The following is a 56,467-nucleotide window of genomic DNA, read 5'->3' as shown; positions in this document are numbered from 1 at the left end:
TCGCCGCCGTGGGGGACATCCACATGGGCCCCGAGAGCCAGGGCCTGCTGCGCCCCGCATTCGACACCCTGCCCGACTGCGCCGACCTGCTCCTGCTGGCCGGCGACCTCACCCGGCACGGCACGCCGGAGGAGGCCCGCGTGGTGGCCCAGGAGGTGCGCGATCTCGCGGTACCCGTCGTGGCTGTCCTCGGCAACCACGACCACCACGACGAGCAGCCCGAGAAGGTCGCCGCGCTCCTGGAGGACGCCGGAGTGCGGGTGCTGGAGGGCGAGGGGACGGTCGTCGAGTGCGGCGGCACGCGCGTGGGGATCGCCGGGACCAAGGGCTTCGGCGGTGGGTTCGTGGGCCGCAGCGCCGGGGAGTTCGGCGAGCCGCTGATGAAGGAGTTCGTACGGTACTCACGGCGCTGCGCGGACGGTCTGCGCACCGCGCTGGAGGAGCTGGAGCGGCAGGGCTGCGCGGCCCGGGTCGCGCTCACCCACTTCTCCCCCGTCGCCGACACCCTCGCCGGTGAGCCGCCGGAGATCTATCCGTTCCTCGGCACGTATCTGCTCGCCGAGGCGATCGACACCGCCGGAGCCGATCTGAGCGTGCACGGACACGCCCACGCCGGCACGGAGCACGGGATGACGGCCGGCGGGGTGCGGGTGCGCAACGTGGCCCAGCCGGTGATCCGGCGGGCGTTCAACGTGTACCACCTGAACGTCGACTGACCACGTCGAGGGACCACGTCGACTGGCGGTGTCTCAACTGCGGACGGTTGCCCGGTCGTGGTGCTCCCACGCCTCGTCCCGCAGTTCGGGGCGGAGCAGCACCTCCACCGCGGTGCAGGCCAGTGCCTCGGCGGCGGCGAGCATCACCTGACGGCCCCGTTCGGAGCCGGCGGCGACGGCGAACTCGGGTGTGTGGTCGGAGCCGTCCTCCTCCATGATCGCCACGAACGGATGGATGGCGGGCACCCGCCCGCTGACGTTCCCGACATCGGAGGAGCCCAGGTAGACGCCCGGTTCCGGCGGTGTCACCGAGATGCCCGTCGCCGCCAGGTGCCGGGCGAACCGTGCCGACAGGACCGTGCTGTTCCGGAAGTGTTCGTATCGCGGTGTCGCGCGTTCCACGGTGACCGTGGTCCCCGTCGCCCGCGCCACCCCCTGGGCGCAGGTCAGCAGTTCCCCCGCCAGGTCCTCCAGGGCGGCCGTCGTCACCGCGCGCAGGCCGAACAGGCCCTCCGCGTACTCGGGGACGATGTTGGTCGCCCTGCCGCCGTCGGTGACGATGCCCTGCACATGCGAGCCCTCGGGCAGCCTGCGCCCGATCACGGCCAGGGTGTTGAACAGCTGGATGAGCGCGGCGAGGGCGTCGATGCCCTCGGTGGGGTTCCCCGTGGGATGGGCGGAGCGCCCGTGGAACCCGACGCGGTACTGGGCCTGCGCGGTCAGCGGCGCCCACTGCCAGCTGTGCACGCCGGGATGGAACATCAGCGCCGCGTCGATGTCGTCGAACACCCCGGCGTCGGTCTCGGCGACCTTGCCTCCGCCGCCTTCCTCCGCGGGTGTGCCGACGGCCCACACGGTGCCCGCGTCCCGGTCGAGTACGGCTCGGGCGGCGAGGGCCGCGCCCAGACCGGCCGCGGCGATCAGGTTGTGCCCGCAGGCGTGGCCGAGGCCGGGCAGGGCGTCGTACTCCAGCATCAGGGCCACCGCGGGCCGGGGCCTCGTGCCGGAGCGTGCGGTGAACGCGGTGGGCAGTCCGGCCACGTCCCGCTGCACCTTGAACCCCGCCCATTCGAGTTCCCCGCACAGCAGCGCCGCCGCCCGGTGCTCCTGGAAGGCGTACTCCGGGTCGGAGTGCAGCATCCGCGCCATGTCCCACAGCCGATCCGCCCGTGCGGCCACCTCTCCGCGCACTCGCGCGAGCACCTCGTCCACGGCGTCGGTCACATCGGCCTCCTGGGAGCGTCGTACGGCTGTGTCCTGGAGCGGGTTCCATCGAGCGGCCCGCCTTACACCCACCGTTACCGGCGCCGGGCTCCGGGTACTCAGGAGCGATCAGCGGCGTTGTCAGGGAGGCCGTCATGAAGGCGGACCGGATCGCGGATCCATGGGGTGCCCGGTTGCCGTACCGGCGCCACGGGACCTGGCCGTCCAGGGTGGACACATATCTCGCGGAAGGTGTGGAGCCCGGCGCTGTGCAGAGGTGGGTGGGGGCGGCGTCGCTGCTGCACTCCGGCGGGGACGCCATGGACATCGCCGTCGTCGACGGCCGTATGGCGGGCGTGCGGGGACGGGCGGAGGACCGTGTCAGCCGGGGCAGGCTCGGGCCGAAGGACCTGTTCGGCTGGCAGGCGAACGCCTCCTCGGACCGGCTGACCAGGCCGCTCGTACGGCGCGACGGGCATCTCGTGGAGACGGACTGGGACACCGCGATGGAGCTGGTGGCCGCCCGCACCCGGGAACTGCTCGACGAGCGCGGGCCCGGCTCGATCGGCTTCTACACCAGCGGGCAGCTGTTCCTGGAGGAGTACTACACGCTCGCGGTGCTGGCCCGGGCGGGTGTCGGAACGAACCATCTCGACGGCAACACGCGGCTGTGCACGGCGACCGCGGCCGAGGCGTTGAAGGAGTCGTTCGGCTGCGACGGCCAGCCGGGCAGCTTCGACGACCTCGACCACGCCGACGTGATCGCGCTGTTCGGCCACAACATGGCCGAGACGCAGACCGTGCAGTGGGCGCGGGTGCTGGACCGGCTGGCGGGCGGCGATCCGCCGCGGCTGCTGTGCGTGGACCCCCGCCCGACCCAGGTGGCCCGGCACGCGACGGTGCACCTGGCACCGCGGGTCGGCGCCAATGTGGCGCTGCTGAACGCCCTGTTGCACGAGACGATCCGGCACGACCGGGTCGACCACGACTTCGTCGAGGCGCACACGGTCGGCTTCGAGGAGCTGGCCGAGCGGGTCGCGTCCTGCACGCCGGAGTGGGCCTCGGACATCTGCGACGTCCCGGCCGCGCGGATCAGCGAGGCGGCCGAGCTCGTGGGTACGACGGACGCACTGCTGTCCACGGTCCTCCAGGGCGTCTACCAGGCGCACCAGGCCACCGCCGCGGCGGTGCAGGTCAACAACCTGCACCTGATCCGCGGGATGCTGGGCCGCCCGGGCGCGGGCGTGCTCCAGATGAACGGTCAGCCCAGCGCGCAGAACACCCGTGAGTGCGGCGCCGACGGGGATCTGCCGGGCTTCCGCAACTGGCAGAACGACAGCCATGTGGCCGACCTGGCGAAGGTGTGGAACGTGGAGCCGTCCACGATCCCGCACTTCGCGCCGCCCACGCATGCGATGCAGATGTTCCGCTATGCCGAACAGGGCTCGATCGGGATGCTCTGGATCAGCGGCACCAACCCGGCCGTGTCGCTGCCCGAACTGGCCCGGATCCGGGCGCTGCTGGCGCAGGATCGGCTCTTCACCGTCGTACAGGATCTGTTCCTGACGGAGACGGCCCGGCTCGCCGACGTCGTCCTGCCCGCCGCCACCTGGGGCGAGAAGACGGGCACGATCACCAACGCCGACCGGACCGTCCACCTGTGCGAGAAGGCGGTCGAGCCGCCCGGCGAGGCCAGGCCCGATCTGGACATCTTCCTCGACTTCGCGCGCCGCATGGACTTCCGTGACAAGGACGGCGGGCCGCTCGTCGGCTGGCGGGCGCCCGAGGAGGCGTTCGAGGCCTGGAAGCGGTGCAGCGCGGGCCGGCCCTGCGACTACACGGGCCTCTCCTACGACCGGCTGCGCGACGCCGGTGGCATCCAGTGGCCGTGCACCGAGGCGAACCCGCGGGGCACCGAGCGGCTGTACACGGACGGCATCACCTGGGCGCACCCGGACGACTGCGAGAGCTACGGCAAGGACCTGGAGACCGGGGCGGCCGTGGACCCGGTGGAGTACCGCTCGCTCAACCCGGACGGCAAGGCCGTGCTCAAGGCGGCCGCTTACGTCGAGCCGCACGAGATGCCCGACGAGCGGTATCCGTTCCAGCTCTCGACGGGCCGTACGCTCTACCACTTCCACACCCGGACCAAGACCGGCCGGGTGGCCCAGCTCGACGAGGCCGCGCCGGAGGTGTGGGTGGAGGCCTGCGCGGCGGACGCGGTGCGTCTGGGTCTGGGCGAGGGCGATCTGGTGCGGGTGGCCACCCCGCGCGGTGCCCTGGAGGCGCGGCTGCGGGTCACGGACATCCGGCCGGGGCTGCTGTTCGTGCCCTTCCACTACGGCTACTGGGACACGAAGGAGGGCGACGGCCCGGACGGGGGCGGCCCGGGGCGTGCCGCGAACGAGACGACGATCACCGACTGGGATCCCGCCTCCAAGCAGCCCCTGTTCAAGACCGCGGCCGCGGCGCTCACCCTCGTCGCCCGCGCGGACGGACGGTACGCACCGGCGCCGACCACCACGGCCTCGGCCCCCTCGGACCCCGACTCCGTGCCGGCCACGGCCGGCGGGCAGCAGGCGTACGCGACACAGAACGGTGAGCCGGGAGGCACGCCATGAAGGACGGCATCGCCCACACGCTGCGCGCCCTGCACCACGGGGAGCGGCGGCTGGCGCGGGACCTCGTGGCCGTGGCCGAGCGGCACGCCGAGGAACACGAGGTCCACCACGTCGCCACGGACCTCGCCGACTGGTCCCGCGAACACGCCGACCGGCTGTCCGAGCACGCCACGGGCGAGGGGCTGCGCCTCGACGACGACACGGCCGAGCCCAGTTCCGACGAGGGCGAGGGACCGGAGGGGCTGCTGCTCCTGCGCGACCTGCGGGCCCTGCATCTGGCCGCCACGGAGAACTCCCTGCACTGGGAGATGCTCGCGCAGGCGGCCCAGGCCACCCGGGACGAACGGCTGCTCGCGCTGGTGACGGCGTGTCATCCGCAGACGCTGCGGCAGCTGCGCTGGACCAACACGTTGATCAAACAATTGTCCCCACAGCTCCTCACAAGCCTCTGACCAGGCATAGGGAGGGCGGCCGAGGGCACTCGAGGGGCGGAGGTGAACGAACATGGGACACGGAGGAAACGTCATCGACGAGCTGGTGACCGATCACCACGAGGTCGAGGAGCTGTTCGGGAAGATCGAGGCGCTGGCGCCCGGTGAGAAGAACCGGAAGCTGTACGCCGACCAGGCCACCATGGAGCTGATCCGGCACTCGGTCGCGGAGGAGGAGTACCTCTACCCGGCGGTACGGAAGCACCTGGTCAACGGTGACACCATGGCGGACCGGGAGATCGAGGACCACTCCAAGGCCGAGCAGCTCATGAAGGACCTGGAGGGGTGCGGGGCGGACGATCCCGAGTTCGACCGGCTCGTGGGCGAGTTGATGAGCGAGGTGCGCTCCCACATCGCCGAGGAGGAGCAGACCCTCTTCCCGCAGCTGCGTGTCGCGTGCTCGGACAAGGAGCTGAACGAGCTGGGCGAGAAGGTGCGCCGCGCCAAGAAGATGGCGCCGACCCGCCCGCACCCGTCGGCCCCGGACACCCCTCCGGCCAACAAGCTGCTCGCTCCGGGGGCCGGCCTGGTCGACCGGCTGAGGGACGCCATGTCGGGCCGGGGCAAGGAAGACTGAGATTCGGGACGCGGCCAGAACGGTTTTGGCACGGCCCGGGCTGGACTCGGCCGTCACCAGAGGCTTCCGGCAGGGCGCAGCCGGCCTGCGAACGTCATCAGAGGGCCCCAGCAAAGCACAGCTGGGGCCCTCTAACGGCACCGGCGGCCTGCCCGGGAGCGCAGGCGCGCGGCCCGCACGATCGCCGCGGCCCGCCCCGTCGGAGGCGGAGGCGAGGACGCCCGGCGCCTCCCGCCCCCTCCGGCCTGCCGACGCCGCGCCCGCGCTCAGGCGACGAGCGCCTCGTCCGAACCCAGTCGGCCCAGCAGCTCGACCCGGTGCAGGCCGGCCACCGACGCGAGCAGGTCGGGGTGGCGGAGCAGGGCGGCGGCATGCCGATCCGTCGCGTCGGGGGCGAGCAGGCGGCGGAACACGGTCGGTGTGCCCGTCGTGTGCTCGCCCTTCGCTATTCCGGCCACGGCCAGCTCGGCCAGGTCGGGGTCGGTGAGCAGACAGGCCGCCCAGCTGGCCACGACCTCGTCCACCCAGCTGCGCCAGGCATGCTCCTCGGCGTCCCGGTCGTCGGCACTGTCCGCGCCGGTGACCCAGTCGAGGCGGGCGGAGCCTCCCGGGCCCGCCATGCCGACGAGCGCGGCGTCCATCGCCGTCGGATAGCGCAGCCACGCGGCGACCGTCACGGCCTGCCGCGCCTGCACCTCGCACAGCGCGGCGGCCAGCGCGCCGCCCGACGGTGGAAAGGCGCGCGTCAGCCAGTGAGTGGTCGCCGCGATGACCGGGGAGAGATCTGCTTGCACTGCCGGGCCGCCCGAGGTGCTGGTGGGTGAGGGGACTGCGCGAAACGGTAGCCGCGGTCCCGCCAGGAGGACATGGCTCCGGTCTCCCCCGGCACGTGGCTTCGGCCACACCGGCCCCTCCGTGCGCCTACGCCTCCAGCCAGAACCGGGTGCGGCCGAGCCACAGATCCAGCAGCTCCGAGTCCCCTCGCGTCTCGACCCCGGGCGCCGGGCGGGCGTAGAGGAACAACAGCAGGTCCGTCACCGGCCCGCGCACGCTCACCGACGCCTCGCCGGTCCCGCGCCGCCATACCGGCCGCTCCCCGGAGAGGTCGAGCAGCCACTCCCCCGCCGACCCCGCGTCGAAGCGCAGGGCACGTCCGGGGCCGAGCAGCTCCGGCACGCCCGGCAGGGGTGCGTAGGCCTCGGGGACGGTCGAGAACTCCAGCCACTCCTCCACGGCGTCCACCGCGAGGGACTCCTCGACCGCGAACTCCGCGCCGGTCACCAGTGCCGCGTCGGCGCGGTGCAGCAGGGTCTCGTACGTCATGCGCCGGGCCCAGAACCTCGCGGACCGCTCGACAAGCTGCTCGTCGGCCGGCGTCCACACCGGCACGTCGGGTCCGGCCGCCCGCAGGGTTCCGGCCAGCCGCGCGGCGCCCTCGACGAGCCAGCCGCCGAGCGCGGAGTCGTCCAGGTGGGCGTAGGCGGCCGGGTCGTTGACCATGCCGTCGTCGATCGGTTCGGTGGCCCGGGTTCGTACGATGTCCTCCGCCCACCGGTGGTCACCGCCCACGTGCCGCAGCAGCCGGCCGAGGTCCCAGCCGGGGCAGGTGGGCACCGGAGCGGTCGGGTCCGCGCCCTTGACGTGCCGGGCCAGCAGGTCGGTCTGGGCGACGATCGCCTCGCAGTAGTCCTCGAACCTCAACAACGCTTCCCCCTGGCCGCACGATTCGTCGTTCCTGCCACCTAACCTGACTCCTTCCGGTACCACCACTGAATAGAGGGAGACACGGCCATGCTGGTCGGGGCGGGGAACACACGGCTTCGGATAGTCCATGCGGCGTTGCTGGCCGGTGTGCTGACGGGCTGTTCGGAGGCCGCTGAGGGGGACGACTCGAAGGCGTCCGCGCACCCGTCGGCGACAGCGGAGACCTCCCCTCCGGACGACACGGCCGCGACCGGCGGCGGCACGATCGGCGCCGCCGGTTCGGCGTGCGAGCTGCCCGTCACCTTCGACATCGCCAAGAGCTGGAAGGCGGAGGCCGTGGAGGCGCCGCTGAGCCAGGGGCCGGTCTCCTTGGCCTGCGAGATCGACGCGAAGCCCGCGGGCAACATCGGCTTCCTCCGCGTATGGGCCGGGAAATCCGGTGACGCCGACACACAGGCCGTGCTGGAAGCGTTCGTCGCGGCCGAGGACGGGGTGACCAAGGAGAAGTACCGCACCTTCACCACCGGCGGTGTCTCGGGGGTGGAGGTCGAGTACCTGTACACCAGCGAGCTCCTGGAGGAGACGAAGAAGGAGAGCGCCTTCGCGGTCACGACCGCGGACGGGCCGGTGGTGGTGCACCTCGGCGGGCTCGACACCGCCGAGCACGAGGAGATGCTCCCGGCGTACGAGCTGGCCCGCCGCACCCTGCGCACCGCCTGAGCAAGGGCCGCGGCCTCAGGCCTCCGTGCCCGTGTAGAAGGCGATCGTCGCTGCCGCCGTCCTCGTCGCCGTCTCCTGGTCGGCGCCGGAGGCGGCGTACGCCTCGCCCCAGCCTTCGCCCGAGCCGGTGATGAACGCACTGCCCTCGGGCGTGGTGTGCCAGGTCGCGGCCTCCTCCTTGCTGAGCCCGCCGCCCGCCAGGTGCAGGGCGAGTCCGTAGAGCCCCAGGTCCCAGCCGACTCCGACGGCACCGGGTCCGAACTGGTCCCAGAAGTCGTCCGGTACGACGGCCACGTGCTCGAGTTCGAGGACCGTGCGCTCCCCGCTCCCGGGGGTGAGGCGCACTTCGACCTCGCTGAAGCCGGGGTCGGGGCCGTACAGCCAGCTCACCCGCAGCCGCTCGGGTTCCACGCACTCGAGGATCTCGCCGCCGGCGTTGCCCTCCAGCTGGTAGCGGCCGCCGACCTTGAGCTCGCCGCTGACCGGCATGAACCAGCGTGCGATCCGTTCGGGGGAGGTCACCGCGTCCCATACGTCGGCGATCTCGGCGTCGTACGTACGGCGCAGCAGGACCGTCCGGGCCTCGCCGCTCTCGACCCGCCGGGTGCCGACCCGTCGGTGCATACGGTTGATCTCGTCGGCGATCTCACTCATCGTCGCTCACCTCTCCTTGCGTCCTGCGCTCGCGCTTTCCCCGCGCGAGCTCCGTTCCGAGCGCGTCGAGCCGCTGGTCCCAGAAGCCCCGGAAGCGCTCCAACCAGGCGTCCACCTCCCTGAGCGGCCCGGTCTCGACGGCGTACAGCCGCCGAGTGCCGTCGGCGCGGACGGAGGCGAAGCCGCTGTCCCGCAGCACCTTCAGATGCTGCGAGACGGCCGGCTGGGAGATCCCGAACTCTTCCCGGATCACGGCACTGACCTCGCCCGACGCCTGCTCACCGGAGGCGAGCAGCTCCAATATCCGGCGCCTGACCGGATCCCCGAGTACGTCGAACGCGTGCACGCGACCCACTATGCCACCTGTCGCTTATATAAGCCAAGGCTTAAAAGGAAATCGGGGCCGCGGAGTGTTTCCGCGGCCCCGGGACGCTTCTCGGCGGGTCAGGACGTGGCCGAGAGGATCACGCCGGCACCCCCTCGGATCGGAGCATGGGATTTTGCGCCGTGAGCTCCTCCGGCACGGCGAAGGCGTCGGTGAGCGCCAGGGCGTGCGGCGCCAGCGCCGCGACGGTGGCCTCCAGCACCTCCGGCAGGTATCGGACCTGCTCGGCGGTCATCCGCTCGTGAGCGAGCAGTTCACCGCTGTGCGCGGCTATGTAACGCAGGGCGAACAGCCGGTGGAGGTGGTCCAGCAGGAGGCCCACCTGCGGATCGGTGGCCTGCGCGGCCGCGGCGAGGAGTTCCTGGGCGGCCAGCCGGTGGGCGTGGGCGTCGACCAGGGTCAGCGCCGCGCCGGAGGCGCCGTTCCAGCGGTCCAGGGGCGAGCCGACCCGTTTCGCGCGCAGTCGCACACGGGCCCGCTCGTGACGTATTCGCTCCAGGTCTCCCAGCAGGTCGTGCAGGTGGGCCGGATCGTGCAGGGACCGGGTGGCCGGGGGCACCTCGCTGAGGGGACGCGGGGTGAAGCCGCCCAGCAGCATCTCCCCCGCCGCCTTCACCCAGATGACGGTGTTGTCGCCCTCCGCGGTGATCGTGCCTTCGTTGGCCGCGAGCTGGCCCGCGATCCCGTTGGAGAGCAACAGGCCCTGTGCGCCGCAGCGTTCGCGGCACTCGGTCATCACGGCCCGGGCCTGCCAGGTGATCCAGCCCTTGGCGATGGCCACGAGCCGCTCGGCCTCGTCGCGTTCACCTTCCGCCGCCTGCGCCCACCGTCGTACGACCCCGCGCTGCAGCAAGGTGGCGGCGTAGGTCGTGGCGAGCGCCTCCACGAGCGGGGCATGGTGGGTGCGATGGGTGAACAGCGGCACGCGCTGTCCGCTGGTCATGCCCGAAGTGACCCGCTGGTGGGCGTGGCGTATCGCGACGGCCAGGGCGTGCCGTGTCACCCCGAGGCTGTAGGCGCTCATGCACAGTTTGCCCATGGTGACGCGGCCGATGGAGCGCAGGAACCGCTTGCGCGGACTCCCCAGGGAGGAGACGAGTTCACCGTCGGGCGTCAGCCGGCCGTGCTCGCCCTGGAGCATGGCCGTCCGCGGCAGCCGCACCCCGTGGAAGGAGGTGGCGCAGTGGTCGACCGGGCTGCTGGCCGTCTGGGGCAGCAACTCCACTTCCACGCCCGGCAGATGACGGCCGTTGGCGTCGGTCAGCGAGGTCAGGAAGAGAAAGACGCCCTGGTCCTTGCCGTCGATCACCAGACGGGCGGCGACCAGCGCGTCCTTCGGGCCGCCGGCCACCGAGGTGTTGGGCATCCACTTGCGTGCACCCCGTGTCGGAGTGGTGAGCACGAAGCCGCCCGTGGCCCGGTCCAGGGTCGCGGTGGTCTCCAGCTGGGGGGCGTCGTTGCCGTGCGCCTGCTCGGTGCACAGGAAGGTGCCGATGCGCTCCATCCGCAGGTACGGCCCCAAGTCCCTTTCCTCGTGGTCGTGTTCGAGCAGACTACCGAGGAACAGGTTGTAGTGGATGCTGGCGATCGTCGTCATGCCGGCGTCCGCCACCCCGGCCCATTCGTGCAGGGCGCTCAGGGCGACCGGGTCGCGGGCCAGGGCCTGTGCGTCGGGCACCGCAGCGTTCACCAACCGTAGGCGTTGATAGGACAGTTCCGTGCGCTCCTGGTGCGTCAGCCCCTCGTGGTAGGCGAAGACGTCGGAGCTGAACAGGCGGCGCCACGGCTCATGGATCTCGGCCTGCGTACCGAAGAGCAGATGCCGAAGTGCGATGGTCTCGGTCAGCGGGGGTGACGTTACGGGGAGTTGAGAGGTGATCACAGCGGCAACGTAGCCCCAGGTGCCCCCTGATCACATCATGATCATCACCACGATTGAACACCCGCGCGTGGTGGTAGTTACCCCTTAAACGGCCTCTCCAATACCACAAGCCTCAATCTACACAAGGGTGATTCCCCACCCACGCCGCACTTTACGCCTGCGCATCGGAGCAAGTCCGATTACCGCCCTCGGCGTGTCGCCATGGCGGGCACGCTGGACGAAAGGCCAGGGTGGCCGCCGGGCCGGCGCACCCGCTGACTCCAACCGCCCTCGTCGCAGGCAGCTTTGGCCGATCGCTTCCCCAAATACCTTGCGAGATCCCCGCAATTGACGGAGATGGCGGCGGCGACGGGCGCGGCGCGCTCCGCCACCTCGGCCTGCCGGCGGATCACCACCCGCTGACACGGCCCCAGAAGGCCTGGACGACCGGCGCACCCGCCGTCGGCCGCGACCCGTTGACGACGTGGTAGCCGTGGTGTTGGGCCGCTGTGGCGCAGGCGTGGTTGGGCAGGATGCGCAGACGGGTGCCGATGGGCAGATCGGGCAGGTGGGTGCCGTCGCGGACGGTGAGGGTGCCGTGTTCCTGGCTGGCGGCCGTCATGACCAGGTCCTGGACGAGGTTCCCGTCGAGGTCGGTGACCAGACCGTACCCCTGGTCCTGCGCCTGGGCGGCGGTGCCGCGGTCGCGGGACATGGCCATCCAGCCGCCGTCGGTGAGGATCCACCCGAACTCGGGGCGGTGACCGATGACGGTGACGACGACCGACAGGGCGAGGTCCTCGATGCGGCAGACACCGAGGCCGGCCATCACCAGGTCGAAGAACACATAGTTGCCCGCCCGCAGTTCGGTGACGCCGGTGAGGTCCTCGGCGGCATGGGCGGTGGGGGTCGAACCGACGCTGACGGCGGACACGGGCAGGCCCGCCGCGCGCAACCGCTCGGCCGCGGCGACGGCACTGTCGCGTTCGTTCCTCGCGGCCAGGCGCTGTTCCTCGGCCGTACGGGCGAAGTAGGACTCGCCGGCGTGGGTCAACACCCCGTCCAGGCAGCCCGCTTCGTGCAGAATGCGGCCGATCTCGGGGAGCCCGGGAGCATCGGGCCGAAGGCCGCCGCGGTGGCCGTCGCAGTCGATCTCGATCTGGGCGGGGACGACAAGTCCGGCCCGGCGCGAGGCCTCGGCGACGAACTCCGCCTGCTCCGCGCTGTCCAGCAGGACGCGCAGGGTGACACCGCGTCGCAACAGGGCCACGACACGCGGGAGTTTGTGGGGGTCGATGCCGACGGCGTAGGTGATGTCGGTGTAACCGCCGTCGGCGAACGCCTCCGCCTCCGCCAGGGTGGACACGGTGACCGGGCAGGGGCTGTCGCCTTCGTGGAGGAGGGCGGCGACATCGAGGCTCTTGGCCGTCTTCACATGGGGCCGCAGGCCCACACCGAGCCGGTCGGCCCTGGCCGCCAGCCGTTCCACGTTGCGCCTGGCCTTGTGGACGTCGACGACGGCGAACGGAGTGTCGGGGTCGGACAGAGTGGGCGTGGTGGCGCTCGCGGGGGTCCTCACGTGGCCCTCAGGACTCACGGGGCTCACAGGGTCCTCGTCGACGGGTTCGGTTCGGCGGCGGTCATGTGGGCGTCCTTCACTTGCTGTAGTTGTAGACGGTCGCCCGGGACACCCCGAGCAGATCCGCGATGGTCTGCGCGGCGTCCCGCGAGTCGAAGTACCCGTCCTGGTACAGCTGCCGTACGAGTGCCTTCTTGTCCTGTCTGCTCAGCGACCGGGGCGTGGCGGCGCGCTCCGCGGCCAACTCCTCCACCGTCTGCCGCAGTTCGCGGGTGTTGCGGTCCCGCAGGGTCTCCAGAGGCTGCTCGCGGTGCTCGGTCTCCGTGGCGACCAGGTTGGACAGGGCGAGCGTGACCGGCGACAGCACGGAGACGTCCAGATTCAGGCACAGGGCCGCGATGTACTCACCCGCGGCGTTCTTGAGACCGATGGACGTGCTCTTCACGGGGCGACCGTCGGGGAACCGGTTCGGATAGTTCTGCAGGACACTCGGGTACTCGGGGTCGGCGATGCGCGCCAGTCCCAGCTCGGTCGCGGAGTCCCCGACCCGACGGCCGGAGAGGTTGTTCTCGATCGTCCGGATCGCATGGCGCGGATCCCGCAGATCGTGCAGCACCACCTCGCACAGCCCCGGAAACATCCGGCCGAGCGCGACGGCGATCTTCTCGGCCTCACCGATGAGGTGCTCGTCCGCACCGTCGACGACGTCTTTCACCACCGGCGCTCCGCCCTCGAACATGAATAGACAGAATTTCGACATCTGGATATTCAGCCTAAGAGGTCGTTCTGTGGTTGTCCAGCAGGGTGAGCGAGGTGTACATATGGGCCGCCCGGGTGCGGGCCGGTGTCCTTGTGGCGCATTCTTGCTGTGTCGCCCGCGGGACGGCGCACGGACGAGGTAGGGCCGATGACTGGGAGCGTCGAGGACGCAGACCCGACGGCCGGGCGGTTGACGGCGCTGCTGATCGACGCTTCGACGGAGGCGGTCAGTGCGGCCGGCGGCCACGCCGGAGGGGTCTATCTGCGCTCCCGCACGCCCGGACTGCTGCGGCTCGCCGTCCTGTCGGGGCTGCCCGGACCGCTGTTCCGTCCCTGGTGGCGGCTGCACTCCGACCGCCCCTTCCCCGTCGCCGACGCCTACCGGCTCGGGGTCCAGGTGGTCCTGCCGAACGCCACCGAGACCATGCGCCGCTACCCGCAGTTCGCCGCGGGACTGCCGTTCCAGTTCGGCTCGCTCTATGTGCCCGTCGTCGGCGGTTCCACGACCTACGGTGTGCTGACCGTGCTGCGCCCGGCCGTCAGCGACGCCGCCGAGGTGCTGTCCGAGTACGACCGTGTGGTGCGCCTCGCCCAGGAACTGGGCGCGGCGCTGCGGGGCCTGGAGGACGCGAACCCGGACCAGGTCGCCTGGGACGGCGAGCCCGTCTGTCTGCGGCCGCCGACCGCCTCCACGTCCTTGGGACGCGCCGGGCGTTTCGCCTGGGACCCCGAGACGGCCGACATCACCCTGGACGAGGACCTGCACACCCTGCTGGGCGTGCCGCCCAGTGAGTTCCCTGGCACCGTCGAGGCGTTCGCCGAGGCCGTGGCCCCCAGCGACGCGCATCGCATTCTGGCCACCCTGCGGGACACCGCCGTCGGACGCCCTCCCGCTCTGCCCCTCTATCTGCGGGACGAGGACGGTGCCCTGCGCCTGCTGGATCTGTGGAACGCCTACGAGCCGCCCGCCGACCCCGCGGTCCGGGGCGTCGTCGTGGCCCCGGGTCCCGGCCCCACGGCGGACTCGGCGGCCGACCTGCTGCCCGACGGCGTGTTCTGCGTGGACCGGCTGGGCCTGGTCGTCTACGCCAATCCGCGCGCCGCCCAGCTCCTCGGCCGTCCCCGCGCCGAACTGGTCGGCCGCGACCTGTGGGAGGCCGTGCCCTGGCTGGCCCGCCCCGACTTCGAGGACCACCTGCGGGCGGCACTGCTCACCCCGGACCCGGTCCACTTCCATCTCGTACGCCCGTCCGCACAGGGCTCCGAGACACGGCCGACTGCTCAGGACACCGGGTCACCACGGTCGGCTCGGGACGCCGGGTCGCCACCGTCGGTTCGGGACGCCGGGCCACCGCCGTCCGTCCAGGACACTGGGTCGCCACCGTCCGCTCCGGACGCGGGGCCACCGCCGTCGAGCCGGGACGCCGGGTCACTGTCCGCCCGGGACACCGGACCACCGCGCTCCGCCCAGGACGCCGGATCACCGCTGTTCGCTCGGGACGCCTGGCCACCACAGTCCGCCCGGGACACCGGGCCACCGCCGTCCTCACGGAACAGCGGGTCACCGCTGTCCACTCAGGACGCCGGGTCACCGCGGTCGGCTCGAGACACCGCGTCACCACCGTCAGCTCGGGACGCCGGGCCACCGCCGTCGGACCAGGGCGCCGGGTCCGCGCTGTCCGCCCAGGACGCCGGATCACCGCGGTCCGAGCGGGACACCGGGCCGCCGTCGCCCCAGGACGCCGAGTCCGCGCAGCAGCCGTACGAAGGCGACTGGCTCGCGCTGTCCGTGCATCCCGGTCCGGACCGGCTGACCTGCACGGTCCGTCCCGCGAGCCGGGTGGAGGACAGCCCCGAGGGGCGGGAGAACGCCGAGTTGTCCGAGACGGGCATGAGCGCGCTCGCGCCGCTGTACCGTCCGATCGCGCTGGCCATCGCCCTGACCGAGGCGGTCACCGCCCGGCAGGTGTCCGCCGTCGTGATGCGGGAGCTGCTGCCCGCGTTCGGCGGCCGTCGGCTCGCGATCTACCTCCTCCAGGAACGGCACCTCTACCTGGAATGGGAGACCGGCTTCCCCAAGGGCTTCCTCGCGCCCTTCGACGGGGTTGACCTGGGCACCCACCTGCCCGGCGTGGAGACCCTCACCACCGGTCGTCCGCTGTTCTTCGACTCGATGGAGCAGCTGACGGCCGCCTACCCCGGTATCGCCCTGGACGCGACCGAGGGTGCCCGGGCCTTCCTGCCGCTGATCGCCTCCGGGCGGGCGGTCGGCTCGTGCATCCTCGGTTTCGACCGGCCGCGCGGCTTCAGCACCGAGGAGCGCACGGTGCTCACCGCGCTGGCCGGACTCATCGCCCACGCCATGGAGAAGGCACAGCGCTACGAGTCGGAGGCCGCGCTCGCCCGAGGCCTGCAGCAGGCGCTCCTCCCCCGCCGCCTCTCGGCACATCCGCAACTGGAGACCGCCGGACGCTATCTGCCGGGTACCGCGGGGATGGAGGTCGGCGGGGACTGGTACGACGTCGTCGAGTCCGGTGACGGCCTGGCCCTGGTCATCGGGGACGTGCAGGGGCACGGCGTGCAGGCCGCGGCCACCATGGGCCAACTGCGCAGCGCGGTCAGGGCGTTCGCGCTCGGCGACCGCCCGCCGGACGAGGTCCTGAGCAGCACCAACCACCTCCTGATCGACCTCGATCCCGGCCTGTTCGCCAGCTGCTGCTACATCCGGCTCGACCCCGCCACCGGGCTGGCCAGGGCCGCCCGCGCCGGCCATCCCCCGCCCCTGCTGCGCAGCCCCGACGGCCGCACCCGGGTCCTGGACCTGCCCGGCGGGGTCGTCCTCGGCGTGGCCCCGAGGGCCCGCTATCCGGTGACCGAGCTCCGGATGGAGCCCGACGCGATCCTGGCGCTCTACACGGACGGGCTGGTCGAACGGCCCGGCACCGACATCGACGAGGGGATCACGGCGCTGCGGGTGGCCCTCTCGAAGGCCGGAGCTCCGGCGGCCCGGCCGGGCGGGCGGTCCCTGGCAGGTGTGGCGGACCGGCTCACGGCGACCGCTCGCCACGCCCAGGACCGCCCGGACGACATCGCCCTACTGCTCGCCACCCGGCGCACGGCACCCCCGCCCGGGCCGCACTGAGAAGAGTCCGTCGCCGACCCGTCACACCACGTGCCCCCCGCCTCCTTGCGCCGGAGCAACGCGACAGCAAGGACCAGCCGCCACACCCAGAACCGCCCGGACGACATCGCCCAGCACCACCGCCCGCCCCGCACTGAGAAGAGACCGTCGCCGACCCGTCACACCACGTGCCCCCCGCCTCCCCGGACGCGACAGCAACGACCGCCGCCACGCCCAGAACGCCCCAACGACAGCGCGATCCTCCTCGCCACCCGGCGCACAGCACCCCCACCCGGGCCGCACTGAGAAGAGACCGTCGCTCACCCCTCACACCACGTGCCCCCCGCCTCCCCGGCCGCGACAGCAACGCCCGCCCGCCCCACCCAGGACCCCCCGAACGACAGCGCGCTCCTCCTCGCCACCCAGCGCACAGCACCCCCACCCGGGCCGCACTGAGACGAGACCGTCGCTCACCCCTCACACCACGTGACCCCCCGCCTCCCTGGAGGCGACAGCAACGCCCGCCCGCCCCACCCAGGACTACCCGGACGACATCGCGCGCCTCCTCGCCACCCGGCGCACCGCACCCCCGCCCGCGACGCACTGAGGAGGGTCTGTGGCTGTTCTGTCACACCATGTGACGCCCCTCGCCTCGCGGGGCGCGGCAGTGTAGACATGGGCACATGGTCCGACTCCCGGGCCGTTCCGGGGGCGGGCCGGCCCGTCGCCCCGGCGGCCCCCGCGCGCCCCAGACGCCCGACCCCGCTCACACACAGCACGAGGGCCCGCTGAGGGGTAGTTCGCCCACGCGGGTGGAGCGTGACGGAGCCCGGACACGACGGCGGCCGGGAGCCCTGCGGGCGGTGGTCGGCGGTCGCAGTGTGGCGGGACAGGTGTTCGTCCTGCAGGTCGTGATCGTCCTGCTGCTGGTCGTGGCCGCGGTGGTGGCTCTGGTGCTCCAGGTGCGGCACGACAGCACCATCGAGGCCCGCAACCGTTCCGTCGCCGTGGCCGAGGCCTTCGCCAACGCTCCGGGCACCGTGGAGGCACTCAGCTCCCCCGACCCGTCGGCGGTGCTCCAGCCGCGCGCCGAGGCGGCCCGCCGGGCGACCGACGTGGACTTCATCGTCGTCATGAACACCGACGGCATCCGCTACACGCACCCCAAGCCGGACCGCATCGGGAAGAAGTTCGTCGGGAACATCGCCCCCGCTCTGGCCGGGAAGGTCGTGACCGAGGACATCACGGGAACCATCGGACCGCTCGTGCAAGCCGTCGTCCCGGTCAAGGCGGACAACGGGAAGGTCGTCGGCCTGGTGTCGGCCGGCATCACCACGGCGAAGGTGGGCGGCACCGCGAACCAGCAGCTGCCGCTGCTCCTGATGGCCGCCGCCGTGGGACTCGCCCTCGCCACCGGCGGCACCGCGCTGGTCAGCAGACGGCTGCTGCGCCAGACGCACGGTCTGGGTCCGCACGAGATGACCCGCATGTACGAGCATCACGACGCGGTCCTGCACGCCGTACGGGAGGGCGTGCTGATCGTCGGCGGCGAGGGGCGGCTGCTGCTCGCCAACGACGAGGCCCACCGGCTGCTCGACCTGCCCGCCGACGCCGAGGGCCGGCACGTCCTCGACCTCGCCCTCCCGGCCGACACCGCCGGGCTGCTGGCCTCCGGGCGGGTCGCCACCGACGAGGTGCACCGGGTCAAGGACCGGCTCCTCGCGGTCAACCAGCGGCCCACCGACATCCAGGGCGGCCCCCCGGGCAGCGTCGCCACCCTGCGCGACTCGACCGAGCTGCGCGCCCTGTCCGGGCGCGCCGAGGCGGCCCGCGAGCGCCTCGACATGCTGTACGACGCCACGGTGGGCATCGGGACGAGCCTGGACGTCACCCGCACCGCCGAGGAACTGGCGGAGCTCTCCGTGCCGCGGTTCGCGGACTTCGCCACCGTCGACCTGTTCGACGCGGTGCTCAGCGGCGGCCAGCCGGAGGCGGCGACCACCCTGCGCCGCACCGCGCTCAGCGGGATCCGTGAGGACGCCCCGCTGTACAAGGTCGGCGAGCGGATCCCGCTGGTCGACTCCGCGCCCCAGGCCCGCGGCATCGGCAGCGGCCGGGCCGTCCTGGAGCCTCGTCTCGCCGAGGCCACCGGGTGGCGCGCGCAGGACCTGGAGCGCTCCGCGCAGGTCATCGAGTACGGCATCCACTCGCTGATCGCCGTCCCCCTGCGGGTCGGCGACCTCGTCCTGGGCACCGTCAGCTTCTGGCGCTCGGACAAGCCCCAGCCCTTCGACGCAGACGAGGTCGCCCTCGCCGAGGAGCTCGTCACCCGGGCCGCGGTCTCCATCGACAACGCCCGCCGCTACACCCGTGAGCACACCATGGCGGTGACGCTCCAGCGCAGTCTGCTGCCGCGCCGGCTGCCCGAGCAGGACGCCCTGGACATCGCCTACAAGTACCTGCCGGCGCAGGCCGGGGTGGGCGGCGACTGGTTCGACGTACTGCCGCTGTCCGGTGCGCGGGTCGCGCTCGTGGTCGGCGACGTCGTGGGGCACGGACTGCACGCCGCGGCCACCATGGGGCGGCTGCGCACGGCGGTGCACAACTTCTCCGCGCTCGACCTGCCCCCCGACGAACTGCTCGCCCTCCTCGACGAGTTGGTCGCCCGGATCGACCAGGACGAGGCGGAGGAGAGCGGCAACTCCCCCGTCACCGGCGCGACCTGCCTGTACGCCGTCTACGACCCGGTCTCACGGCTGTGCACGATCGCCCGGGCCGGGCATCCGCCGCCCGCCCTCATCCACCCCGACGGCAGCGTCGAATACCCCGACGTGCCCGCCGGCCCTCCGCTCGGCCTCGGCGGCCTGCCGTTCGAGACGGCCGACCTGGAACTCGCCGAGGGCAGCCGTCTGGTGCTCTACACGGACGGGCTGGTGGAAGACCGCGAGCGCGACATCGACGTGGGCCTGGAACTGCTCCGCACAGCCTTGGAACAGGCGGGCCCCTCGCCCGAGGACACCTGCCGGGCGGTGCTGGACGCGCGGCCGCCGACCCGCGCCACCGACGACATCGCGCTGATCGTGGCCCGCACCCGGGCGCTCCCCGCCGACCGGATCGCCGAGTGGCAGGTCCCGGCCGACCCGGCGGCCGTCTCGGACGTCCGGGCGGCGGTGTCCCGGCAGCTCGCCCGCTGGGACCTGGACGAGCTCGCCTTCACCACGGAGCTGATCCTGAGCGAACTGGTCACCAACGCCATCCGCTACGGCGGCGACCCCATCCATGTGCGCGTGCTGCACGACCGCACCCTGATCTGCGAGGTCTTCGACAGCAGCAGCACCTCACCGCATCTGCGGTACGCGGCGATGACCGACGAGGGCGGCCGCGGCCTGTTCCTCGTCGCCCAGCTCAGCGACCGCTGGGGCACCCGGTACACCCCGGAGGGCAAGGTCATCTGGGCCGAACAGCCACTGCCATGACCCGCTTTGACGGCCTTCGCCACTCATAAGGTGATCTTATGAGTCCATAGACCGGACCCGCGTACCGACTTAGGCTTGCCTTAGCTTAGGCTTCCCTCGAGTTGATCTGTCACCGCTCGAAGGGAACCTGATCATGCCCCGCCCCCTGCGGGTAGCCATCGTCGGAGCCGGCCCCGCCGGGATCTACGCCGCCGACGCGCTGCTCAAGTCGGATGTGGCCACCGCACCCGGTGTCTCCATCGACCTCTTCGAGCGGATGCCGGCCCCGTTCGGACTGATCCGTTACGGCGTGGCTCCGGACCACCCCCGGATCAAGGGCATCATCACGGCCCTGCACCAGGTGCTCGACAAGCCGCAGATCCGCCTCTTCGGCAACGTCGACTACCCGACGGACATCAGCCTGGACGACCTGCGCGCGTTCTACGACGCCGTGATCTTCTCCACGGGCGCGACCGCCGACCGCGAGCTGCGCATACCGGGCGTCGAGCTCGACGGCTCGTACGGCGCCGCCGACTTCGTGTCCTGGTACGACGGCCACCCGGACGTGCCGCGCACCTGGCCCCTGGAGGCCGAGAAGGTCGCCGTCCTCGGCGTCGGCAACGTCGCGCTCGACGTGGCGCGCATCCTGGCCAAAACGGCGGACGAACTGCTGCCGACCGAGATCCCGCCGAACGTCCACGAGGGCCTCAAGGCCAACAAGGCGCTGGAGGTCCACGTCTTCGGCCGCCGCGGCCCGGCGCAGGCGAAGTTCTCCCCGATGGAACTGCGCGAGCTGGACCACTCCCCCAACATCGAGGTCATCGTCGACCCCGAGGACATCGACTACGACGAGGGCTCGATCGAGACCCGGCGCGGCAACAAGCAGGCCGACATGGTCGCCAAGACCCTGGAGAACTGGGCGATCCGCGATGTCGGCGACCGTCCGCACAAACTGTTCCTGCACTTCTTCGAGTCGCCCACCGAGATCCTCGGTGCGGACGGCAAGGTCGTCGCCCTGCGCACCGAGCGCACCGCCCTCGACGGCACCGGCAACGTCAAGGGCACCGGCGAGTTCAAGGACTGGGACGTCACCGCGGTCTACCGCGCGGTCGGCTACCTCTCCGACAAGCTGCCCAAGCTGCCCTGGGACATCGACTCGGGCACGGTCCCGGACGAGGGCGGCCGGGTCATGCAGGAGAGCGGCGAGCACCTGCAGTCGACGTACGTCACCGGCTGGATCCGGCGCGGCCCGGTGGGCCTGATCGGCCACACCAAGGGCGACGCCAACGAGACGGTGTCGAACCTCCTGGACGACTTCGCGAACGACCGTCTGCAGAAGCCGGGTTCGCCCGAGCCGGAGGCCGTGGACGCGTTCCTCGGTGAGCGTGGCATCCGCTTCACCACCTGGGAGGGCTGGTACCGGCTGGACGCCGCCGAGAAGGCGCTGGGCGAGCCGCAGGGCCGCGCGCGCGTGAAGCTCGTCGAGCGCGAGGACATGCTCCGCGAGAGCGGCGCCTGACCGACACGGGGACGGCGGCGGAACCCTCGCCGTCGTCCCGTCGTTCCTTCCGTGTCCGTACGACCGTGCGGGCTGAGGCAGGACGAACGGGGCGGGTGTGGCACGCGTACTGGTCATCGGTGGCGGCATCGCCGGTACGGCGGCGGCTCTGGCGCTGCACAAGGCGGGCTTCGAGGCCGCCGTGCACGAGGCCCATCCGGACTCGGCCGAGGACATCGGCGCGTTCCTCACCCTGGCGAGCAACGGCATGCGCGCCCTGGCCCAGTTGGACGCCTCCGCGGCGGTGACGGCGGTCGGCTTCCCGCTGACCTCACTGCGGGTCATGGACGAGACAGGCGCCGAGTTGGCGCACGCGCCCATGGGCGAGGCCTCCGACCCGCTTCTGCGCTACCGGTGTCTGCGCCGCGGCGAACTCAACACCGCGCTCCAGGCCGAGGCCGCGCGGCGGGGCATCACCGTCCGGCACGGCGCACGGCTCACCTCCGTCGAGGACGGCCCCGACGGCGTCACCGCGCACTTCGCCGACGGCACCGCCGCGACCGGCGACCTGCTGATCGGCGCCGACGGCCTGAACTCCGCCGTACGACAGTCGATCTCGCCCGGGACACAGCCGTTCTACGCCGGCCAGTACGTTTTCTACGGCTACACACGCGCCGCCTCTCCCGCCGGCCCGGACGCGTGCATCACCATGGTCCGTGGCAGCGGGGCCGCCTTCGGCTACGCGGTGTCACCCGACGGGGAGACGTACTGGTTCGCCCGGGTGACCGGAGACCCGCTGCCCGCCGAGGAGTTGGCGCAGGGCACGCCCGCACACTGGCGCGACATGCTGTTGCCGTTGCTGCGCAAGGACCCCACCCCGGCCGCCGACCTCGTCGCGGCCACCGGCGACGACCTCATGGTCACGCATGCCACCGAGATCCCCACCGGCACGCCGTGGCGCTCCGGGCGGACCCTGCTCATCGGCGACGCCGCCCACGCGGCCTCCCCCGCGACCGGCCAGGGCGCCTCGATGGCTCTGGAGGACGCCGTGGTGCTCGCCAAGTCCCTGCGGGACGCACCGTATCCGGATGCCGCATTCGCCCTCTACGAGACGCTCCGCCGCCCGCGCGTGGAGCACAACATCACCGTCAGCGGCAACATCTCCCGGGGCACCCACACCCCCTCGGCCGCCACCCGCCCCTCCGACGAGGACCTCGTCCGGCACCTGAAGTGGGGCGGGGACCTCTGGACCGAGCGGCAGGTGAAGAAGGGCTAGCGAGGGGCAGCGGGCGGCACCCCAGGGCCTGATCCCTCAGGAGAACAGGGCCTGGATGTCCGGCTTCTTGTCGCCGAAGATGCCGTCCTTCTCACCGAGTTCGGCGAGCTTCTCCAGTGAGGCCGTGTCGACCTGGGGCGGCCAGCTCGGGAGGACGAGCCCGGTCAGCACGTCGCCGCTGATCTTGGTGTAGACGGTGAGGATCTGCCGGGCCTCGTCCGGGTGACCGGAGGCGTACTTCAGCGACTCCGTCATGGCCTCGGTGAACTTCTTCACCAGCTCGGGGTTCTGCTGCGCGATCTTCGTCGAGGTGAACCAGGTCGCGACTGTTAGCTTCGGGTCGGTCTCGGCGAAGGGCGAGGCGATGACCCGGGCGCCCTGCGCCTTGGCGACCGTCTGGGCCGGCTCGCCCATCCACGCGGCGTCCACCCGACCGCCGTCCAGCGCGGCCGGCATCTGGTCGAAGGGGATCTCGACGAACTTCACCTTCGCCGGGTCGCCGCCGTCCTCGCGCACCGACTCGCGGACCGTGGTGTCCCCGATGTTCTGGAGGGTGTTCACGGCGACGGAGCGTCCGGCCAGGTCCTTCGCGGACTTCACCGGGCTGTCCTTCTTCACCAGGACACCGGTGACGTCGGCCCCCACCTTGCCGTTGGAAGCGGCCCCGTTGACCACGGACTTCACGGGGACGCCCTTGGTCTGCGCGAGCATCAAGGACGTGGTGTTGCTGAAGCCGAACTGGAACTGGCCGCTCACCACTCCCGGAATGATCGCTGCACCGCCCTGCGCGGTCACCATCCTCAGCTCGATCCCGCGACTGGCGAAGAACCCCTTCTTCTGCCCGAGATAGAGCGGCGCCACGTCGACGATGGGGATGACACCGACCGTGACCTGCGTCTTCTTCGCTCCGCCCGCGGACGAGGTGCCGCCGCTCCCGGAGTCCGAGGATCCGCATCCGGCGGCACCCGCGAGGGTCACCACCGCAACGGCAAGTCCGAGCACACGCCTTTGCACGGGGCCCTCCTGACGAGGCGCCAGAACGCCTCACGACGCGCCCACTGATGTTGTGCACATCATTGACGCCCGCAATGTACACGCCTACTTTCGCCGGTGTCAGTCCCCCCGACCGCAGCAAAATACGGACTGCCCCCAAGGAGCCCACGTCTCGTGATGCACCGCATCCGCACCCGTACGCTCGTCACCGTCGCGGCACTGCTGCTCGCCGCTCCCCTCACCCCAACTGCCCACGCCGCGCAGGACGTCCATGCCGAGGGCCGGCTGCCGTCCGGTGCGACCTACCTCATGGATGTACCGGCCGGCTGGAACGGCACGGTCCTCCTCTACAGCCACGGCTACACCCCGCCCGGCGTCCCCAACCCGGCACGCAACGCGCCCGACGACACCACCAAGTCCCTGCTCCTGCAGCAGGGGTACGCGCTCATCGGGTCCTCGTACGCCACCACCGGCTGGGCCGTGACCGAGGCCGTGCCCGACCAGCTCGCCACCCTGGACACCTTCACCGCCCGCTTCGGACGCGCCGGGCGCACCATCGCCTGGGGCACGTCCTACGGCGGCTTTGTCACGACCGCCCTCGCGGAGCGCCACGCGAACCGTCTCACCGGGTCGCTGTCGATGTGCGGCCTTGTCCAGGGCGGCGTCGCCAACTGGAACAGCACCCTGGACCCGGTCTTCGCACTGAAGACGCTCCTCGCGCCCGGCTCCGGGATCCGGCTGACCGGACTGCCGGGCCCGGCTGCCGCGGCCCAAGCGTCCGATGCCATGGCCGCCGTCCTCACCGAGGCGCAGCAGACCGCCGACGGCCGGGCCCGCATCGCGCTGGCCGCGGCCCTGCACAACATCCCCGGCTGGAACGACCCCGCACAGCCCCGGCCCGCGCCCACCGACTGGGAAGCCCAGCAGTCCGGCCAGTACCAGGCCGTAGTCGGGCTGGTGAAGTTCCCCGCCTTCGTCTGGCGCCAGGAGGCCGAGTCCCGGGCGGGCGGCAACATGTCGTGGAACACCGGGGTCGACTACCACGCGATGCTCCGCGACTCCCCCTACCTCAACGAGGTCAAGGAGCTGTACGCGAAGGCCGGTCTCTCCCTGAAGTCCGACCTCAACACCCTCGGCAAGGCCCCGCGCACCCGCGCCGCCGCGAAGGCCGTCGACTGGATGAGCCGTACCAGCTCCTTCACCGGCCGCCTCACCAAGCCCCAGCTCGACATCCACACCACTGGCGACGCGCTGATCCCGGTGCAGTCCGAGAGCGCCTACCGCCGGACCGCCACCGCTGCGGGCTCGGCAACCCTGCTGCGACAGCGCTATGTCGACAACGCGGGCCACTGTACTTTCAGCCCCGGCGAGCAGGTCGCCGCCCTGCACACTCTGGAGGACCGCATCGCGACCGGCCACTGGACAGGCAGCGATCCCGCCGCACTCAACTCACGTGCCACCCAAGCCGATCCGGGCTCTCCGGCCCGCTATGTCCCCTACTCCCCCGCCCGTTACCCCCGCCCCTACGACCGGACGCACGCTTCCGACGGCCGCCGGAGCTAGCTCCGAGCGGTCACGGCTCCGAGGTCTCGGACTCGAGTGCAGTGCGCGTCGCCTTGCCGTACACGCCGGACTCGTCCTGAAGGACGAAGCGGCTGACCTGGTAGCTGCGCACCGCACTCTGGACCTGCTGGTCGAAGTCGCCGTCGGCTTCCCCGCCGTACATGCCGACCTGCCGGAGGCGAAGCTGGAGTTCGACGACCTCGGGCCCCTGGTCGCCGAGGCGGAGCACCGGGGGCCGGCCGCTCGACGCCGTCGGGCCCGGGGCCACCGTGGCGGTGGCGACCGCGCTCGACGGGGTCCCGGTCGGGGTGGCGGTGCCCGTCGGGGACGCGCTGCCGCCGGCCTCCTCCGCGCTCGGCGAGGAGGAGGGCGGCCGGGACGACTGTGCCGAGGTGGCGGTAGGAGAAGAGGCGGTGACGGACGGGCCGCTCGACGACGGCTGCGGCTCCGGTACACCCGCGCGCACGCCGCCGGCCACGGAACCATCCCGTGACGGGCCGTCGTAGGTGAAGAACCCACCGACGAAGCCACCCGTGACCAGGACGGCGGCGGCCGCTCCCGCCCCGGCGACGACGACCGTCCGCCGCCTCCGACGGTTCGGAGCGCTCTCGGCCGGGGGCTCCACGGGCGACTGCCGAAGAGGCTCCTGTTCCGCGTCCGTCCCGGCTGGGGTGACGTCACTCAATTCCCTTGTCAGGCCCGCCGGTTCCGGCTCGTCGGCCGGGTCCGCCGGTTCCTCGCCGACCTCCACGAAGGGTCGTATGCGCACCGGGTCGAAGTCCTCCGCGGCCGCCGCCTCGGCCGTACGGGACTCGAGGTGGGCCTCGGAGGCGCGGTGCGCGCAGGCGCAGGAGGGGGTGCCGTCCGCCGCCCGGGGCGCCCCGCACTCCGGGCAGACGAGAACTGGTGGTTCACTCACGCGCGTTCCCTCTCCGTACGATCTTCATATCGTAGACAGATATGCCGCGCGGAAATTCCACAACTCTTATCGATCTGGAGCCACGGCATCCGCAGGGCCGAGATTCAGCCACCGGGCGTGAAGGAGAGATGAACGGTGGCGGGCGCGGGGTCCCAACAGCCGGTCAGGTGCAGGGGACTTGGCGGCAAAGGCGCACACGAGACCGCGACAACATCGGGTAACCGGCGGTAACTTCTGTCCCGCTCGCTCCATTCACCCGCGCCACTCCGTCAGGAGACACTCCCCATGCGCAGACTCTTCGCCGCTCTGGCGGCGACCACCGCCGTCCTCGGCGGACTCACCGCGGCCGCCCCCTCCGCCACGGCCGCCGACTCGGGCAGCTTCAGCGTCCTCAGCTACAACGTCGCCGGCCTGCCAGAGGCCATCTCCAGCGCGTCGACACCCCGCGAGTCGAGCACGACGGCGATCGGCCAGCGCATAGCGCCCTACGACATCGTCCACGTGGAAGAGGACTTCAACTATCACGCCTACCTCTACGCGGGCGACACGAACCACGCCTACCGCACCCCCACGAGCGGCGGCGCCGGCATCGGCAGCGGCCTCAACACCCTCTCGAAGGTCCCGTACGACGGTGATGACTTCGAACGGGCGCACTGGAACTCCTGCCAGGTGGACTCGGGCGACTGTCTGACACCCAAGGGCTTCACCTTCATGCGCGAGCGCCTCGCCGAGGGCGTCTACGTCGACTTCTACAACCTGCACACCAACGCGGGCACCAACGACGGCGACCTCGCCTCCCGCGCCGACAACCTCAACCAGCTCACCGCCTTCATCCAGACCCACTCCGCCGGGAACGCGGTCGTGGTGATGGGCGACACCAACACCCGCTACACCCGCTCCGGCGACACCATCGCCGAGTTCGCCGCCGCCAACGGCCTCACCGACCCCTGGGTCCAGCTCGTCCGCGGCGGCACCCCGCCCGCCAAGGGCAGCGACGCCCTGGTCTGCGACCAGACGGGCCCCACCGTCCCCAACACCTGCGAGGTCGTCGACAAGGTCCTCTACCGCAGCAGCAGACTCGTCTCACTGAACGCCACCTCGTACAACAACGAGCACGCCAAGTTCCTCACGGACGCCGGGCTCATGCTCTCCGACCACGACCCGATCAGCGTCGGCTTCACCTGGTCACGCAGCGCCGCCTACCAGCTCAGCGACCAGTACGGCGGCCCGCACGGCGACTACTACAACGACATCAACAGCGTTCCCGCCGGCGCCCGCGCCACCACCCTCGCCCTGCGGGCCGGCTCCCGCATCGACCAGATGAGCCTCACCCTGTCCAACGGCACCACCCTCGCCCACGGCGGGACCGGCGGCACCGCGTCCTCCCTCACGCTCGGCAGCGGCGAGTACGTGACCACGGCGAACCTGTGCCAGGCCGAGAAGGACGGCCACACACGGATCTTCTACGCCAAGTTCACCACCAACCTCGGGCGCAGCCTGACCGGCGGCACCACCACCTCCGACTGCGTCACCCGCACCGCGCCGGCCGGCTGGCAGATCGCCGGGTTCCACGGCCGTGGCGGCGACGAGGTCGACAAGATCGGCTTCATCTACACCCAGCGCTGACCCCACCCGCCCGGGGCGCTCCGGCGCCCCGGGCGCACAGGAATCACAAAAGAGTGACAGGACGATTGACGCGCTCATGGCGAGGCCCTACCTTCTGATCGATTTACCGAACTCCGTTCGAAATACCGGTCATTGAGGTGCCCCGCACGCCACCTTGGAGAGCAAGATGAGCGCAAACCCCCACCTGTCCCGCCGCGGCCTCCTGGGCATGACGGCCGCCGTGCCGCTCGCCCTGACGCTCGGCGCGGGCACCGCGCAGGCCGCAGACTCGGCGTACGCGATGGTGTACTTCACCGAGTCGACCAACCTCGGCGACGGCACCGACTACGGCCTGCACCTGGCCGTCAGCCCCGACGGGCTGAACTGGACGCCGCTCAACCAGAACAACCCCCTGGTCACCCCCACCGCCGGCGCCCTGGGCCTGCGCGACCCGTTCCTCATGCGCAAGCAGGACGGCACGTTCGTCGTACTCGCCACCGACCTCAAGGGCACCGACTGGAACTACAACAGCCAGTACATCCACGTCTGGGACTCCGTCGACCTGCGCACCTTCACGGGCTACCGGCGTCTGAAGCTGCACGACATGACGACCCACAGCTGGGCGCCCGAGGCGTTCTGGGACGCGGGGCGCGGCCAGTACGCGGTCATCTACTCCTCGGTCAACTCCAGCGGCCACAACGTGATCATGGTCAACTACACCAGCGACTTCGTCACCGCCTCGGCCCCGCAGGTGTTCTTCGACCCCGGCTACGACGTCATCGACGGCGACATGGCCGTGGGTGTGAACGGCTACAACTACCTCTTCTTCAAGAAGAGCCAGACCCTGGTGAGCGCCCGGTCCACCACTCTGAACCCGGGCAGCTTCACCGAGTACAGCGCGGGCGTGGCGCACGGCGGCACCGAAGCCCCCACTGTGGTCAAGTCCCTCAGCTCCGGCACGTGGTGGCTGTGGGGCGACACCTACACGCCCAACGGCGTCTTCTACGCCTGGCAGGCCGGCAGCCTCGCCTCCGGCACGTGGACCGCCCTCGACCAGAAGACCTACACCCAGCCGGTCAACTCCAAGCACTGCGGCATCGCGACGATCACCACGGCCGAGTACAACAACCTGCTGGCGAAGTGGGGCGCCCCGGCCTGGAACCGGCTCAAGTCCTACAACTACCCGGCCCGTTACGTCCGCCACTCCGACTACGCGGGCCGCATCGACGAGTACCCGGTCGAGCCGTACAAGGACTCCCTGTGGACCCTCGTCCCGGGCCTCGCCGACAGTTCCGGAGTCTCGTTCCGGTCGGTCAACTACCCCGACCGCTACCTGCGGCACTACAACTACGCGCTCCAACTCGACGTCAACGACGGCACGTCGACGTTCGCCGGTGACGCGACCTTCTACCGTACGGCGGGCCTCGCGGACGCGAGCTGGGCGTCCTTCCGCTCGTACAACAACCCGACCCGCTACATCCGCCACTCCAACTACGTCCTGCGCATCGATCCCGTCTCCACGACCACGGAAAAGCAGGACGCCACATTCCGAGTAGGTTACTGATTCAACCGAAAAGCCCCCTTGGTGCTCCGCGTTGTATACGCTCCAGGTCTTCTTCACGAGACCTTCACAGGGGGGGGCTTTTCCATGCGCAGAGGACACATAGCAGTGGTCGCGGCCGCAGGTGCGCTGACCATGCTGGCCGCGGTCCCGGCCCACGCCGCCGAGTACTCGTCGGCGCTGAAGATCAAGGGCGTCCAGTACGACGCCCCCGGCCGGGACTCCAACAGCTGCACCACCGGCAACACCGACGAGGAGTACCTGACGATCAAGAACTACTCGCGGACCGCGACGGTGAACCTCAAGGGCTACGTCGTCAGGGACTCCACCAGCACCAACAAGTTCACGTTCACGAAGAACCACACGCTCCAGCCCGGCGACTATGTGAAGCTGCGCGGCGGCCGCGGCACCGACTCCGACGCGCACAACGTCGTCTACCGCAACAACTGCAACTTCATCTGGAACAACGACAAGGACACGATCTACCTCTACAAGCCCTCGGGCGCGCACGCCGACACCCACGCGTACACCGCGAGCGCCAATGACCGGGACGGCAACGGGTACATCACGTACCACGGCTGAGCAGGTCGCGTCCGCTCACGACGGCCGGCTCGGCGGTCAGTGCGATCAGGGCCGCGGCCTGGGTCAGGGCCCCCACGCGCAGCGCGCCGGGCAGCACGTCGAGCCACGGGTGAACCGCGGTGATCCGGACCGCCGGGAGGAGTAGACCCAGTGCCGCGAGGGCGGCAGCCTCTTCGGCGGGGAGACGGGGGCCCCGCGCGCGGTACAGCAGCCAGGCGAAGGCCGTCACCAGGTAGCACGTGACGAGCGCCCAGACGGTGTCGACCCCGCCGGGCAGTGCCACCACGGAGCCGCCCGTCAGAGCGGCCCTGGAGGCCGAGGCGGAGCGGCCGGCCACCGGAGCCGGCGCCGCGGTGCACGATCAGTTCGTCGGCGGTGCGCCGGTCCGGTACGCCGTACAGCGTGCCGACGCGCATGTATTCGGCGAGCCGAAACGCACGATCGGGTGGGGGCGGCGAACAGGGCCCGCCCCAATGCGGATGGTGGGCGGGCCCTGTTCGGGAGGTCATTTTGGCGTGCGGAATCCCGTACCGGGCACGAGTGAAGCGCGGTCGCTCGGTGCGGAGCGTGTGCGCCCCGTGTGCGCGGGGCAGATCATGGGTCGGCGGGCACCGCACATCGGCCGTGTCCGCCCGCCGGACCCCGCCTGGTCGGTACGGGCCGGCGGCGACGATACTTGCCCCCGGCACGCACCACTCCTTCTCACAGATGGACCCATGTCAAGCACTCGCAAGGCAGACCCCACGGCACCTTCCACCGTCTGGCTGGCCCGCGGCCGCCATCTCGGATCCGACGCGGCCGACGTCCTGCGGCAGAACCTGGAGCGACTGAAGGAGCGCGCGACCCTCGACGACTTCCAGGAGCCGTCCGGGACCGGGGAGGACCCGGACCGCATCTTCGAGGCCCGCTGGCGGGTCGCCGACGAGGTGACCGTCCGGTCCCGGCTCTCGCTCGCCCCCGTGTCGAGCGGCGGACAGGAGTGGGTGCTGGCGGCCGAGGCGGAGCAGCCGTGGGATCTGCGTTGGCCGTCGCCCGCGACCATGTTCTGGCCCGACAGCGCGGACGTCTTCTGGGACCGTGACGCCGCCACGGGGCTGCGCCTGAGGGACCTGAGTGTGCTGCCCGAGGAGGACAAGGACGTACGGCGACTGTTGCGGCAGGCCGTGCGGAGCAGCTGGGCCGTGCATGTCGTCGTCCACGAGGCCATGACCACCGACCAGCGCGGCCGCCGCCCGCTGGCGGACATGGTGCCGCCCGGTCTGCGCCACCGCGTGGTCGAGCACCGGGCGGAGCCGCACCAGCTGCGGGTCCTCAACTGGGCCGTGAAGGACTTCGGCGTGGAGGTGCCGCGCGGCGGTGCCGTGGTCCTGCCCGGGACGCCGGTGCCGCCCGGCTACGACGGCCAGGACTTCTCCGTACGCAGCGTGTTCCTCGACGGCTCGGAGCCCACCGAGCTCATCGCGACCGTGACGCGCTACGCCATGATGCCCAAGCCGCTGCCGGACGGCGCCGCGGCGGCCGTGACCTCCCTGCGGGAGCAGTGGCAGCTGCTGACGCTGGAGGAGGAACTCGCACGGGAGCGCGCGCTCGTGACGATGTACGCCGATGCGCTGGAGGCCATGACGAAGTCCCGGGACCTGTACCGGGAGGCCGCCGAGCGGGCGAACGAGGCGCTGGCCATATACCGCGAGAACGCCCCGGCACCGGAGTCCCGTGCGGATCCGGAGGCCACCTCGCCGTTGCAGCAGCTGTCCCGGACGTTCGGGCGCTGGAAGGGCACCTTGAAGCCCGCGGCCCGCGACGAGGACTCGGACCAGCAGACCAGCTGAAGAGGCAGATCAGCTGAACAGCGGGAAGCGGTCCGCGTCGGCTCCGAGGGCGCGGCGTTCGGCGTCCGTGAGCGGCGTGCGTCCGGTGGCGGCGCGGGCGTAGTGCTCGTCACTCCAGTCGAGCGGCACGGGCCGGCCGAGGAGACCGTCGAGGGTGGCGCGCACCGCGGCCAGGCCCGCCGTGGACGGTCCGGCGGCCCCCGGCAGGTCGGTCACGAGGTCGAGGTGGTGGACGGTGGCCTCGACGGCGAGGGTGAGCATGAGGTCCCCGGCCGTCAGCACATGGCCCTGGGTGGCGACCCGCAGTTCCGGCCGGGCGTCGGCGGCGGCGTTCACGGCGGCCGCGGTGGTCTCCAGGTACAGGTCGCGCAGCTGGCGGAAGTCGAGGAACATGCTGGCGCTCACCCGGTTGAAGCGCCGTCCGTTCGCCGCGCCGGCGGGGTCCGGCGCCCAGTCCCACCAGTAGGTCACGGCGTCCCGGTCGGGCGGTCCGGCCGCGGGCGTGTGCAGGGCGACCAGGGCCCGCTGGACGTCCCCGGCACAGTGGAAGACCAGGTCGCGCACCGCCCAGCCCGCGCAGCCGGTGGGCCGCCAGGACTCCTCGTCCCCGAGGGGGCGTACGACGACGGCGAAGGCCTCGTAGGCGGCGCGCAAGACGTCTGCGTTCATGGCGCCAGCCTAAGCGGGCTCATTTCCCGGGTGGCGGGAGGTGTCGGAGGGCCCGCTGTGGATACGCGGTGGGGACCGTACCTCGGCCCGTCCGAAAGGTCACCGTCATCATGAGCGGCGAGAACAGCGACCACGCCACCTGCTCGGAGACGACACTCACGGTCAACGGCAAACCCCACACCCTCCTCGTGGACCACCGGCGCGTCCTGCTCGACGTCCTGCGCGAGGATCTGGATCTGTGGGGTGCCAGGAAGGGCTGCGACCACGGACAGTGCGGCGCCTGCACGGTCCTGGTGGACGGGCGCCGGGTCAACAGCTGTCTGCTGCTCGCGGTCTCCCTGGACGGCAGCGAGGTCCGGACCGTCGAGGGCCTCGGCGGCGACGGGGAGGAGCTGCATCCCCTGCAACAGGCCTTCCTCGACCGCGATGCCTTCCAGTGCGGTTACTGCACCCCTGGCCAGCTCTGCTCGGCGCTCGGCATGCTCGACGAGGCCGCGGCGGGCCACCCCTCGCGCGTCACCGGCGAGACGCCGCCCGGCGGTCCCGTACCGCTGGACCGGAACGAGATCCGCGAGCGGCTCAGCGGCAACCTGTGCCGCTGCGGCGCCTATCCACGCATCGTCGACGCGGTCGAGGACGTGATCCGGTGAAGACCTTCGACTACGTACGGGCCACCAGCCCCGAAGAGGCGGCGGATCTCTTCGCCGCCCGCCCCGGCGCCCGCTACCTCGGCGGCGGCACCAACCTGGTCGACCTGATGAAGCTCGGCGTCGAACGGCCCGACCTGCTCGTCGACATCAGCCGCCTGGCCCTGGACGAGGTCCAGGAGCTCCCGGACGGCTCGGTCCGCGTCGGCGCCACGGTCCGCAACAGCGACCTGGCGGCCCATCCGGCCGTCCGCGACCGCTACCCGGCTCTCTCCCAGGCCCTGCTCGCGGGCGCCTCGGGGCAGCTACGCAATGCGGCCACCACGGGCGGCAACCTGCTCCAGCGCACCCGCTGCCCCTACTTCCAGGACGTCTCCAAACCCTGCAACAAGCGGTCGCCGGGCAGTGGTTGCGGCGCCCGTGAGGGCGTGCACCGGGACCACGCGGTACTCGGGCACTCCCCGCACTGCATCGCCACCCACCCCTCGGACATGGCCGTCGCGCTCGCCGCGCTGGACGCCCGCGTCGAGTTGTACGGCACCGAGGGCGCCCGGAGCGTGCCCGTAGCCGACTTCCACCGCCTGCCGGGAGCACATCCCGAGCGGGACACCGAGATACTCCCCGGCGAACTCATCACCGGCGTGCTGCTGCCGGCGGCACCGGCCGGACTGCCGTCAGCCTATCGCAAGGCCAGGGACCGGGCGTCGTACGCCTTCGCCCTCGCCTCGGTGGCCGCCGTGCTGCGGGTGACGGACGGGGTGGTCGACCATGCCGGGATCGCCTTCGGCGCGCTGGCGCACCGGCCGTGGCGGGCACGGCAGGCCGAGCAGGCGCTGGTGGGCGCCGCGCCCACGGCGGCCGCGTTCGAGCACGCGGTCGACCTGGAGCTCTCCGCCGCCGAGCCGTTGCGGGACAACGCCTACAAGCTGCCCCTGGCGCGCTCGCTCGCCCTGGACGTCCTGACCCGGCTCACCGCGGCCGCCAGGATCTGAGGAGGACGCATGGACGTCTCTGTGCAAACCGCCGCCACCGCCCTTGGTGCTCCCGTCGAGCGCCGCGAGGGCCGGGAGAAGGTCACCGGAACCGCCCGCTACGCCGCCGAACAGCCCCGTCCGGGCCGCGCGCACGCCTGGCCGGTGCCCGCCTCGATCGCCCGGGGCCGGGTCACCGGCATCGACACCGCGGCCGCTCTGGCCGTGCCGGGGGTCCTGGCGGTGCTGACCCACCAGAACGCGCCGAGGCTGTCCGAGCCGGAGGACGCCACGCTCGGCGTGCTGCGCGACTCCCGTGTCCCGCACCGCGGTTGGTTCGTCGCCCTGGTGGTGGGCGAGACCCTGGAGGCCGCCCGCGCCGGTGCCGGCGCCGTGCGCGTCGACTACGCCGTGGAGGACCACGACGTCACCCTCACCACCACGCACCCGGAGGCGTACGCCCCCGAGCAGGCCAACGGCGGATACCCGGGAAGCCGGGAACACGGCGATCCGGAGGGCGTGTTCGCGTCCACCGAGGTCCGGGTCGACGTCGACTACCGGGTGCCTCCGCTGCACAACCACCCGATGGAACCGCACGCCACGACGGCCGAGTGGCACGACGGCCGGCTCACGGTGCACACCTCCACCCAGGGCTCCACGGTCGTACGCGCCGTCCTGGCCGACCTGTTCGGCCTCCCGGAGGACCACGTCACCGTTCTCGCCGAGCACGTGGGCGGCGGTTTCGGATCCAAGGGCACACCCCGTCCGGACGTCGTGCTCGCCGCGATGGCGGCCCGGCACACCGGACGGCCGGTCACCCTGGCGCTCCACCGCCGCTACATGCCCGCCGCCGTCGGACACCGGGCCCCCACCCTGCACCGACTGCGCCTCGGAGCCCACCCCGACGGACGGCTCACCTCCCTGATCCACGAGGTCACCACCCACACCTCGCGGATCAAGGAGTTCGTGGAACAGGCCGCCGTGCCCGCACGCGTCATGTACGCCGCCCCCGACTCCCGTACGACGCACCGCGTGGCGCCGCTCGACGTGCCCACCCCGTCCTGGATGCGGGCCCCCGGAGAGGCTCCCGGCATGTACGCCCTGGAGTCGGCCATGGACGAACTGGCGACCGAACTCGGCATGGACCCGGTGGAGTTGAGGATCGTCAACGAGCCGGGCACCGAGCCCGACAGCGGCAAGCCCTTCAGCAGCAGGCACCTGATCGAGTGTCTGCGCGAGGGCGCCCGGCGCTTCGACTGGGCCGAGCGGGACCCACGGCCGCGCTCTCGCGCCGAGGGCCCGCTGCTGGTGGGGTCAGGGGTCGCCGCCGCCATGTATCCCGTTATGGTGCAGCCGTCCACGGCGGCGGCACGGGCGCTGCCCGACGGCACCTTCCTCGTACGGATCAACGCCACCGACATCGGCACGGGTGCCCGGACCGTGCTCACGCAGATCGCCGCGGACGCGCTCGCCGTACCGGTGGCGCGGGTGCGGACCGAGGTGGGCAGCAGCGACCTGCCCGCCGCGTCACTGGCCGGCGGCTCGTCGGGCACCGCCTCCTGGGGCTGGGCGGTGCACGAGGCGTGCGCCCGGCTCGCGGAGCGCCTGGCCGAAGGACCGCTGCCGGCCGACGGGATCGAGGTCCGTGCCGACACGGCCGGCCGGGCGGACGCCGACAGCCCCTTCGCCCGGCACGCCTTCGGCGCCCACTTCGCGGAGGTCACCGTCGACACGGTCACCGGCGAGACCCGGGTCCGAAGGCTCCTGGGGGTGTACGCCGCCGGGCACATCCTCAACTCCCGTACCGCCCGCTCCCAGTTCGTCGGCGGCATGACCATGGGGCTCGGCATGGCACTGACCGAGGGCAGCACACTGGACGCCGCGTTCGGAGACTTCGCCGAGTCCGATCTGGCCGCGTACCACGTGCCGACGCACGCCGACGTGCCCGACATCGAGGCGCACTGGATCGACGAGGACGACACCCGCCTCAACCCCATGGGCAGCAAGGGCATCGGCGAGATCGGCATCGTGGGGACGGCGGCCGCGATCGGCAACGCCGTCTTCCACGCCACCGGCGTGCGCCTGCGCGAGTTGCCCCTCACACCGGACCGCGTGCTGAGCGGCATCCGGGAGAGGGGCGGTTCCTCAGCGGGCTAGGCCCTGTCGTCACATTCCCGTCGTCCGCCCGGCGGAGGGCGGGCCACGCGGCGACGATGGGGGCCTTCCCACGCGAGCCCGGTTCGAGCGTGGGGAAGCGCGGCGAGCGCGCGTCAGGCGTCGCTCGGCGGCCGGAATCCGACGGCAGGGCCTAGGGGGCCAGCGGAGCGTCGGCCGCCTCGCGGACCGGCTCCGCCGTCCGCCGCTCCGTCAGGACGCCGTTCGGCGGTGTCGGAGACGCCAGGTGCACCACCAGAGCGGTCAGCGCGGCCAGCGACGCGCACGCGGCCACCGTCCCCGCGAGCCAGGCCGGCGCGAGCGGCAACTCCAGGGCCCGGGCGAGCCCGTCGGAGCGGAACCGCCCGTCGAGCAACTGGCCGGCGGCCACCCCCGCCGGCACGACGACCGCGAGGACCAGAACCGGAAGGGTGGGCCGGATCATCAGCACGGCGAGCAGGACGCCCAGGACCGACACCCCGAGCGCGAATCCGTACGTCTGCAGGGACACTCCGTCCTGCTGGACGGGGAAGCACAGGACACCGCAGAGCAGCAGTGCCAGGGCGGCGAGCCTGCCCGGCCACGCCGGTGCCGTTCGGGGCCACCTCGACTCGGGGGGATGCGGTGGCGGGGCCGGGAACACACTCAGACCCGGCATCCAGGGCAGCTCCGGTACGGGCCGCCCCTCCCCGTCGTACGCCTCGTACGACGGCTGCGGGGGCTGCGGGGGCCTTTCCGTCGCCAGCCGCCCGATGAGTTCGACGAGTTCCTCCACGGGCCGGCCGGTCGCCGCCGCGCGCACCGCCTCCTGACCGCAGTGGGGCTGCAGTTCTGACCGGTTCAGCAGGGCCACCAGACGGGTCACCTCCTCCACGGGACGGGACTCGGCGGCGGCCCGGATCGCCTCGTCGGCGCTGTCCGGGTTCCGTGGCGGCCGGGTCAGCAGGGCGACGAGCCGGGTGACGTCCTCCACGGACCGGTCCACGCCGACGGCACGCAGGGCCGCACCGGTGGCCTGCGCGTACTGGGGCGACTCTTCCAGCAGGGTGATGAGGTGGACGACCTCCTCCAGGGGACGGTCGGCCACGGCGGCACGCACCAGGTCGCCGACGGGATCGCCGTACGACCCGTCCATCGGTATGGGGGAATCGTTCGGGTGAGCTGCTGACGGGCCGGTGGTCATGCTCTGCTCCAGACAAAGAGTGCGGTCGCTCCTACGCGCCCCCGTCGTGCGACCCCGACGTTGAGATGACCCATTCGTATGCGGGTACCCGACGGCGTGCCACTCGGATGAGCCATGGGTGTGAGTGCCGTCCTTCGGCGAGCCTTAGCGCGACCGGATGCGGGAATCCGTCAGACAGCGCGCCGCGCGGCGCCCGGAGGAGGAGGTCGGCCCGTGGATTCGACCACAGCACTGATCGTCGTCGTCGCGGTGCTCGCGGCGCTGGCGCTGGCGGTGGCCGTGGCACTGCTGGTACGGCTCGTGAGAACCCGGCGCGGTCTGCGACGGGCGGGACTTCCCACCGGGCCCCGCTGGGTCTTCTGGGGCGCCCTGTTGTACTTCGTACTGCCCACCGATCTGCTGCCGGACCCGGTGTACCTCGACGACATCGGTGTCCTGCTGCTCGCCCTGCGCACCCTGCGCGGCTCCCCCGCCGACCGGGCGGCGCTCCGGCTCGACGAGCGCGACCGGGAGACGTCCCGCCGACCGTGATTACGCAGTGTAAGGAAACCAATCACTCGTTCGATTCGTATAAGTCTCTGGAAGCCGAAGGAAGTCGGCTGACCTGACGGCGTCGTGGGGAGACGCCGTCGGCGAGAGGCAGTACCGGCGAGGGAGAGACGATGCAACCGTTCGCGCTCAACTACGCACGTCCGGCAGCGACGTTGGAGGCGACCACTCCGTACGTCTACGACTCCGGGCTGCAGTTGAACGTGCTCATGGACGGCCGGGTCGCGGCCCGCGACCACGCGCTGATGAGGGAACTGGGGACCACCACCTCCACGGCGGGCTCCAAGACTCACTTCGACGACTGAACACGAGTCGCCGACCGATGACCGTTTTGATTCTTACCTGCGAAGAGGACGTGACGGCCGACATGGTCGTCGTGCACCTCAACGCCGCGGGGGTACCGGTGGTCCGGCTCGACCCGGCCGACCTGACCGACGGTGTCGCGCTGTCCGCAGAGTACGTGCACGGCAGCTTTCGCGGCCACCTGTCGGCCGGCGGCCGTCTGGTGGGCATCTCCGGGCTGCGCTCGATCTGGGTGCGCCGCCCGGGCACTCCCGCCGCGCGGGCGGCCGCGCCCTCCGAGTGGCTGACCGAGGAGTCCGCCCAGGCGCTGTACGGCATGCTCCGGGGCAGCGACGCCCGCTGGATGAACCACCCCGACGCGGCCCGCCGGGCGCGTCACAAGCCCTGGCAGCTACGGCTGGCCCAGCGCTGCGGTCTGCCCGTCCCGGCCACGATCGTGACAACGTTTCCGCAGGCAGCCCGCGAGTTCGCCGAGCGCTATCCGGATCTGGTCGTCAAGCCGGTCTCCGGCGCGCACCCGCAGGACCCGCCACGGGCGGTGCCGACCAGCCGGGTCGCACCGGACGCCGACTTCTCGGCGGTCGCGTTCGGGCCCACGCTGCTGCAACGGCGGGTGGCCAAACGGGCCGACGTACGCCTGACCGTCGTGGGCGGGACCATGCTGGCCGCCCGGAAGGTCACCGGCGCCGATGACGAGGTGGACGTCCGTTTCGCCCCGCCCACCTCCTCCTGGCAGCCCACCGAGGTCCCGCCGCGGGTGGCCGCGGCCGTCCGGGACTATCTCCGGGCGGCCGAACTGGCTTACGGCGCCTTCGACTTCGCCGAGGACGGGGACGGGACCTGGTGGTTCCTGGAGTGCAACCAGTCGGGACAGTTCGGCTTCGTCGAGGTGGAGACGGGGCAGCCGATCGCGCGCAGCATCGCCGAGTGGCTGGCCCGGCCCGGTCCGGACCCGCGCTCCCGCTCCAACGGGGCCAACTCCACGGTTCCTTGAGGTCGGGTCAGTAGGGCCGCGGGGCGGCGGGCGGAAGGGCCGGCACCCACCCCTGGCCGGGCGAGGCCGGGCGCTCGGGGACGGGCGGGGGCATGAGGGACTGCAGTGGCCGCATGACGTACTCCAGTTCCCTGCGTACGCGCTCGGCCTCCCTGCGGGTCAGAGCGGGGACGTCGCCGCGCTCGGCGACGAGTCGGTCGTAGATGGGGGAATCCTGGAACACCCGTCAACGCGCCTTTCGTTTTCGCGGGCCCACGTGTATGGGCACGGTTGACGAGTCTAGGCGCCTCCACGCACCGACGTACGAATTCCGGCGTCGGGCTTGACGGCTCGCGGGCGGTCATGCGCCGGTGCTGGACCCAGGGCGGACGATCATCAGGACGGTCACGGTCGCCCACAGAAGGTTGAAAATGCCGGTGAACATGGCCAGTTGGACGGTGCTGCCGCGTTCGACGCTCCCCTGTCCGGTCAACTCCTCGACCAGTTCGCCCTGCCGGGGCAGGACGAAGGCGGCGAGGACTCCGGCGGCCGCGGCGGTCAGGGCCATGGACGTGGTCAGCCATGCGTCGCCCAGAACGCCCATCGCGGCTCCGGTGGCGACGCCGAGGACGGGGACCGCGATGCCGATGCCGGCGTAGACCCGGCAGATGCGGTGCAGCAGCCGTACCGTGCCGAGCCCGGCCTCCTCCGCATGGGCCCGGCGGGCCGCCGGTGGGAACATGCTGGCCGCGACGGTCACCGGCCCCACGGCGACGATGGCGACGAGGACGTGCAGGGTCAGCAGGAACTTGGTCATGGGGTGGCGTGTCCTTCTCCGGTGCGGTCGGCGGTGCCCGCCCACCCTAGGAACCCACCGGATGATCACACAGGGGCTGAAACGACAGGTTCCAACGGATTCCCGCCAACGCCTACGGCTTGGATTTCCCGCCTGATCCCGTGGTCGTGACCGTGGCGGGAATCCGCCTATCGTGGCGTTCATGCACTCCGTGGTGATCCTGGTTCTCGACGATGTGGTGCCGTTCGACATGGCGGCACCCATGCAGGTGTTCGACTGGACACGGCTGCCCGACGGCCGCCCCGCCTACCGCGTCCGGCTGTGCGCCGAGTCGCCGGAGGTCCGCGCGGACGGCGGTTTCACCCTGCGGGTCGAGCACGGACTCGATGCCCTGGCGGACGCGGACACGGTCATCGTGCCGGGCTGCTCCCCCACCGCCGGGCCGCCCTCCCCGCGCGCGCTGAAGGCACTACGGGAGGCCGCGGCGGCCGGCACCCGGATCGCCTCCGTGTGCGTGGGCGCGTTCGTACTCGCGGAGGCCGGGCTCCTGGACGGACTGCGTGCCACCACGCACTGGGTGGCCGCGGACGACCTCGCGCGGCGCTTCCCCGCCGTCGACGTCCAGCCGGACGTGCTGTACGTCGACAACGGGCAGATCCTGACCTCCGCGGGTGCGGCGGCGGCCCTCGACATGTGTCTGCACATGATCCGCCGGGACCTGGGCTCGGCGGTCGCCGCGCACGCCGCCCGGATGTCGGTGATGCCACTCGAACGGGAGGGCGGACAGGCTCAGTTCATCGTGTACGACCACCCGCCGGTACCCCGTGGGTCGACGCTGGAGCCGCTCCTGGAGTGGGTCGAGGACAACCTGGCCCACGAGATCACCCTCGGGGCGATGGCCGCCCGTTCGGGGATGAGCGAGCGCACCTTCAGCCGCCGATTCCGCGAACAGACGGGCAGCACGCCTCTGCAGTGGCTGCTGCGGGCCCGGGTGCGGCGCGCCCAGTACCTGCTGGAGAACACCGGCCACCCGGTCGAACGGATCGCGCGGCAGGCGGGATTCGGCTCCCCCACGGCGTTCCGGGAACGCTTCCGCCGGGTCGTCGGCACCACTCCGCAGGCGTACCGCGCGGCCTTTCACGCGAAGGAGGCCGTCCCGGCGGCGGCGCACTTCTGACCGCCCGCCGGGTCCGGCCTGGTCTCACCCGGCCAGTGGCAGGCTGTTCTCGCCGTCCGGGTCCGCGCATCCGGCGGCCGGCAGCAGGGCGTCGGCCCTGGCGACCGCTTCACGGACGTCGGTGGTGCCCATCATCACGCACAGTGTGTAACTGACGTCCTCCAGCTCACGAGCCGTCGCCGGTCTCTCCCTCTCCGCCTGAGCGATCCTCAATGACGCATACCGGGTCAGCAGGCTCCTGACGGCCTTCGGGTCCGGAACGAGCACGAAGCGCCCCTCTCTCGAATTTTTCGCTGCGTATGCCCCATGTGCACCGGCTCAATCCCATCCGGTGCCGCCCGGCACGCGATTGGCGCAATACCGTGCGGCCGGACCCGCTTCCCCAAGCGTCGCAAACCGTTGAACAAGGGGCATCCCTCGCACCATGAACGGTATACGCCCATGAACCGCTCCGCAGGCCTCCTCAGCGCCCTCTACCTCGCGACGAGCACCGGACTGGCCTGGACCGCCGTCATCGCGCTGCGTCACGACCCCCCATGGGCCGTATGCCTGTTCGCTGCCGCGAGCCTGGTCCCGGTCATCGCGGTCGTACGGGAGAGCGTGCTCTGCGACCAACGGCGTGCCCTGGCCGAAATGAGGAGGCCGTCAGCGGGCCCCGGCGGGCCCGGTGCGGGGGCCGCCGACGACATCGTCCGCGCCGAACTCGACACCGCGTGCTGTGAACGCTGGTGGACGAGCTGCGGCACCGACCACGACTCGGCATGCCCCCGCAGGGTGCCCCGGAGCAGCGCGGCATGACGCTCGGGGGGAGGGCCCAGTCTCAGGCGACCTGCCCGGCGTGCAGCGCGGTGTAGGCCCCGCCGCGGCGCAGGAGTTCCTCGTGGGTGCCGGTCTCCAGGATCCGGCCCTCCCCCATCACCACGATGCGGTCGGCGCCCCGCACGGTCGACAGCCGGTGTGCGACCACGAAGGTCGTGCGCCCGTGCAGCAGCCGGGCCAGCGCCTGCTGGACGAGCGCCTCGGAGCGGGTGTCCAGGGCCGAGGTCGCCTCGTCGAGGACCAGCACCCGCGGATCGCGGATCAGGGCCCGGGCGATGGCCAGGCGCTGACGCTGCCCGCCGGACAGCCGGGCGCCGCGCTCGCCGACCAGGGTGTCGAGCCCCTGCGGCAGCCGGTCCACGAACTCCAGCGCGTTCGCGTCGCGCAGCGCCGTCCGGACCGTCTCCTCGTCGGCGTCGTCCATGCCGTACGCGACGTTCTCCCGGATGGTGCCGTCGAAGAGGATGGACTCCTGCGGTACGACGGACACGAACCGGCGATAGGTGCGCAGGTCGAGGGAGTTCATGTCGGTCCCGTCGAGCAGCAGCCGTCCCGCGGTGGGCCGGATGAAACCGATGACGAGGTTGAGGACGGTGGACTTGCCGGCGCCGGACGCGCCGACCAGGGCGATGGTCTCGCCGGGGGTGACGGAGAGGGTGAAGTCCCGCACGGCGGGCAGCCCGTTGTCGTACGCGTGGCCCACGCCCTGGAACTCGACGGCCCCGCGCACCGAGTCGACCTGTGCCTTGCCCTCGTTGTCCTCCAGTTCGGGCGCCTGGAGCACCTCGCCGACGGAACGGACTGACTCCAGGCCCTTGGTGATGACCGGGGCGAGTCCCGCCAACGTTGTCGTGGAGTTGGTGAGCGTGGTCAGGAACGCGCTGAGCATCACGACGTCTCCCGGGGTGACGCCCCAGACGCCGTAGTACGACACCAACGCGGCCGCGGCGAGAACGAGCACGCCGACCACGTTGAGAACGACCCAGGCCAGCGAGCCGAAGCGGCCGTTGACCAGGTCGAGACGCATCCCGGAGGTCAGCAGGCGGCGCAGGGTGCCGTCCATGCGGCGCAGTGCCTTGCCCTCCAGGCCGTGGGCGCGGGTGACCGGGATGAGGCGGGTCATCTCCGTGACGCGGGACGACAGGGTCTCGACCTCGTGCCGGAAGTGTTCGTTGTGGGTCCGCAGCCGCGCCCTGAGCCGTGCCACGACGAGGGCGGCGGCGGGCACGACGACAAGGAAGACCGGTACGAACTCCGGTGTCCGTACGGCGATGATGACCAGTCCGCCGACGAGCACGGTGATCGCGCCGAGGCCGGTCTCCGCGGTCTGCTGCACCATCTGTTCGACGGTCTCGACGTCCCGCACCACCTTCGCCTGCAGCACACCGGCGCTGACCCGTGAGTGGTAGCCGATGGACAGCTGCTGCATGCGGGTGCACAGGGCGGAGCGCAGGGTGGTGCCCATGCGGCGGACGCTGCCGTACAGGAGGCGGACGTAGAGGAGATGCAGGGGGTAGTTGACCAGCAGGATGAACAGGATGACGCCCGTGCTGGTCCAGAGCCGGGAGATCGGCTGGTGCTGGACGACGGTGTCGATGATGGACGCGGTGATCAGGGGCAGCAGCCACACCGGGCTGTGCTTGACGGTGAACACCGTGGCGGCCGCGGCCAGTCGGCGGCGGTCGGCGCGGAACAGGTAGGTGAGCGTGCGTATCGGGTGTTCGCCCCGATAGCGGTGGTCGAGCGGTTTCTCCAGCGACGATGCCATCGTCGGCGGTCCTCCCAGGTTGCCGATGTGAGGGCAAGCGCTTTCTCCCCCTCGTCGGCAAGGGATACACCAGCTGGTGGCGAGGACTCCTACTCGTCCAGAGTGCGGGCGAGTTCCGTGGTGGCGTGGGCGATCTCGATGTCGTCGTCGGCCATCAGCCGGCTGAGGGCGCCGCTCTTGGCGCGGACGGCCTGACGCGCCTGGCGCTCCCACACCACGGGGTTCTCGCGGTGGTTGAGCAGCTTGGGGTAGACGGCCGCCGTGCTCTCCCACTGGCGGGCGCCGGCGATGCTCCGCAGCAGCTGGATGATCTCGGCCCGGCAGGTCACCTGGGGCAGTTGGGCGAGTTCCCAGAGGAAGGGGACCGTGGCGGCGGTGGCCTGCTCCACGACGAAGCCGTACTGGCAGATGCGCTTGCGCAGGTCGCCGAGTGCGGCACTGGCGGTGTCGGGGTCACCCCAGGCCACGCTGTTGAGGAGCAGGGGGATGGCCGCGGCACAGCCGGTGGAGTCCTGGATCTCGGCCCAGGGGACCCGGGTCAGCGCCGCGAGGGGCGCGGTCGGTGTCACCCCGGTCGGGGGCACGGGGCGGCTGGTGCGCTCGTTGCTCGGCTGGTCCGGAGCGGTGCGCATGGCGTGAGACCTTTCCATGGCAGTCATGTCAGGGAGGAGGGGCGGTCGACAACTTGGCCCAGACGGACTTGCCGGCCGGAGGCCGCGAGGTCCAGCCCCACTCCTGAGCCAGGGCGTCGACGATGTACAGGCCACGGCCGTGCTCCCGCAGGGCGGTGACGTCGGCAGGCGTGTACGCGGGCGGTTCGTCTGCGGGGTCGGAGACGGTCACCAGCAGATGGGCGGGGTCCAGGGACAACCCCAGCCACACCTCGGCCGCACCACCCGCCGCGGGCCGGAGCACCGCGTGCGCCACGGCGTTGGCCGCGAGTTCGGTGATCACGAGGGTGGCATCGTCGCTGCGGTGGTCGAGGGACCAGCAGCTCAGCGTCTCGCGGGTGAAGGCGCGGGCCCGGGCGAAACCCTCCCTGCTGCAACTGATGAGCAGCGTGGCGGAGTCGACGGGGCCCAGGCGTTGCAGTGCGCCGGCGGGGCCCGGACGCCGCACGGTCGCACCGGCCGGGCCCGCATCACCCGCCCCCGGCACAGCCTGGCTCGGCGGCCGGATCGCATGGTTCGCAGGTGACGACACGGCATCTCCTTGATGCGACGTCAAGACGGGGCGCAACCGCAGGGATTGACGCTGGAGCTATTATCCACGCTGAAGGCGTCCGCGTGCAATTGCACGAGAAATTGCGCGAAGATTGGGTGGGGCCACGAAGGTTGCCGTTGTGCAGCCCTGTCCCACCCCGCACGGCCGGGCACCGCGCCCGGCGAAGAACGTGAACAGCAAGGAGACTGCAGTGCCACCAGTGCAGAACGGAGTGCGGGCGAGTTCGCTCGACGCCCGCTGGGTCAAGAGCCGGCACAGCAACGCCGAGGGCAACTGCGTCGAAGTGGCCACCCTCGTCGGCGGCGGCGTCGCGCTGCGCAACTCCCGTGATCCCGACGGTCCCGCGCTGGTCTACACACCGGCCGAGGTCGCGGCGTTCCTCGCCGGCGCGAAGGACGGCGAGTTCGACCACCTCCTGTGAGGTGCGCGACCTGTGGTGCCAGTGGCGGGCTCCAACTCCCGTACCGCCACCGGCACCGGCACCTACGGAATGATGCGGAACGGCCACACTGCGTGCGATAGTGTGAGTCGTCTCTGTGCCGGTTTACTGGGAGTCAGGATGTCTGCCCCGTCCCATCGCACCTCCCGTCTGGAACCGTATCTGGACCGGTCCGAGCCGGCTCCCACCCTGCTGAAGATGCTGGTCGGCGTCCAGTTGGCGGGATTCCGCGAGGATGCCGGGCTAGCCCAGGACCAGGCGGCGCGGGCTCTCGGGTTCAGCCCGGCGAAGCTGTCCCGCATCGAGTCGGGCAAGGGCCGCAGGCCCCCGTCGGAGAGCGATGTACGCGCCCTCCTCCAGCTGTACGGCACCGAGGACTACGAGGCCTCGGTGCTGCTCAAGCTGTTGCAGCGGGCCGGTGAGCCGGGCTGGTGGCAGCGGTACGACAAGCGGCTGATGCCCGAGTGGTTCGACCGCCTGGTAGGGCTCCAGGAGGCGGCCGCGGCGATCCGTACCTTCGAGATCCAGTACGTCCCCGGCCTGCTGCAGACCCCGGACTACACGCGGGCGGTGGTGGAACGCGGCCTGCCGACCGCGGCGGCCGGCGAGGTGGCGCGACGCGTCGAACTGCGTACGCGGCGTGCGCAGTTGCTGCAGCGCGTGGATCCTCCGCAGTTGTGGGCGGTGATCGACGAGTCGGTGCTGCTGCGGGTGCTGGGCAGCCGGGAGGTCATGCGGGCACAGCTGGCGCACCTCGTCGACATGGCCCAGCGCCCCCATGTGACGGTGCAGGTCGTGCCCTTGGACGTGACCAACGCGTCCGCCCCGGCCATCCCGGTCACCTACCTCCGCTTCGGAGGTCTCGATCTGCCGGACGTCGTCTACCTCGAGCACATCAAGAGCGCGAACTTCCTGGAGGACCGGGACGAGACGGAGGAGTACCGGCTCGCCCTGGACCGGCTGGCGGACGACGCGCTCGAACCCCGGGACTCGCTGCGGCTGTTGCAGCAGACGATGGAGCAGCGCTACGGCGGCTGAGAACCGGCGCGGACGCGAGTTCCCTCAGTGGTCACGGCCGAACAGGCCTGCCCAGAGGAAGGGCTCGCCGAAGCACGAGGAGTCGGGCGGCTCGTCGCGCATGCGCCGCAGCTCGATCTCGGTCAGGTCGCCGAAGATCCCTCGCAGGGATTGGGCCGAGTAGGCGAGACCGCCGTCGAGTCCGCCCTGGCGATACAACTCCGCGTCCGACAGGTCCGATCCCATGGCCCCGTCGGCGAAGCAGACGATGCCGAAGCGGCCGCCGGGTGCGAGGTGCCGTTCCAGGAGCGCCAGGTAGCTGACGCGGCGGTGCGGCGGTAGATGGTGGAAGCAGCCGGAGTCGTAGATCAGGTCGGAGGGGCCGCCGAGCCCGGTGTCGGGCAGTGAGAAGGCATCGCCGCACACGAAGCGGACGTCGGCCGCCGTCTCGTGCGCACGCTCCCTGGCGACGGCGTCGACCTCGAAGCCGAGGTGCAGCGCGGTGCGGCCAGCCCGGCCCGCAGCGCAGGTCGGGGGCGTGGCCCGGGGTGACGAGGCCGCGGTCGAGGTACGACACCAGGTTCTCGTCCGGCTTCGGCACGAAGAAGGGAACGCGCGTAAAAACCGTCCCACCAGGAATGGGCCATGATCGGGCTGTTGCCGACGCGAGTACGCCCCCGGCACAGGGCGTGCCCTCTCGCGCCAGGGACGCTCGGGTCCGGGTTCAGGCCAGTCGGGCGACGCCGCCGAACTCGATCCACTCGTGGGTGAGCTGGCGGGGGGCCACCTCGGAGTCGGGGCGCCAGGTGGAGACCTCCACGAGGCCCGGGTCGAGGATCTCCAGTCCCTCGAACCACTCGGCGACGTCCTTCTCCTCACGCACCCGGCCCCAGTGACCCTGGGTGGCCTGGTCCATGAAGTTCGTGACGAAGTCGCGAACCTCGGGGTCGCCGCTGACCAGCTGGCACATCACCATGAAGCTGCCGGGCGCGAGCCGCTCGCGGACCCGGCGGGCCACGGCGGCCGGCCCGTCCGTCTCGTGGTCGGGGATGCAGTGCATGACGGAGTTGAACAGCACGGCGACGGGCTGCGAGAAATCGATCAGCCGCTGGGTGTCCTCGTGGTCGAAGATCGCATCGGTCTCCCGCATGTCCGCATGGATGACGGCGGTGCGTTCGTCCTGCTCGAGCAGCGCCCGGCCGTGGACGAGGACCATCGGGTCGTTGTCGACGTAGACCACGTGCGTGGTGGGGTCGATGCGCTGGGCCACCTGGTGGACGTTGTCCTGGGTGGGCAGGCCTGAGCCGTGGTCCAGGTACTGCCGGATGCCGAAGTCCGTCGAGAGGGTCCGCACCACTCGCTGGAGGAAACGCCGGTTGTTCACGGCGAGCCTGCGGGTGCTGGGGACGACCTCGTCGAGTGCCTCGCAGGCCGCCCGGTCGGCCGCGTAGTTGTCCTTGCCGCCCAGATAGTGGTCGTACATACGCGCGGCCGTGGGTACGGAGGCGTCGATCTCCGTGGACAGCTTCTTACCGGTGCTCATCTTTCCCCCAGCTTGTGCCGCCAACTGGCCTGGCAGGACAGGGAGTCCATCCTAGAGACACCACGATCGCCGGTGCCAGTCCGCGCACGGGCGGAAGGCACCGGCGGGGCCGGGCGGGCGAGGGGTCAGACGGCGTCCAGCTCCGTGACCTCGTCCGCGCCGAGCACGAGGTCGGCGGCGGCGAGCGAGTCGCGGATGGTCTCGGGGCGGCTCGCGCCCGGGATCGGCACGACCACCGGGGACTTGGCGAGCATCCAGGCCAGGCAGACGCGCTGCGGGCTCACCCCGTACTTCTCGGCGATCCGCGCGAACGGGGAGTGCGCCGAACCCAGTTCACCCGCCCGGGTGATGCCGCCCAGGGGGCTCCAGGGCAGGAAGGCGATGCCCAGTTCGTCGCACAGCCGCAGTTCCGGTTCGCTGGAACGGAAGGCCGGGGAGAACTGGTTCTGCACCGAGACCAGTCGGCCGCCGAGGATCTCGTTGGCCAGCCGGATCTGGTCGGGGTTCGCGTTGGAGATGCCCGCGTTGAGGATCTTGCCCTCGTCGAGGAGGTCGCGCACGGCGCCGACGGACTCCTCGTAGGGGATTCGGGGGTCGGGGCGGTGGAACTGGTAGAGCCCGATCGCCTCCACACCCAGCCGGCTCAGTGAGGCCTCGCAGGCCTCCTTCAGATGCCGGGGGCTGCCGTCGAGCGTCCAACTGCCGTCCCCGGGACGGAGATGGCCGCCCTTCGTGGCGACGAGGACGTCACCGCCGAGGTCGTGGGAGGCGAGGGCCTTGGCGATCAGGGTCTCGTTGTGGCCGACCTCGTCGGCGTCCCGGTGGTAGGCGTCGGCGGTGTCGATCAGGGTCACGCCCGCGTCGAGCGCGGCGTGGATGGTGGCGATGGAGCGTTCCTCGTCCGGCCGTCCCTCGATGGACATGGGCATGGCGCCCAGACCGATCGAGCTCACTTCGACATCACCGATGCGGCGGGTGTGCATGGCCTTGGACCTCTTTCGCCTGTCACGCGGTTCTGGGCTCTCATCAGCCTGGCCGCCGCACACGCCGAAGGTCCAATAGAAGAATGAGAACGCATTCAGCGACGGGAGTGCTGAATCCCGGACCGTTCCGCCTGGAGCCGACCGGGGGGCGAGACGCGGTTGCGTGCTCGCCGTGTCCGTGTGACACCCTCGCCTCGACCGGCGGCTGATCCAGTCCGGTCGTCGTGAGGTTCCGCAGTACGGCGAGGAAGGCGGCGCCATGCGTATCGGACTGCTCGGCACCGGTCCCTGGGCCAGGATGGCCCACGCCCCGGCGCTCGGCGCGCATCCGGAGCTGGACTTCGCCGGCGTGTGGGGCCGTCGCACGGAGGCCGCCGAGGAGCTGGCCGCCGAGTACGGCACGCGCGCGTACGCCGACGTCGACGCGCTGCTCGCCGACGTGGACGCCGTGGCGGTCGCCCTGCCGCCCGCCGTACAGGCCGACCTCGCGGCGCGGGCCGCGCGGGCGGGGTGTCATCTGCTGCTGGACAAGCCCCTCGCGACGACGGTCGAGCAGGGGCGGGCGGTGGTCGAGGCGGTCCGCGAGACCAAGGTCGCCTCGGTGGTGTTCTTCACCTCGCGCTTCCTCACCGAGACCGAGGCGTGGATCGGTGAACAGGCGGGCGTGGAGGGGTGGTTCACGGGGCGGGCGGAATGGCTGGGGTCGGTGTTCACCGAGGACAGTCCGTTCGCCGACTCACCGTGGCGGCAGGAGAAGGGCGCCCTGTGGGACGTGGGTCCCCATGCGCTGTCGGTGCTGCTGCCCGTCTTGGGCGAGGTGCGTGAGGTGGCGGCGGCCGCGCACGGTCCCGGGGACACCGTCCATCTGGTCCTGAGACACACCGGCGGCGCGTCGAGCACCCTGACGCTGAGTCTCACGGCTCCGCCGGCGGCCGCGGGAGTCGGCCTCGAACTGCGGGGCGCGGGCGGAGTCGTCCAGCTCCCGGAGTCGTCCGAGGGTGTCGGACCCGCCGTGCTCCGGGCCGCCGACGCACTGCTCGCCGCCGCCCGCACCGGGCAGGCACACCCGTGCGACGCCGCGTTCGGTCTCAGGGTCACCGAGATCCTCGTGGCGGCGGAGGCCCTGCTGACCGGCGGAACCGGCGCGCCCACGGCGTAGGCCGACGACTCAGTCCCCCGGCGCGCCCTCGCCGAACGGCTCGTCGCCCCGCCGAACCAGGCCCGATCACCCTCCACACGACCAGACCCGCGCGCCCACGACACAACCCAGCGACTCAGCCCCCCGGCGCACCCTCACCGAACGGCACATCACCCCACCCGAACCAAGCCCGATCACCCTCCACACGACCAGACCCGCGCGCCCACGACACAACCCAGCAGCTCAGTCGCCCGGCGCACCCTCACCGAACGGCACATCACCCCACCGCAACCAAGCCCGATCACCCTCCACACGACCAGACCCGCGCGCCCACGACACAACCCAGCAGCTCAGCCCCCCAGCATGTCCTCGTCGAACGGCTCGTCGCTCCACCGGAACCAGGCCCGGTCGTCCTCGATGTGCAGCAGGAACTCGGGCACGGGGCCGCCCGGCGCGTGCAGCGACACACGTCGCCGGATCTCGTCGTAGGCCTCCTCCCACTCCTGCCATCTCTCCTCGTCGTCCTCCTCCACGAGGGCGAGTTCGCGCGCGAACAGATCGCGCACACCGGCGAATCCGGGTCCCGCCGTGAAACGGCCCGACAGCCACGGAAAGTCGGCTTCGTCGATCAGGATGTCCCCGACCCTCTCGTCACCGCTGTGCACCTTCCAGACCGCGCCCTCGAACCCCACCGCGCCTCCCCCCACCGAGCCGACGATCACCACCACGACCAGCATGGCACCCGGCACTGACAGCCGGGACTGGACCGGCCGTCAGTGCCGGACGAGGGCTCAGCCGACGTGCGGGGGACGGTAGTTCAAGCGCTCCCGTACGACGGGGTAGCCCGCCTTGGCGAAGTTCGCGGCCATGGGGAAGTTCCCCTGGTCCGTCGCGGCCGAGACGAACTCGGCGCCCCGCTCGACCAGATAGTGGGTGCACTCGGCGAGCAGGTCGTAGGCATAGCCGTGGCCCCGGTGTTCCGGCACCACACCGATGAACCCGATGCAGGGCCCCGACGGGTTGTGTACCGGAATGTGGATCCCGGCCACGTCTCCCTGCGGGGTGTGGGCGATCTGCCACCACTCGCGCGGCGAGGGACACCAGTGGAAGAAGTCGAGTTCCTCTTGGGCGGCCCGGTCGAGTCCGTCCTCCTCGATGGCCTTGAGGGCGTGCGCGTCGAGGGTGGCGGAATGGATGCGCCGCAGCAGGTCGAAGATGACCGCGTCGTCCGGTTCGGGCCGGAACTCGAGGCGTCCGGGCCGCTCGGGCAGCCCGTGCTCCGGCGTCCACCGGTAGAGGAACCGCTCGACCAGGAGCTCGTACCCGGCCTGCTCCACGGCGGTGAAGCGGGCCTTGGCGGCGGCCCGCAGCTCCGGATCCTCGCGCCAGCCCGCGGGCAGGTTCATCTCGAGCTCCACCTGCCAGGGGGCGGTGCGCAGGAGTTCGGCACCGGCCTCCTCCTCGCCTTCGGCCACGTCGAACCAGTTGACGTTGACGGGTGCGGTGTCGGCGGGGCCGCCCCACCAGGCGCCACGTGCCACGACCTTGCCGTCGCGCAGGGCGACGCGCTTCCAGTCGGGGCGGTGCCGGGTGAGCCGGTGGGACTCACGGGCCCCGAGAGGGTCGGACAGGGCGTCGAAGAGAGGGGCTTCGCGCTCGTCGAGCGCGCGGATGACCAGATCGGTCATGGGTGGATTCCTCCGGGATGCGTACTGCGTGGAGCGCTCCCGGTCAGACGAGGCACGCCGGGGCGACGGAGAGGGAGCGCTGAATGACGGTGAACTGCACGGCACTCGCCTCCTTCCGCTGGTCTCCGGGCGTGGCCGCTCACGGTACGGGATCTTCGGGACCGGCGTCCATCGGTTTTCGCGGCGCACCTCCGGTCCCGGGGCCGCCGCTTAAACGGTCCTTAAGGCCGGATTAAACGCTGTCCGCTCTGTTTGCCGTGGAGCCCGCCGTCCGTACCATCGGGCCTCGTCCACATCGTGAGAGCGCTCTCAATTCTCCGAGGAGACCCCCCACATGACACCTCGTCACCAGCGCCACCTCGGCCGCCGCAAAGTCCTCTTCGCCCTCGGTGGGGTGATGGCGGCCGCGCCCGCCGTCGCCGCTCTGGCCCCCCACGCCCTCGCCGAGGGCAACCGCGACACGGCGGCCGGCGCCCTGCCGCTGACCGTCGTCAACAACACCGGCGCCTTCGACAACGCGAACGTCCACGTCTACATCGTGGGCAACCAGGACGGCAGGCAGGTCCGCGTGACCCCGGACGGCACCCTCGCCCCGGTCGCCCTCTCCGACAACGGCGCCGACGGCTACACCGACTACGCGATAGGCCTGGCGGGCAGCGGCGAGACCAGCCTGTCCCTGCCCTACCTGTCCGGCCGTATCTACGTGGCCCTGGGCGCGAATCTGAAGTTCAAGGTCGTCACCGACGGCAACGGCAACCCCGCCCTCCAGTACCCGGCAGGCTGGGTGACCTCGGACCCCAACTACCCGGTGCTGCACGACTGCGCCGAGTTCACGTACAACTCGGCGGGCATGTTCTGCAACACGACCATGGTGGACATGTTCAGCGTGCCGCTGAGCATCCGGCTGACCGGGGCGCGGGACCAGACGACGGGCACCCTGCGCGCCTCCGGACGGGCCGGTGCCTTCGACGCGGTGCGCCAGGTCGGGGAGTTCGCGCCCCTCGTGGTGGACGACACGCGGGTCATCGCGCCGGGTCACGGTCTGGACGCCGGCCTGTTCCCGGCGGACTACTTCGCGCCGTACGTCGACGAGGTGTGGAGCACGTACACCGGCAGGGACCTGACGGTCACCACGAACGCGGGCACCTTCACCGGCCGGGTGCGCGGTGGGCAGCTCGTGTTCGACGGGCCCGCGCAGGTGTCCTTCGCCCGGCCCTCGACACGGGACGTGCTCTTCTGCGACGGCGCCCTCGCCGCTCCCAACGACGGCACGACAGGGCCGGTCGCCGCGGTGCTCGGTGCCGGATTCAACCGGTCGACGCTGCTGAGCACCGCCGCCCAGCCGACCACCGACCCCGCCTCCTTCTACCGGACCGCGCTCACCAACCACTACGCCAAGGCGGTGCACGCGGCCACGGAGGACGGCAAGGCGTACGGGTTCGCCTTCGATGACGTGGCCGACTTCGCCTCGTACGTCCAGGACACGGCGCCGACGGGGATCCGGCTGACGCTCACGCCGTTCTAGGCCCTGTCGTCAAATTCCCGTCGTCCGCCCGGAGGGCGGGCCGCGCGGCGTCTGGGGCGTGCGATCGCAAGGCGCCGGAGCGCCGTCGTGGCGGAGTCACGTCGGCGGTTCGGCAACGCGGCGAGCGCGCGTGCCAGGCGTCGCGCGGCAGGCGGGAATTTGACGACAGGGCCTAGGGGTGGCCCGGCGAGCGGTTCGGGGTGCGGGGCCGGTCGGGTCGTAGCAGCGTAGTGGTGTGAGCGGACGCGACCGGGACCGGCGGAGCTGGCTGCGGGGCGCGCCGCCGCCGGGCTGGGTGCGGGTGCTGCCCGCCGTGCTGCTGGTGGGGGTGTGCGTGGCGACCCTCGTCAGCCCCGATCCGCTCGACATCGGGTTTCTGCTGGGCGCCATCCCGCCGCTGGCCGTGCTGTCGTACGGACCGGCGGCGACCGCGGTGCTCGGCGTGTCCGTCCTGGTCGTACTGAATGTGCCGGCCTTCCGGCTGAACGATCCGGGCAGCACGGATGTACTGACCGTGGGCTTCGTCGCGGCGCTCAGTGTGGTCGTGTCGTTCGTACGGAGTCGGCGGGACGCCCAGCTCGTGACCGAGCGTGCGGTCGCGGAAGCCGCACAGCGGGCCGTCGTGCCGCCACTGCCTGCGCGGGTCGGGGGCGTGCGGTGTGCGGGGCTGTACCGGGCCGCGCAGCGCGGGACGCTGGTCGGGGGTGACTTCTTCGACGTTCGGGAGGGGCCCCGCGGTGTGCGGGTGGTCATGGGCGATGTCCAGGGGCACGGGCTGTCGGCCGTCTCGACCGTCGCCTCGCTGCTGGGGGCCTTCCGGGAGGCGGTGCTGGACCGGCCGGATCCCGAGTCGGTGGCCGCGCTGCTGGACCGCAGGCTGGTGGTGGACTCCGCGGGCGTACGGCACTCGGAGCTGTTCGCGACGGCGGTGGTGCTGGACTTCGGCGTCGGAGCGAGAGCCGTGCGGATCGTGGCGTGCGGGCAGCCCGGCCCGGTTCTGCTGCGTGACGGGCGGGCCCTGGAGCTCGACGTCCCGGTCGGCACCCCGCTCGGCCTGGGCCTGTCCGGTGCCTCGCCGCCGACCGGCGTCACGGTCCCGCTGCACCCCGGCGACCGGCTCTTCCTGGCCTCGGACGGAGTCTGGGAGGCGCGGGACGCGGCCGGGGTCTTCTACCCGTTGCTCGACCGCATCACCGGCTTCGCGGGTGACCTCCCGGATCTCGTCGAGGAGGTGTGGGCCGACCTCGTGCGCTACGCCCCGGCGCTCCAGGACGACGTCACGATGCTCGTTCTCGCGCCGGGGACGCCGGAGCCCCGCTGACCGCCCCGCTCCCTTCGGCGTCGATGTGCGGGAGGATCCGGTCGAGCCAGTGCGGTGTCCACCAGGCGTGCTTCCCCAGCAGGGTCATGACCGCGGGGACCATGAGCAGCCGTACGACGGTCGCGTCGATCAGCACGCTCACCGCGAGGCCCAGTCCGAGCATCTTGACCACGATGTTGTCGCTGACGATGAAGGCCGCGAAGACGCTCACCATGATCAGGGCCGCGCAGGTGATGACCCGGGCCGTGATCTCCAGCGCGTGCGCGACGGAGTCCTTGGCGTCCCCGGTGCGCAGCCAGGCCTCGTGGATCCGGGAGAGCAGGAAGATCTCGTAGTCCATGCTCAGTCCGAAGATGATCGCGAACATCATCATCGGCACATAGCTCTCGATGGGCACCTTGCCGGAGACGCCGAGCGCCGGACCGCCCCAGCCCCACTGGAAGACGGCGACGACGACGCCGTAGGAGGCGGCGATGGACAGGACGTTGAGGACGGCCGCCTTGAGGGCGACGAGCAGTCCGCGGAAGACCGCGAGGATGATCAGGAAGGCGAGGGCGACGACCACAGCGATGATCAGCGGCAGCCGGCTGGAGACGATGTCGCGGAAGTCGACCTGGGCCGCGGTCGTGCCGGTGACGTATCCCTTGGCGTCGGTGCCGGTGACCGCGGTGGGCAGGGTGGTGTCGACCAGGCGGTTGGTGAGGTCGGTGGTGGTGGCGCTCTGCGGGGACTGCTTGGAGTAGACGGTGGCGAGCAGGACATCGCCGTCCGTGGTGGGGGTCAGCTGGGTGACCGTGGCGGCTCCGGACACACCGTCGAGGGTCTTCTGCGCCTGGGAGGACAGGGACGAGCGCTGGGACGACGGTACGGAGGTCTGGTCGATGACGACGGTGAGGGGGCCGTTGGAGCCGGGGCCGAAGGCGTCGGTCATCAGGTCGTAGGCGCGTCGGTCGGTGAAGGACGTGGGGTCGGCGCCGTCGCCGATGTGACCGAGCTGGATGGAGAAGACAGGGATGGCGAGGACGACGACGGCTGTCACGCCCGCGGCCAGGTAACGCCACGGCCGCCGCTCGACCCGCTGGGCATAGCGGTGCCACGTCCCCTGGGCCGTCTCGCCCTCGGCGGTGTTCGTCTCGGCGACCGGGCGGCGCACCCGGTAGCGGTCGATCCGGGTGCCGATCAGTCCCAGCAGGGCCGGGACCAGGGTCAGGGCGCCCAGGACGGCGGAGACGACCGTGACAGCGGCGGCGAGTCCGAGTTTCGCGATGAACGAGACCCCGGACACGGACAGCCCCGCCAGGGCGATGATCACCGTGCAGCCGGACACCAGGACGGCCCTCCCGCTGGTCGCGGTGGCCCCGCCGGCCGCGCGCACGGGGTCCTTGCCGTTCATCAGGCTCTGCCGGTGGCGGGTGAGCTGGAAGAGCGCGTAGTCGATGCCGACGCCCAGGCCGATCATCGTGGCCAGAGTGGGCGAAACGGTCGCGAAGGTGAACGCCGAGGCCAGCAGACCGAGGCAGGCGAGCCCCCCGATCACACTGATCAAGGCGGTCACCAGGGGGATTCCGGCGGCGATCACACTGCCGAAGCCGACGAGCAGGACCACGATCGCCACGGCGAATCCGATCAACTCGCTCAACCGGTCGTTGCCGGCAGGCCGCGCGAGTTCGCCGAGCGGTCCGCCGTACTCGACGTCGACGCCGGCCGCCCGCAGGGGCTGTACGGCGTCGTCGACACCGTTCAGGTAGCCGTCGCCCAGGGTGGAGGGCTGAACGTCGAAGCGGACGGTGATGTAGGCCGTCTTCGCGTCCGACGACAGCGGCCCGACCTTCGAGGCGGGCGCGGACAGCGGGTTCTGCGCCGACAGGACGTGCGGCAGCTTCTGGAGATCGGTGACGGTCGTGGAGA

At 71.5% G+C, this 56,467-nt stretch carries 51 protein-coding genes and 1 pseudogene (2 of these 52 cut by a window edge); 27 read left to right on the top strand and 25 right to left on the bottom strand.

Annotation, left to right across the window (positions count from 1 at the left end):
- A protein-coding gene (locus tag BFN33_RS11320; RefSeq protein WP_069759822.1) for a metallophosphoesterase crosses the window boundary here: on the top strand, nt 1-716 show its 3' portion. It extends 10 nt beyond the left edge of the window; only the last 716 of its 726 coding nucleotides appear in the window; its start codon lies beyond the left edge, outside the window; the stop codon is at nt 714-716.
- A 33-nt stretch (nt 717-749) separates the two neighbouring features.
- Here BFN33_RS11320 and BFN33_RS11315 read toward each other — a convergent pair whose 3' ends face one another.
- On the bottom strand, nt 750-1,940 hold the full coding sequence (locus tag BFN33_RS11315; protein ID WP_079140763.1) for an amidohydrolase: 1,191 nt from the start codon (nt 1,938-1,940) through the stop codon (nt 750-752).
- A gap of 134 nt (nt 1,941-2,074) precedes the next feature.
- Here BFN33_RS11315 and BFN33_RS11310 point away from each other — a divergent pair, with 134 nt between their 5' ends.
- The 3 genes from BFN33_RS11310 to BFN33_RS11300 are packed head-to-tail and all read left to right on the top strand — an operon-like array spanning nt 2,075 to nt 5,608.
- The gene (locus BFN33_RS11310) at nt 2,075-4,540 is read left to right on the top strand and encodes a molybdopterin oxidoreductase family protein (RefSeq protein ID WP_069759821.1); all 2,466 of its coding nucleotides are present in this window, start codon (nt 2,075-2,077) and stop codon (nt 4,538-4,540) included.
- The gene (locus BFN33_RS11305; RefSeq protein WP_069759820.1) at nt 4,537-4,992 is read left to right on the top strand and encodes a hypothetical protein; all 456 of its coding nucleotides are present in this window, start codon (nt 4,537-4,539) and stop codon (nt 4,990-4,992) included. Before BFN33_RS11310 ends, BFN33_RS11305 begins: the two co-directional genes overlap by 4 nt.
- Nucleotides 4,993-5,044: 52 nt before the next feature.
- Entirely contained in the window at nt 5,045-5,608 is a 564-nt protein-coding gene (locus tag BFN33_RS11300; protein ID WP_069759819.1) for a hemerythrin domain-containing protein, read from the top strand.
- A gap of 266 nt (nt 5,609-5,874) precedes the next feature.
- On the opposite strand, the gene BFN33_RS11295 is transcribed toward BFN33_RS11300, so the two are convergent.
- Both BFN33_RS11295 and BFN33_RS11290 read right to left on the bottom strand, forming a co-directional pair.
- Nucleotides 5,875-6,402 carry a hypothetical protein gene (locus BFN33_RS11295; protein ID WP_069759818.1) on the bottom strand — a complete coding sequence of 176 codons (528 nt, stop codon included), beginning with the start codon at nt 6,400-6,402 and terminating at the stop codon, nt 5,875-5,877.
- Between the two features lie 127 nt (nt 6,403-6,529).
- Nucleotides 6,530-7,312 carry a maleylpyruvate isomerase family mycothiol-dependent enzyme gene (locus BFN33_RS11290; RefSeq protein WP_069759817.1) on the bottom strand — a complete coding sequence of 261 codons (783 nt, stop codon included), beginning with the start codon at nt 7,310-7,312 and terminating at the stop codon, nt 6,530-6,532.
- A gap of 87 nt (nt 7,313-7,399) precedes the next feature.
- Between BFN33_RS11290 and BFN33_RS11285 the strand changes: the two genes are divergently transcribed.
- Nucleotides 7,400-8,032, top strand: a complete 633-nt coding sequence (locus tag BFN33_RS11285) for a lipoprotein (protein WP_069759816.1) — start codon at nt 7,400-7,402, stop codon at nt 8,030-8,032.
- A 15-nt stretch (nt 8,033-8,047) separates the two neighbouring features.
- On the opposite strand, the gene BFN33_RS11280 is transcribed toward BFN33_RS11285, so the two are convergent.
- The 5 genes from BFN33_RS11280 to BFN33_RS11260 form a co-directional block, all read right to left on the bottom strand.
- Complete coding sequence (locus tag BFN33_RS11280) at nt 8,048-8,686, bottom strand: SRPBCC family protein (RefSeq protein ID WP_069759815.1); 639 nt, start codon at nt 8,684-8,686, stop codon at nt 8,048-8,050.
- Nucleotides 8,679-9,041, bottom strand: a complete 363-nt coding sequence (locus BFN33_RS11275) for a helix-turn-helix transcriptional regulator (RefSeq protein WP_069759814.1) — start codon at nt 9,039-9,041, stop codon at nt 8,679-8,681. Before BFN33_RS11275 ends, BFN33_RS11280 begins: the two co-directional genes overlap by 8 nt.
- A 109-nt stretch (nt 9,042-9,150) precedes the next feature.
- Entirely contained in the window at nt 9,151-10,953 is a 1,803-nt protein-coding gene (locus BFN33_RS11270; RefSeq protein WP_069759813.1) for an acyl-CoA dehydrogenase, read from the bottom strand.
- Nucleotides 10,954-11,341: 388 nt separating this feature from the next.
- Nucleotides 11,342-12,511 (bottom strand): DSD1 family PLP-dependent enzyme, encoded by a 1,170-nt coding sequence (locus tag BFN33_RS11265; RefSeq protein WP_256122720.1) that lies wholly within the window; start codon nt 12,509-12,511, stop codon nt 11,342-11,344.
- Between the two features lie 76 nt (nt 12,512-12,587).
- Nucleotides 12,588-13,250 (bottom strand): transcriptional regulator, encoded by a 663-nt coding sequence (locus BFN33_RS11260; protein ID WP_088245305.1) that lies wholly within the window; start codon nt 13,248-13,250, stop codon nt 12,588-12,590.
- Nucleotides 13,251-13,418: 168 nt separating this feature from the next.
- On the opposite strand from BFN33_RS11260, the gene BFN33_RS11255 reads away from it, so the two are divergent.
- From BFN33_RS11255 to BFN33_RS11240, 4 genes are all read left to right on the top strand, one after another.
- Nucleotides 13,419-16,412: a SpoIIE family protein phosphatase gene (locus tag BFN33_RS11255; protein WP_069759810.1), complete on the top strand. Its 2,994-nt coding sequence runs from the start codon at nt 13,419-13,421 to the stop codon at nt 16,410-16,412.
- A 662-nt stretch (nt 16,413-17,074) separates the two neighbouring features.
- Nucleotides 17,075-19,867, top strand: coding sequence for a SpoIIE family protein phosphatase/ATP-binding protein (locus tag BFN33_RS11250; protein WP_079140761.1), 2,793 nt, complete (start codon nt 17,075-17,077; stop codon nt 19,865-19,867).
- A gap of 133 nt (nt 19,868-20,000) precedes the next feature.
- A complete protein-coding gene (locus tag BFN33_RS11245) occupies nt 20,001-21,365 on the top strand; it encodes an FAD-dependent oxidoreductase (RefSeq protein WP_069759809.1) in 1,365 nt (454 codons plus the stop codon).
- Nucleotides 21,366-21,462: 97 nt separating this feature from the next.
- The gene (locus BFN33_RS11240) at nt 21,463-22,620 is read left to right on the top strand and encodes an FAD-dependent monooxygenase (protein ID WP_069759808.1); all 1,158 of its coding nucleotides are present in this window, start codon (nt 21,463-21,465) and stop codon (nt 22,618-22,620) included.
- Between the two features lie 36 nt (nt 22,621-22,656).
- On the opposite strand, the gene BFN33_RS11235 is transcribed toward BFN33_RS11240, so the two are convergent.
- Nucleotides 22,657-23,634 (bottom strand): ABC transporter substrate-binding protein, encoded by a 978-nt coding sequence (locus tag BFN33_RS11235; protein ID WP_069759807.1) that lies wholly within the window; start codon nt 23,632-23,634, stop codon nt 22,657-22,659.
- A 156-nt stretch (nt 23,635-23,790) separates the two neighbouring features.
- On the opposite strand from BFN33_RS11235, the gene BFN33_RS11230 reads away from it, so the two are divergent.
- Nucleotides 23,791-25,176: a S9 family peptidase gene (locus BFN33_RS11230; protein ID WP_069759806.1), complete on the top strand. Its 1,386-nt coding sequence runs from the start codon at nt 23,791-23,793 to the stop codon at nt 25,174-25,176.
- A 10-nt stretch (nt 25,177-25,186) separates the two neighbouring features.
- Here BFN33_RS11230 and BFN33_RS11225 read toward each other — a convergent pair whose 3' ends face one another.
- The gene (locus BFN33_RS11225) at nt 25,187-26,095 is read right to left on the bottom strand and encodes a peptidoglycan-binding protein (RefSeq protein WP_069759805.1); all 909 of its coding nucleotides are present in this window, start codon (nt 26,093-26,095) and stop codon (nt 25,187-25,189) included.
- Between the two features lie 285 nt (nt 26,096-26,380).
- Here BFN33_RS11225 and BFN33_RS11220 point away from each other — a divergent pair, with 285 nt between their 5' ends.
- From BFN33_RS11220 to BFN33_RS11210, 3 genes are all read left to right on the top strand, one after another.
- Complete coding sequence (locus tag BFN33_RS11220; RefSeq protein ID WP_069759804.1) at nt 26,381-27,721, top strand: jacalin-like lectin; 1,341 nt, start codon at nt 26,381-26,383, stop codon at nt 27,719-27,721.
- 166 nt (nt 27,722-27,887) lie between these two features.
- Nucleotides 27,888-29,264 carry a glycoside hydrolase family 43 protein gene (locus tag BFN33_RS11215; protein ID WP_069759803.1) on the top strand — a complete coding sequence of 459 codons (1,377 nt, stop codon included), beginning with the start codon at nt 27,888-27,890 and terminating at the stop codon, nt 29,262-29,264.
- Between the two features lie 84 nt (nt 29,265-29,348).
- Nucleotides 29,349-29,843, top strand: coding sequence for a lamin tail domain-containing protein (locus BFN33_RS11210; protein WP_069759802.1), 495 nt, complete (start codon nt 29,349-29,351; stop codon nt 29,841-29,843).
- Here the strand turns inward: BFN33_RS11210 and BFN33_RS11205 are convergent.
- Nucleotides 29,827-30,180, bottom strand: coding sequence for a hypothetical protein (locus BFN33_RS11205; RefSeq protein ID WP_256122719.1), 354 nt, complete (start codon nt 30,178-30,180; stop codon nt 29,827-29,829). The genes BFN33_RS11210 and BFN33_RS11205 overlap by 17 nt on opposite strands.
- Before the next feature lie 379 nt (nt 30,181-30,559).
- Here BFN33_RS11205 and BFN33_RS11200 point away from each other — a divergent pair, with 379 nt between their 5' ends.
- Nucleotides 30,560-31,672 (top strand): hypothetical protein, encoded by a 1,113-nt coding sequence (locus tag BFN33_RS11200; RefSeq protein ID WP_069759801.1) that lies wholly within the window; start codon nt 30,560-30,562, stop codon nt 31,670-31,672.
- 9 nt (nt 31,673-31,681) lie between these two features.
- Here the strand turns inward: BFN33_RS11200 and BFN33_RS11195 are convergent, their stop codons facing one another.
- Entirely contained in the window at nt 31,682-32,341 is a 660-nt protein-coding gene (locus tag BFN33_RS11195; protein WP_069759800.1) for a maleylpyruvate isomerase N-terminal domain-containing protein, read from the bottom strand.
- 110 nt (nt 32,342-32,451) lie between these two features.
- Between BFN33_RS11195 and BFN33_RS11190 the strand changes: the two genes are divergently transcribed.
- From BFN33_RS11190 to BFN33_RS11180, 3 genes are read left to right on the top strand one after another with little or no spacing between them, the layout of a single operon-like run.
- Nucleotides 32,452-32,991 carry a (2Fe-2S)-binding protein gene (locus BFN33_RS11190; protein WP_069759799.1) on the top strand — a complete coding sequence of 180 codons (540 nt, stop codon included), beginning with the start codon at nt 32,452-32,454 and terminating at the stop codon, nt 32,989-32,991.
- On the top strand, nt 32,988-33,980 hold the full coding sequence (locus BFN33_RS11185) for a xanthine dehydrogenase family protein subunit M (protein WP_069759798.1): 993 nt from the start codon (nt 32,988-32,990) through the stop codon (nt 33,978-33,980). Before BFN33_RS11190 ends, BFN33_RS11185 begins: the two co-directional genes overlap by 4 nt.
- Nucleotides 33,981-33,989: 9 nt before the next feature.
- Nucleotides 33,990-36,116 (top strand): xanthine dehydrogenase family protein molybdopterin-binding subunit, encoded by a 2,127-nt coding sequence (locus BFN33_RS11180; protein WP_069759797.1) that lies wholly within the window; start codon nt 33,990-33,992, stop codon nt 36,114-36,116.
- Nucleotides 36,117-36,267: 151 nt separating this feature from the next.
- On the opposite strand, the gene BFN33_RS11175 is transcribed toward BFN33_RS11180, so the two are convergent.
- The gene (locus BFN33_RS11175) at nt 36,268-37,296 is read right to left on the bottom strand and encodes a hypothetical protein (RefSeq protein WP_069759796.1); all 1,029 of its coding nucleotides are present in this window, start codon (nt 37,294-37,296) and stop codon (nt 36,268-36,270) included.
- A 213-nt stretch (nt 37,297-37,509) separates the two neighbouring features.
- On the opposite strand from BFN33_RS11175, the gene BFN33_RS11170 reads away from it, so the two are divergent.
- The 3 genes from BFN33_RS11170 to tgmB all read left to right on the top strand — a co-directional run bounded on the left by BFN33_RS11170 (nt 37,510) and on the right by tgmB (nt 39,142).
- On the top strand, nt 37,510-37,827 hold the full coding sequence (locus BFN33_RS11170; RefSeq protein WP_069759795.1) for a YkvA family protein: 318 nt from the start codon (nt 37,510-37,512) through the stop codon (nt 37,825-37,827).
- 131 nt (nt 37,828-37,958) lie between these two features.
- Complete coding sequence (gene tgmA / locus BFN33_RS11165; RefSeq protein ID WP_031037338.1) at nt 37,959-38,150, top strand: putative ATP-grasp-modified RiPP; 192 nt, start codon at nt 37,959-37,961, stop codon at nt 38,148-38,150.
- 17 nt (nt 38,151-38,167) lie between these two features.
- Nucleotides 38,168-39,142, top strand: a complete 975-nt coding sequence (gene tgmB / locus BFN33_RS11160) for an ATP-grasp ribosomal peptide maturase (RefSeq protein WP_069759794.1) — start codon at nt 38,168-38,170, stop codon at nt 39,140-39,142.
- A 7-nt stretch (nt 39,143-39,149) separates the two neighbouring features.
- Here tgmB and BFN33_RS11155 read toward each other — a convergent pair whose 3' ends face one another.
- Together BFN33_RS11155 and BFN33_RS11150 are read right to left on the bottom strand one after the other, a co-directional pair.
- Complete coding sequence (locus BFN33_RS11155; RefSeq protein WP_037713967.1) at nt 39,150-39,365, bottom strand: hypothetical protein; 216 nt, start codon at nt 39,363-39,365, stop codon at nt 39,150-39,152.
- A 117-nt stretch (nt 39,366-39,482) separates the two neighbouring features.
- Entirely contained in the window at nt 39,483-39,938 is a 456-nt protein-coding gene (locus BFN33_RS11150) for a hypothetical protein (RefSeq protein ID WP_069759793.1), read from the bottom strand.
- Between the two features lie 181 nt (nt 39,939-40,119).
- Between BFN33_RS11150 and BFN33_RS11145 the strand changes: the two genes are divergently transcribed.
- The gene (locus BFN33_RS11145) at nt 40,120-41,094 is read left to right on the top strand and encodes a GlxA family transcriptional regulator (protein WP_069760225.1); all 975 of its coding nucleotides are present in this window, start codon (nt 40,120-40,122) and stop codon (nt 41,092-41,094) included.
- A gap of 24 nt (nt 41,095-41,118) precedes the next feature.
- On the opposite strand, the gene BFN33_RS11140 is transcribed toward BFN33_RS11145, so the two are convergent.
- Nucleotides 41,119-41,361 (bottom strand): DUF5133 domain-containing protein, encoded by a 243-nt coding sequence (locus BFN33_RS11140; RefSeq protein ID WP_069759792.1) that lies wholly within the window; start codon nt 41,359-41,361, stop codon nt 41,119-41,121.
- A 174-nt stretch (nt 41,362-41,535) separates the two neighbouring features.
- Between BFN33_RS11140 and BFN33_RS11135 the strand changes: the two genes are divergently transcribed.
- A complete protein-coding gene (locus BFN33_RS11135) occupies nt 41,536-41,892 on the top strand; it encodes a hypothetical protein (RefSeq protein WP_069759791.1) in 357 nt (118 codons plus the stop codon).
- 22 nt (nt 41,893-41,914) lie between these two features.
- On the opposite strand, the gene BFN33_RS11130 is transcribed toward BFN33_RS11135, so the two are convergent.
- The 3 genes from BFN33_RS11130 to BFN33_RS11120 all read right to left on the bottom strand — a co-directional run bounded on the left by BFN33_RS11130 (nt 41,915) and on the right by BFN33_RS11120 (nt 44,884).
- Nucleotides 41,915-43,681 carry an ABC transporter ATP-binding protein gene (locus tag BFN33_RS11130; RefSeq protein WP_069759790.1) on the bottom strand — a complete coding sequence of 589 codons (1,767 nt, stop codon included), beginning with the start codon at nt 43,679-43,681 and terminating at the stop codon, nt 41,915-41,917.
- Nucleotides 43,682-43,770: 89 nt separating this feature from the next.
- Entirely contained in the window at nt 43,771-44,313 is a 543-nt protein-coding gene (locus BFN33_RS11125; protein ID WP_069759789.1) for a hypothetical protein, read from the bottom strand.
- A 28-nt stretch (nt 44,314-44,341) separates the two neighbouring features.
- Nucleotides 44,342-44,884 carry an ATP-binding protein gene (locus BFN33_RS11120; RefSeq protein ID WP_069759788.1) on the bottom strand — a complete coding sequence of 181 codons (543 nt, stop codon included), beginning with the start codon at nt 44,882-44,884 and terminating at the stop codon, nt 44,342-44,344.
- A 211-nt stretch (nt 44,885-45,095) separates the two neighbouring features.
- Between BFN33_RS11120 and BFN33_RS11115 the strand changes: the two genes are divergently transcribed.
- Nucleotides 45,096-45,326, top strand: a complete 231-nt coding sequence (locus BFN33_RS11115) for a DUF397 domain-containing protein (RefSeq protein WP_069759787.1) — start codon at nt 45,096-45,098, stop codon at nt 45,324-45,326.
- A 138-nt stretch (nt 45,327-45,464) separates the two neighbouring features.
- The gene (locus BFN33_RS11110) at nt 45,465-46,382 is read left to right on the top strand and encodes a helix-turn-helix transcriptional regulator (protein ID WP_069759786.1); all 918 of its coding nucleotides are present in this window, start codon (nt 45,465-45,467) and stop codon (nt 46,380-46,382) included.
- Between the two features lie 24 nt (nt 46,383-46,406).
- On the opposite strand, the pseudogene BFN33_RS49650 reads toward BFN33_RS11110, so the two are convergent.
- The 3 genes and pseudogenes from BFN33_RS49650 to BFN33_RS11095 form a co-directional block, all read right to left on the bottom strand.
- Nucleotides 46,407-47,008, bottom strand: a pseudogene (locus tag BFN33_RS49650) (class I SAM-dependent methyltransferase).
- 77 nt (nt 47,009-47,085) lie between these two features.
- Nucleotides 47,086-47,904 carry an SAM-dependent methyltransferase gene (locus tag BFN33_RS11100; RefSeq protein ID WP_069759784.1) on the bottom strand — a complete coding sequence of 273 codons (819 nt, stop codon included), beginning with the start codon at nt 47,902-47,904 and terminating at the stop codon, nt 47,086-47,088.
- A 125-nt stretch (nt 47,905-48,029) separates the two neighbouring features.
- Nucleotides 48,030-48,887: an aldo/keto reductase gene (locus BFN33_RS11095; RefSeq protein ID WP_069759783.1), complete on the bottom strand. Its 858-nt coding sequence runs from the start codon at nt 48,885-48,887 to the stop codon at nt 48,030-48,032.
- 259 nt (nt 48,888-49,146) lie between these two features.
- Here BFN33_RS11095 and BFN33_RS11090 point away from each other — a divergent pair, with 259 nt between their 5' ends.
- Nucleotides 49,147-50,046 carry a Gfo/Idh/MocA family protein gene (locus BFN33_RS11090; RefSeq protein WP_069759782.1) on the top strand — a complete coding sequence of 300 codons (900 nt, stop codon included), beginning with the start codon at nt 49,147-49,149 and terminating at the stop codon, nt 50,044-50,046.
- 329 nt (nt 50,047-50,375) lie between these two features.
- Here BFN33_RS11090 and BFN33_RS11085 read toward each other — a convergent pair whose 3' ends face one another.
- Together BFN33_RS11085 and BFN33_RS11080 are read right to left on the bottom strand one after the other, a co-directional pair.
- The gene (locus BFN33_RS11085; RefSeq protein WP_069760224.1) at nt 50,376-50,717 is read right to left on the bottom strand and encodes a hypothetical protein; all 342 of its coding nucleotides are present in this window, start codon (nt 50,715-50,717) and stop codon (nt 50,376-50,378) included.
- Nucleotides 50,718-50,816: 99 nt separating this feature from the next.
- Nucleotides 50,817-51,713, bottom strand: coding sequence for a GNAT family N-acetyltransferase (locus BFN33_RS11080; RefSeq protein ID WP_069759781.1), 897 nt, complete (start codon nt 51,711-51,713; stop codon nt 50,817-50,819).
- A 334-nt stretch (nt 51,714-52,047) separates the two neighbouring features.
- Here BFN33_RS11080 and BFN33_RS11075 point away from each other — a divergent pair, with 334 nt between their 5' ends.
- Complete coding sequence (locus BFN33_RS11075; protein ID WP_069759780.1) at nt 52,048-53,238, top strand: glycoside hydrolase family 64 protein; 1,191 nt, start codon at nt 52,048-52,050, stop codon at nt 53,236-53,238.
- Nucleotides 53,239-53,473: 235 nt separating this feature from the next.
- Nucleotides 53,474-54,559, top strand: a complete 1,086-nt coding sequence (locus BFN33_RS11070; RefSeq protein ID WP_079140759.1) for a PP2C family protein-serine/threonine phosphatase — start codon at nt 53,474-53,476, stop codon at nt 54,557-54,559.
- On the opposite strand, the gene BFN33_RS11065 is transcribed toward BFN33_RS11070, so the two are convergent.
- Nucleotides 54,516-56,467, bottom strand: partial view of an MMPL family transporter gene (locus tag BFN33_RS11065; protein WP_069760222.1) — the 3' portion only. 286 nt of this gene lie beyond the right edge of the window; only the last 1,952 of its 2,238 coding nucleotides appear in the window; the start codon falls outside the window, past its right edge; it ends in the stop codon at nt 54,516-54,518. The genes BFN33_RS11070 and BFN33_RS11065 overlap by 44 nt on opposite strands.

Origin of the sequence: Streptomyces sp. LUP47B (assembly GCF_001746295.1) — a bacterium.
Lineage (GTDB): Bacteria > Actinomycetota > Actinomycetes > Streptomycetales > Streptomycetaceae > Streptomyces.
Note: the sequence above shows the minus strand (reverse complement) of the source record. Positions and strands in the feature narration are given on the sequence as shown.

Coding starts and splice junctions, on each gene's coding strand:
- BFN33_RS11220 (WP_069759804.1), top strand. CDS start 26,381: ATGCGCAGACTCTTCGCCGCTCTGGCGGCGACCACCGCCGTCCTCGGC.
- BFN33_RS11135 (WP_069759791.1), top strand. CDS start 41,536: ATGAACCGCTCCGCAGGCCTCCTCAGCGCCCTCTACCTCGCGACGAGC.
- BFN33_RS11195 (WP_069759800.1), bottom strand. CDS start 32,341: ATGAACGCAGACGTCTTGCGCGCCGCCTACGAGGCCTTCGCCGTCGTC.
- BFN33_RS11145 (WP_069760225.1), top strand. CDS start 40,120: ATGCACTCCGTGGTGATCCTGGTTCTCGACGATGTGGTGCCGTTCGAC.
- BFN33_RS11190 (WP_069759799.1), top strand. CDS start 32,452: ATGAGCGGCGAGAACAGCGACCACGCCACCTGCTCGGAGACGACACTC.
- BFN33_RS11280 (WP_069759815.1), bottom strand. CDS start 8,686: ATGAGTGAGATCGCCGACGAGATCAACCGTATGCACCGACGGGTCGGC.
- BFN33_RS11210 (WP_069759802.1), top strand. CDS start 29,349: ATGCGCAGAGGACACATAGCAGTGGTCGCGGCCGCAGGTGCGCTGACC.
- BFN33_RS11125 (WP_069759789.1), bottom strand. CDS start 44,313: ATGCGCACCGCTCCGGACCAGCCGAGCAACGAGCGCACCAGCCGCCCC.
- BFN33_RS11260 (WP_088245305.1), bottom strand. CDS start 13,250: ATGTTCGAGGGCGGAGCGCCGGTGGTGAAAGACGTCGTCGACGGTGCG.
- BFN33_RS11175 (WP_069759796.1), bottom strand. CDS start 37,296: ATGACCACCGGCCCGTCAGCAGCTCACCCGAACGATTCCCCCATACCG.
- BFN33_RS11075 (WP_069759780.1), top strand. CDS start 52,048: ATGACACCTCGTCACCAGCGCCACCTCGGCCGCCGCAAAGTCCTCTTC.
- BFN33_RS11100 (WP_069759784.1), bottom strand. CDS start 47,904: ATGAGCACCGGTAAGAAGCTGTCCACGGAGATCGACGCCTCCGTACCC.
- BFN33_RS11255 (WP_069759810.1), top strand. CDS start 13,419: ATGACTGGGAGCGTCGAGGACGCAGACCCGACGGCCGGGCGGTTGACG.
- BFN33_RS11230 (WP_069759806.1), top strand. CDS start 23,791: ATGCACCGCATCCGCACCCGTACGCTCGTCACCGTCGCGGCACTGCTG.
- BFN33_RS11250 (WP_079140761.1), top strand. CDS start 17,075: ATGGTCCGACTCCCGGGCCGTTCCGGGGGCGGGCCGGCCCGTCGCCCC.
- BFN33_RS11215 (WP_069759803.1), top strand. CDS start 27,888: ATGAGCGCAAACCCCCACCTGTCCCGCCGCGGCCTCCTGGGCATGACG.
- BFN33_RS11300 (WP_069759819.1), top strand. CDS start 5,045: ATGGGACACGGAGGAAACGTCATCGACGAGCTGGTGACCGATCACCAC.
- BFN33_RS11150 (WP_069759793.1), bottom strand. CDS start 39,938: ATGACCAAGTTCCTGCTGACCCTGCACGTCCTCGTCGCCATCGTCGCC.
- BFN33_RS11180 (WP_069759797.1), top strand. CDS start 33,990: ATGGACGTCTCTGTGCAAACCGCCGCCACCGCCCTTGGTGCTCCCGTC.
- BFN33_RS11130 (WP_069759790.1), bottom strand. CDS start 43,681: ATGGCATCGTCGCTGGAGAAACCGCTCGACCACCGCTATCGGGGCGAA.
- BFN33_RS11090 (WP_069759782.1), top strand. CDS start 49,147: ATGCGTATCGGACTGCTCGGCACCGGTCCCTGGGCCAGGATGGCCCAC.
- BFN33_RS11095 (WP_069759783.1), bottom strand. CDS start 48,887: ATGCACACCCGCCGCATCGGTGATGTCGAAGTGAGCTCGATCGGTCTG.
- BFN33_RS11310 (WP_069759821.1), top strand. CDS start 2,075: ATGAAGGCGGACCGGATCGCGGATCCATGGGGTGCCCGGTTGCCGTAC.
- BFN33_RS11110 (WP_069759786.1), top strand. CDS start 45,465: ATGTCTGCCCCGTCCCATCGCACCTCCCGTCTGGAACCGTATCTGGAC.
- tgmA (WP_031037338.1), top strand. CDS start 37,959: ATGCAACCGTTCGCGCTCAACTACGCACGTCCGGCAGCGACGTTGGAG.
- BFN33_RS11305 (WP_069759820.1), top strand. CDS start 4,537: ATGAAGGACGGCATCGCCCACACGCTGCGCGCCCTGCACCACGGGGAG.
- tgmB (WP_069759794.1), top strand. CDS start 38,168: ATGACCGTTTTGATTCTTACCTGCGAAGAGGACGTGACGGCCGACATG.
- BFN33_RS11080 (WP_069759781.1), bottom strand. CDS start 51,713: ATGACCGATCTGGTCATCCGCGCGCTCGACGAGCGCGAAGCCCCTCTC.
- BFN33_RS11285 (WP_069759816.1), top strand. CDS start 7,400: ATGCTGGTCGGGGCGGGGAACACACGGCTTCGGATAGTCCATGCGGCG.
- BFN33_RS11245 (WP_069759809.1), top strand. CDS start 20,001: ATGCCCCGCCCCCTGCGGGTAGCCATCGTCGGAGCCGGCCCCGCCGGG.
- BFN33_RS11200 (WP_069759801.1), top strand. CDS start 30,560: ATGTCAAGCACTCGCAAGGCAGACCCCACGGCACCTTCCACCGTCTGG.